The sequence below is a fragment of the Serratia sp. HMSC15F11 genome (genome assembly GCF_001808215.1).
Taxonomy (GTDB): Bacteria; Pseudomonadota; Gammaproteobacteria; order Enterobacterales; family Enterobacteriaceae; genus Serratia; species Serratia nevei.
This window is the reverse complement of record NZ_KV792450.1, coordinates 127,589-183,165: the sequence shown is the minus strand read 5'-3', so window position 1 is coordinate 183,165 and position 55,577 is coordinate 127,589. Positions and strand designations below refer to the sequence as shown.

General features: G+C 59.0%; 55 protein-coding genes and 1 pseudogene (1 of these 56 cut by a window edge). 30 read left to right on the top strand and 26 right to left on the bottom strand.

What is annotated here, in order from left to right:
- Together otnK and ltnD are read right to left on the bottom strand one after the other, a co-directional pair.
- A protein-coding gene (gene otnK / locus HMPREF3138_RS11305; RefSeq protein ID WP_080213347.1) for a 3-oxo-tetronate kinase crosses the window boundary here: on the bottom strand, nt 1-78 show its 5' portion. The gene continues 1,182 nt to the left of window position 1, outside the view; only the first 78 of its 1,260 coding nucleotides appear in the window; it begins with the start codon at nt 76-78; its stop codon lies off the left edge, out of view.
- Nucleotides 78-992, bottom strand: coding sequence for an L-threonate dehydrogenase (gene ltnD, locus HMPREF3138_RS11300; protein ID WP_038880852.1), 915 nt, complete (start codon nt 990-992; stop codon nt 78-80). Before ltnD ends, otnK begins: the two co-directional genes overlap by 1 nt.
- 284 nt (nt 993-1,276) lie before the next feature.
- On the opposite strand from ltnD, the gene ygbI reads away from it, so the two are divergent.
- Complete coding sequence (gene ygbI / locus HMPREF3138_RS11295) at nt 1,277-2,047, top strand: DNA-binding transcriptional repressor YgbI (RefSeq protein ID WP_038880856.1); 771 nt, start codon at nt 1,277-1,279, stop codon at nt 2,045-2,047.
- Between the two features lie 101 nt (nt 2,048-2,148).
- Here the strand turns inward: ygbI and HMPREF3138_RS11290 are convergent, their stop codons facing one another.
- Entirely contained in the window at nt 2,149-2,538 is a 390-nt protein-coding gene (locus HMPREF3138_RS11290; RefSeq protein ID WP_246828725.1) for a hypothetical protein, read from the bottom strand.
- Nucleotides 2,539-2,597: 59 nt separating this feature from the next.
- On the opposite strand from HMPREF3138_RS11290, the pseudogene HMPREF3138_RS11285 reads away from it, so the two are divergent.
- The 8 genes and pseudogenes from HMPREF3138_RS11285 to HMPREF3138_RS11250 form a co-directional block, all read left to right on the top strand.
- Nucleotides 2,598-3,074: pseudogene (locus HMPREF3138_RS11285) on the top strand (ATP-binding protein); the annotation flags it as partial.
- Between the two features lie 528 nt (nt 3,075-3,602).
- Nucleotides 3,603-4,442 (top strand): winged helix-turn-helix domain-containing protein, encoded by an 840-nt coding sequence (locus HMPREF3138_RS11280; protein ID WP_038880862.1) that lies wholly within the window; start codon nt 3,603-3,605, stop codon nt 4,440-4,442.
- A 165-nt stretch (nt 4,443-4,607) separates the two neighbouring features.
- Nucleotides 4,608-5,237 (top strand): helix-turn-helix transcriptional regulator, encoded by a 630-nt coding sequence (locus tag HMPREF3138_RS11275; protein WP_049194225.1) that lies wholly within the window; start codon nt 4,608-4,610, stop codon nt 5,235-5,237.
- A gap of 426 nt (nt 5,238-5,663) precedes the next feature.
- On the top strand, nt 5,664-6,251 hold the full coding sequence (locus tag HMPREF3138_RS11270; RefSeq protein ID WP_038880867.1) for a common pilus major fimbrillin subunit EcpA: 588 nt from the start codon (nt 5,664-5,666) through the stop codon (nt 6,249-6,251).
- Nucleotides 6,252-6,328: 77 nt separating this feature from the next.
- On the top strand, nt 6,329-6,997 hold the full coding sequence (locus HMPREF3138_RS11265; RefSeq protein ID WP_038880871.1) for an EcpB family pilus assembly chaperone: 669 nt from the start codon (nt 6,329-6,331) through the stop codon (nt 6,995-6,997).
- Nucleotides 6,998-7,101: 104 nt separating this feature from the next.
- Complete coding sequence (locus HMPREF3138_RS11260) at nt 7,102-9,567, top strand: CS1-pili formation C-terminal domain-containing protein (RefSeq protein WP_223294902.1); 2,466 nt, start codon at nt 7,102-7,104, stop codon at nt 9,565-9,567.
- A complete protein-coding gene (locus HMPREF3138_RS11255; protein WP_038880878.1) occupies nt 9,557-11,188 on the top strand; it encodes a fimbrial adhesin EcpD in 1,632 nt (543 codons plus the stop codon). Before HMPREF3138_RS11260 ends, HMPREF3138_RS11255 begins: the two co-directional genes overlap by 11 nt.
- Before the next feature lie 18 nt (nt 11,189-11,206).
- Nucleotides 11,207-11,866 (top strand): fimbrial biogenesis chaperone, encoded by a 660-nt coding sequence (locus tag HMPREF3138_RS11250; RefSeq protein ID WP_094300710.1) that lies wholly within the window; start codon nt 11,207-11,209, stop codon nt 11,864-11,866.
- On the opposite strand, the gene HMPREF3138_RS11245 is transcribed toward HMPREF3138_RS11250, so the two are convergent.
- Nucleotides 11,863-13,329: a sensor histidine kinase gene (locus tag HMPREF3138_RS11245; RefSeq protein WP_070559048.1), complete on the bottom strand. Its 1,467-nt coding sequence runs from the start codon at nt 13,327-13,329 to the stop codon at nt 11,863-11,865. The two genes, HMPREF3138_RS11250 and HMPREF3138_RS11245, sit on opposite strands and share 4 nt — an antisense overlap.
- Before the next feature lie 3 nt (nt 13,330-13,332).
- Nucleotides 13,333-14,046, bottom strand: coding sequence for a response regulator transcription factor (locus tag HMPREF3138_RS11240; protein WP_047728196.1), 714 nt, complete (start codon nt 14,044-14,046; stop codon nt 13,333-13,335).
- Between the two features lie 150 nt (nt 14,047-14,196).
- On the opposite strand from HMPREF3138_RS11240, the gene HMPREF3138_RS11235 reads away from it, so the two are divergent.
- The 4 genes from HMPREF3138_RS11235 to HMPREF3138_RS11220 all read left to right on the top strand — a co-directional run bounded on the left by HMPREF3138_RS11235 (nt 14,197) and on the right by HMPREF3138_RS11220 (nt 16,481).
- Entirely contained in the window at nt 14,197-14,808 is a 612-nt protein-coding gene (locus tag HMPREF3138_RS11235) for a cytochrome b/b6 domain-containing protein (protein WP_038880891.1), read from the top strand.
- A 10-nt stretch (nt 14,809-14,818) separates the two neighbouring features.
- Nucleotides 14,819-15,595 carry a molybdopterin-dependent oxidoreductase gene (locus tag HMPREF3138_RS11230; RefSeq protein WP_038880894.1) on the top strand — a complete coding sequence of 259 codons (777 nt, stop codon included), beginning with the start codon at nt 14,819-14,821 and terminating at the stop codon, nt 15,593-15,595.
- 59 nt (nt 15,596-15,654) lie between these two features.
- Complete coding sequence (locus tag HMPREF3138_RS11225) at nt 15,655-15,945, top strand: pentapeptide MXKDX repeat protein (protein WP_038880896.1); 291 nt, start codon at nt 15,655-15,657, stop codon at nt 15,943-15,945.
- A gap of 65 nt (nt 15,946-16,010) precedes the next feature.
- Nucleotides 16,011-16,481 (top strand): YkgB family protein, encoded by a 471-nt coding sequence (locus HMPREF3138_RS11220; RefSeq protein ID WP_033637683.1) that lies wholly within the window; start codon nt 16,011-16,013, stop codon nt 16,479-16,481.
- A gap of 44 nt (nt 16,482-16,525) precedes the next feature.
- On the opposite strand, the gene HMPREF3138_RS11215 is transcribed toward HMPREF3138_RS11220, so the two are convergent.
- Entirely contained in the window at nt 16,526-18,565 is a 2,040-nt protein-coding gene (locus HMPREF3138_RS11215; protein ID WP_038881184.1) for a choline transporter, read from the bottom strand.
- A 398-nt stretch (nt 18,566-18,963) separates the two neighbouring features.
- On the opposite strand from HMPREF3138_RS11215, the gene betI reads away from it, so the two are divergent.
- The 3 genes from betI (at nt 18,964) to betA (ending at nt 22,858) form a co-directional block, all read left to right on the top strand.
- Entirely contained in the window at nt 18,964-19,566 is a 603-nt protein-coding gene (gene betI / locus HMPREF3138_RS11210) for a transcriptional regulator BetI (RefSeq protein WP_038880897.1), read from the top strand.
- Nucleotides 19,567-19,580: 14 nt separating this feature from the next.
- Nucleotides 19,581-21,053 carry a betaine-aldehyde dehydrogenase gene (betB, locus tag HMPREF3138_RS11205; RefSeq protein WP_038880899.1) on the top strand — a complete coding sequence of 491 codons (1,473 nt, stop codon included), beginning with the start codon at nt 19,581-19,583 and terminating at the stop codon, nt 21,051-21,053.
- A gap of 137 nt (nt 21,054-21,190) precedes the next feature.
- Nucleotides 21,191-22,858: a choline dehydrogenase gene (gene betA / locus HMPREF3138_RS11200; protein WP_038880900.1), complete on the top strand. Its 1,668-nt coding sequence runs from the start codon at nt 21,191-21,193 to the stop codon at nt 22,856-22,858.
- Nucleotides 22,859-22,966: 108 nt separating this feature from the next.
- On the opposite strand, the gene HMPREF3138_RS11195 is transcribed toward betA, so the two are convergent.
- The 3 genes from HMPREF3138_RS11195 to HMPREF3138_RS11185 form a co-directional block, all read right to left on the bottom strand.
- On the bottom strand, nt 22,967-24,592 hold the full coding sequence (locus HMPREF3138_RS11195) for an FMN-binding glutamate synthase family protein (protein ID WP_038880901.1): 1,626 nt from the start codon (nt 24,590-24,592) through the stop codon (nt 22,967-22,969).
- 185 nt (nt 24,593-24,777) lie between these two features.
- Nucleotides 24,778-25,368, bottom strand: coding sequence for a LuxR family transcriptional regulator (locus tag HMPREF3138_RS11190; RefSeq protein WP_004939094.1), 591 nt, complete (start codon nt 25,366-25,368; stop codon nt 24,778-24,780).
- Nucleotides 25,369-25,389: 21 nt separating this feature from the next.
- The gene (locus tag HMPREF3138_RS11185) at nt 25,390-26,106 is read right to left on the bottom strand and encodes an EAL domain-containing protein (RefSeq protein WP_033637688.1); all 717 of its coding nucleotides are present in this window, start codon (nt 26,104-26,106) and stop codon (nt 25,390-25,392) included.
- A gap of 514 nt (nt 26,107-26,620) precedes the next feature.
- Here HMPREF3138_RS11185 and HMPREF3138_RS11180 point away from each other — a divergent pair.
- The 4 genes from HMPREF3138_RS11180 to HMPREF3138_RS11165 are packed head-to-tail and all read left to right on the top strand — an operon-like array spanning nt 26,621 to nt 31,584.
- Nucleotides 26,621-27,160, top strand: a complete 540-nt coding sequence (locus tag HMPREF3138_RS11180; RefSeq protein WP_038880902.1) for a fimbrial protein — start codon at nt 26,621-26,623, stop codon at nt 27,158-27,160.
- Nucleotides 27,161-27,208: 48 nt separating this feature from the next.
- Nucleotides 27,209-27,895 carry a fimbrial biogenesis chaperone gene (locus tag HMPREF3138_RS11175; RefSeq protein WP_038880905.1) on the top strand — a complete coding sequence of 229 codons (687 nt, stop codon included), beginning with the start codon at nt 27,209-27,211 and terminating at the stop codon, nt 27,893-27,895.
- Between the two features lie 12 nt (nt 27,896-27,907).
- Nucleotides 27,908-30,502, top strand: a complete 2,595-nt coding sequence (locus HMPREF3138_RS11170) for a fimbria/pilus outer membrane usher protein (protein WP_038880906.1) — start codon at nt 27,908-27,910, stop codon at nt 30,500-30,502.
- Between the two features lie 14 nt (nt 30,503-30,516).
- On the top strand, nt 30,517-31,584 hold the full coding sequence (locus HMPREF3138_RS11165) for a fimbrial protein (protein WP_038881187.1): 1,068 nt from the start codon (nt 30,517-30,519) through the stop codon (nt 31,582-31,584).
- Between the two features lie 73 nt (nt 31,585-31,657).
- Here the strand turns inward: HMPREF3138_RS11165 and HMPREF3138_RS11160 are convergent, their stop codons facing one another.
- The 5 genes from HMPREF3138_RS11160 to HMPREF3138_RS11140 form a co-directional block, all read right to left on the bottom strand.
- Entirely contained in the window at nt 31,658-32,116 is a 459-nt protein-coding gene (locus tag HMPREF3138_RS11160) for a helix-turn-helix domain-containing protein (protein WP_038880908.1), read from the bottom strand.
- Nucleotides 32,117-32,322: 206 nt separating this feature from the next.
- Nucleotides 32,323-33,903, bottom strand: coding sequence for a malate:quinone oxidoreductase (locus HMPREF3138_RS11155; RefSeq protein WP_038880911.1), 1,581 nt, complete (start codon nt 33,901-33,903; stop codon nt 32,323-32,325).
- Between the two features lie 461 nt (nt 33,904-34,364).
- Nucleotides 34,365-35,792 carry an alkaline phosphatase gene (gene phoA, locus HMPREF3138_RS11150; protein ID WP_038880913.1) on the bottom strand — a complete coding sequence of 476 codons (1,428 nt, stop codon included), beginning with the start codon at nt 35,790-35,792 and terminating at the stop codon, nt 34,365-34,367.
- A 130-nt stretch (nt 35,793-35,922) separates the two neighbouring features.
- Nucleotides 35,923-36,630, bottom strand: coding sequence for a glutathione S-transferase N-terminal domain-containing protein (locus HMPREF3138_RS11145; RefSeq protein WP_004939065.1), 708 nt, complete (start codon nt 36,628-36,630; stop codon nt 35,923-35,925).
- A gap of 74 nt (nt 36,631-36,704) precedes the next feature.
- The gene (locus HMPREF3138_RS11140) at nt 36,705-37,388 is read right to left on the bottom strand and encodes an ArsR/SmtB family transcription factor (RefSeq protein WP_038880916.1); all 684 of its coding nucleotides are present in this window, start codon (nt 37,386-37,388) and stop codon (nt 36,705-36,707) included.
- 80 nt (nt 37,389-37,468) lie between these two features.
- Here HMPREF3138_RS11140 and HMPREF3138_RS11135 point away from each other — a divergent pair, with 80 nt between their 5' ends.
- Together HMPREF3138_RS11135 and HMPREF3138_RS11130 are read left to right on the top strand one after the other, a co-directional pair.
- The gene (locus tag HMPREF3138_RS11135) at nt 37,469-38,488 is read left to right on the top strand and encodes a cytochrome P450 family protein (protein ID WP_038880919.1); all 1,020 of its coding nucleotides are present in this window, start codon (nt 37,469-37,471) and stop codon (nt 38,486-38,488) included.
- A 12-nt stretch (nt 38,489-38,500) separates the two neighbouring features.
- Entirely contained in the window at nt 38,501-38,848 is a 348-nt protein-coding gene (locus HMPREF3138_RS11130; protein WP_033646818.1) for an antibiotic biosynthesis monooxygenase family protein, read from the top strand.
- Between the two features lie 34 nt (nt 38,849-38,882).
- Here the strand turns inward: HMPREF3138_RS11130 and HMPREF3138_RS11125 are convergent, their stop codons facing one another.
- Nucleotides 38,883-39,614 carry an isochorismatase family protein gene (locus HMPREF3138_RS11125; RefSeq protein WP_038880922.1) on the bottom strand — a complete coding sequence of 244 codons (732 nt, stop codon included), beginning with the start codon at nt 39,612-39,614 and terminating at the stop codon, nt 38,883-38,885.
- Nucleotides 39,615-39,746: 132 nt separating this feature from the next.
- Between HMPREF3138_RS11125 and HMPREF3138_RS11120 the strand changes: the two genes are divergently transcribed.
- Together HMPREF3138_RS11120 and HMPREF3138_RS11115 are read left to right on the top strand one after the other, a co-directional pair.
- Entirely contained in the window at nt 39,747-40,643 is an 897-nt protein-coding gene (locus tag HMPREF3138_RS11120; protein WP_038880925.1) for a LysR family transcriptional regulator, read from the top strand.
- Between the two features lie 170 nt (nt 40,644-40,813).
- Nucleotides 40,814-41,311 (top strand): P-loop nucleotide/nucleoside kinase family protein, encoded by a 498-nt coding sequence (locus HMPREF3138_RS11115; RefSeq protein ID WP_038880928.1) that lies wholly within the window; start codon nt 40,814-40,816, stop codon nt 41,309-41,311.
- 32 nt (nt 41,312-41,343) lie between these two features.
- Here the strand turns inward: HMPREF3138_RS11115 and HMPREF3138_RS11110 are convergent, their stop codons facing one another.
- The 4 genes from HMPREF3138_RS11110 to HMPREF3138_RS11095 all read right to left on the bottom strand — a co-directional run bounded on the left by HMPREF3138_RS11110 (nt 41,344) and on the right by HMPREF3138_RS11095 (nt 43,547).
- Nucleotides 41,344-41,850, bottom strand: coding sequence for a GNAT family N-acetyltransferase (locus tag HMPREF3138_RS11110; RefSeq protein WP_038880931.1), 507 nt, complete (start codon nt 41,848-41,850; stop codon nt 41,344-41,346).
- 62 nt (nt 41,851-41,912) lie between these two features.
- Nucleotides 41,913-42,170 carry a YjhX family toxin gene (locus tag HMPREF3138_RS11105; RefSeq protein WP_004939031.1) on the bottom strand — a complete coding sequence of 86 codons (258 nt, stop codon included), beginning with the start codon at nt 42,168-42,170 and terminating at the stop codon, nt 41,913-41,915.
- A gap of 233 nt (nt 42,171-42,403) precedes the next feature.
- A complete protein-coding gene (gene cynS / locus HMPREF3138_RS11100) occupies nt 42,404-42,874 on the bottom strand; it encodes a cyanase (RefSeq protein WP_038880935.1) in 471 nt (156 codons plus the stop codon).
- Nucleotides 42,875-42,893: 19 nt separating this feature from the next.
- Nucleotides 42,894-43,547, bottom strand: a complete 654-nt coding sequence (locus HMPREF3138_RS11095) for a carbonic anhydrase (RefSeq protein WP_038880937.1) — start codon at nt 43,545-43,547, stop codon at nt 42,894-42,896.
- Nucleotides 43,548-43,661: 114 nt separating this feature from the next.
- Between HMPREF3138_RS11095 and cynR the strand changes: the two genes are divergently transcribed.
- Entirely contained in the window at nt 43,662-44,612 is a 951-nt protein-coding gene (gene cynR / locus HMPREF3138_RS11090) for a transcriptional regulator CynR (protein WP_038880940.1), read from the top strand.
- Here cynR and HMPREF3138_RS11085 read toward each other — a convergent pair.
- Nucleotides 44,536-44,967, bottom strand: a complete 432-nt coding sequence (locus HMPREF3138_RS11085; RefSeq protein ID WP_033637706.1) for a hypothetical protein — start codon at nt 44,965-44,967, stop codon at nt 44,536-44,538. The two genes, cynR and HMPREF3138_RS11085, sit on opposite strands and share 77 nt — an antisense overlap.
- A 58-nt stretch (nt 44,968-45,025) precedes the next feature.
- Complete coding sequence (locus HMPREF3138_RS11080) at nt 45,026-45,493, bottom strand: winged helix-turn-helix transcriptional regulator (protein ID WP_038880943.1); 468 nt, start codon at nt 45,491-45,493, stop codon at nt 45,026-45,028.
- Nucleotides 45,494-45,556: 63 nt separating this feature from the next.
- Between HMPREF3138_RS11080 and HMPREF3138_RS11075 the strand changes: the two genes are divergently transcribed.
- On the top strand, nt 45,557-45,796 hold the full coding sequence (locus HMPREF3138_RS11075) for a tautomerase family protein (protein WP_038880946.1): 240 nt from the start codon (nt 45,557-45,559) through the stop codon (nt 45,794-45,796).
- Between the two features lie 89 nt (nt 45,797-45,885).
- Here HMPREF3138_RS11075 and HMPREF3138_RS11070 read toward each other — a convergent pair whose 3' ends face one another.
- The 3 genes from HMPREF3138_RS11070 to HMPREF3138_RS27405 all read right to left on the bottom strand — a co-directional run bounded on the left by HMPREF3138_RS11070 (nt 45,886) and on the right by HMPREF3138_RS27405 (nt 49,166).
- Nucleotides 45,886-47,190, bottom strand: a complete 1,305-nt coding sequence (locus HMPREF3138_RS11070) for an MFS transporter (protein WP_038880947.1) — start codon at nt 47,188-47,190, stop codon at nt 45,886-45,888.
- A gap of 1,331 nt (nt 47,191-48,521) precedes the next feature.
- The gene (locus HMPREF3138_RS11060) at nt 48,522-48,941 is read right to left on the bottom strand and encodes a hypothetical protein (protein ID WP_229701982.1); all 420 of its coding nucleotides are present in this window, start codon (nt 48,939-48,941) and stop codon (nt 48,522-48,524) included.
- A gap of 96 nt (nt 48,942-49,037) precedes the next feature.
- Nucleotides 49,038-49,166 carry a hypothetical protein gene (locus tag HMPREF3138_RS27405; RefSeq protein ID WP_256388243.1) on the bottom strand — a complete coding sequence of 43 codons (129 nt, stop codon included), beginning with the start codon at nt 49,164-49,166 and terminating at the stop codon, nt 49,038-49,040.
- A gap of 181 nt (nt 49,167-49,347) precedes the next feature.
- On the opposite strand from HMPREF3138_RS27405, the gene HMPREF3138_RS11055 reads away from it, so the two are divergent.
- Nucleotides 49,348-50,940 carry an ABC-F family ATPase gene (locus HMPREF3138_RS11055; RefSeq protein WP_033637709.1) on the top strand — a complete coding sequence of 531 codons (1,593 nt, stop codon included), beginning with the start codon at nt 49,348-49,350 and terminating at the stop codon, nt 50,938-50,940.
- 51 nt (nt 50,941-50,991) lie between these two features.
- On the opposite strand, the gene moeB is transcribed toward HMPREF3138_RS11055, so the two are convergent.
- Together moeB and moeA are read right to left on the bottom strand one after the other, a co-directional pair.
- Nucleotides 50,992-51,747 carry a molybdopterin-synthase adenylyltransferase MoeB gene (gene moeB / locus HMPREF3138_RS11050; protein WP_038880948.1) on the bottom strand — a complete coding sequence of 252 codons (756 nt, stop codon included), beginning with the start codon at nt 51,745-51,747 and terminating at the stop codon, nt 50,992-50,994.
- A gap of 2 nt (nt 51,748-51,749) precedes the next feature.
- A complete protein-coding gene (moeA, locus tag HMPREF3138_RS11045; RefSeq protein WP_038880949.1) occupies nt 51,750-52,988 on the bottom strand; it encodes a molybdopterin molybdotransferase MoeA in 1,239 nt (412 codons plus the stop codon).
- A gap of 157 nt (nt 52,989-53,145) precedes the next feature.
- Here moeA and HMPREF3138_RS11040 point away from each other — a divergent pair, with 157 nt between their 5' ends.
- The 3 genes from HMPREF3138_RS11040 to HMPREF3138_RS27130 all read left to right on the top strand — a co-directional run.
- Entirely contained in the window at nt 53,146-53,682 is a 537-nt protein-coding gene (locus HMPREF3138_RS11040) for a DUF924 family protein (protein WP_038880951.1), read from the top strand.
- Between the two features lie 358 nt (nt 53,683-54,040).
- Complete coding sequence (locus HMPREF3138_RS11035) at nt 54,041-54,997, top strand: isoaspartyl peptidase/L-asparaginase family protein (protein WP_038880952.1); 957 nt, start codon at nt 54,041-54,043, stop codon at nt 54,995-54,997.
- Between the two features lie 19 nt (nt 54,998-55,016).
- Nucleotides 55,017-55,577: ATP-binding cassette domain-containing protein (locus tag HMPREF3138_RS27130; protein ID WP_246828724.1), on the top strand; the 561-nt coding region annotated here is incomplete at its 3' end.

Here is a 55,577-nt window from a genome sequence, read left to right as displayed (position 1 = left end):
CGGCAGGCCGTTTTGCACCAGAAAACTGGCGATGTCGGTCGCGCCGGTAAAATCATCCGCGATTACGCCAAGCAGCATCAGAGCGCCTCCTTTTTCTGCGGCAGATCGATGCCGGCAAAGATTTTGATCACCGCACTGTCGTCTTCTTTACCGTAACCGGCGTTGCTGGCGGCGGTAAACATGGTGAAAGCGGTGGAGGCCAGCGGCAGCGGGAAGTGCAACGCCTTGGCGGTATCTGCCACCAGCCCCAGATCCTTGACGAAGATATCCACAGCTGACTTGGGCGCATAGTCGCCGTCGACCACGTGACGCATGCGGTTTTCGAACATCCAGGAGTTGCCGGCGGCGTGGGTGACCACGTCATACATCACGTCCAGCGGGATGCCCGCGCGGGCGGCCAGCGCCATCGCTTCCGCGCCGGCGGCGATGTGCACGCCAGCCAACAGCTGGTGGATGATTTTTACCGTCGCGCCCAGGCCGATCGTCTCGCCGATGCGGTACACCTTGCCGGCGATGGCGTCCAGCACGGGTTGCAGGCGCTCAAAGGTGGCGTCGGTGCCGGCGGCCATCACCGTCATCTGGCCTTCCTCCGCCTTGGCCGCTCCGCCGGAAACCGGCGCATCCAGCATCGGTAGCCCGTAGTCCAGCAGCCGTTGCTGGATCTGCTTGGCGTCATCGGCGGAAATGGTCGAAGAGACCATCACCGCGGTGCCTGGCCTGAGCTTTGGCGCCAGGCCTTGTTCACCGAACAGGATCTGCTTCACTTGGGCGGCGTTCACCACCAGCAACAGCACGGCGTCCAGCTCGGTCGCGAAGTCGCGCGCGCTGGGCGCCGTTTGTTTCGCGCCGGCTTGTTGCAGCACCGCCAGTGCCTGCGGATTCAGGTCCGCCCCGTAGGTGGTCAATCCGGCGCGGAGGCACGAGCGCGCCGCGCCCATGCCCATCGCGCCCAGCCCAATGATGCAGACGGCATATTTCCCTGGGTGTGTCATACTGCACTCCTGTTAATTTTAGTGATAATTTGTTTTGTTGTGTTAAATATAAGCGCTTGTCGGCCGTTTATCCGCGAGCTTTATCACAATAATTAACAACGGGTGAGACGGGTTTTTTGTGCGTTTTATGGCCTTACTCAGTGTTAATATTATGTTTTTTAAATAAGTTCATGCTTTTCTGGCGTCATTGCACGCGCCGTCACGCCGTGAAAAATTAGGGCTATCGGCGAACGAAAATTGACGTAAAATCACAATTATTATCACCGCAGCAACGAGAGGGAACCGTGATACCTGTAGAACGCCATCAACAAATTCTTGCGCTGGTATCCGAACGCGGCGTCGTTAGCATTGCCGAGCTGACCGAACGGCTGGGGGTGTCGCACATGACGATCCGCCGCGATTTGCAAAAGCTGGAGGAACAGGGCGCGGTGCAGTCGGTCTCGGGCGGCGTGCAGGCGCCTGAGCGGGTGGCGAGCGAACCTTCGCACCAGGCCAAAGAAGGGATGTTCAGCCGGCAGAAAATCGCCATCGGCCGGCTGGCGGCGCGGCAAATTCCCGCCAATAGCTGTATTTATCTGGATGCCGGTACCACCACGCTGGCGCTGGCGAAACAGATCGGTGAACGTGACGATTTGACGGTGGTGACCAACGACTTTGTCATCGCCGGCTTTCTGATTGAAAACAGCCAGTGCAGAATCATCCACACCGGTGGTACCGTGTGCCGGGAGAATCGCTCCTGCGTCGGCGAAGCGGCGGCGCAGGCGCTGCGTGGTCTGTTTATCGATCTGGCGTTTATCTCCGCCTCTTCGTGGAGCATGCGCGGTCTGTCGACGCCGAACGAAGACAAGGTGATGGTAAAGAAGGCCATCGTCGAGGCCAGCCGCCGCTGCATTCTGCTCAGCGACACCTCGAAATACGGCAAGATCGCGACCTATCTGGCGCTGCCGATCGCCGCCTTTGACGCCGTCATTACCGACGAGGGGTTGCCCGCCGCTGCGCGGGAGGCCATCGAGCAGGCGGGGCTTGCGTTGTTGACGGCAGGGGAAGAAGAGTAAGAAAGAACCGGAATTAGGATGAAAGTTCGGTATCGATGCCACTGGCGGGCAGTTCACTTGCTTCAGCACCGCCGCGTTCGCGCCATTCGCGGCGTCTTTGTTCAGCCCATTCTTCGTGGAAGGCTTGCATTTCTCTTTGGTGCCGTTCCTTTATGCTCATAGGAGTTGGGTGGGATTCTGCCGTTAACAGGCGGTATTTCGATGACATGTAATCCTTCCTCAACAAGCTCTTGGTTGTGCAAATAATGTACGCAATGCGCATGTTTTTTCAAGAGCGAGTCATAAATTCTGGCTAACGCTGGCCTGAGCGGTACGCTGAAAACCAATCTCGCTTGGTATTGCGCCACAAAAGTGACGATCGCCAGGCCGATACCATTAATGATTAGCTGTTCTCGTTCATATCGGGTGTACGCCATCCTGGTATAGGTATCAAATAAGGATTTGGTTAATTCGGCGCGGGTTTCCAACCCCCTTACCTCGTACAGTTCCATGACGTAAGCATTGTCCAATATTTCCGAGGCAGGATAAGCCCCAATAAGCCATTGACGCATCCTTGCTGAACTACAGTCGGCTGGATGTGGCGCTGGAGCTGCGGCGGGTGGCGGATTACTTCGAGGGGCTGGCGGAAGAACGCGGCATCGCGCTGAGCTGTGCAGGTGAGGGAACGCTGAAGGCGGACGCGATGCTGTTCCAGCGCGCGTTGAGCAACCTGGTGGCTAACGCAGTGCGTTATGCCGACGAAAACAGCCGGATCGTCCTGCGGGCTGAACGGCGCGCCGATGCCTGGTGGGTACAGGTTATCAATCAGGGGCCGCCGATCGCGCCGGCACAGCTGGAAAAGCTGTTCGATCGCTTCTATCGCGCCGATCCCGCGCGCAGCGCCGGCAATCATGCCAGTGGGCTGGGGCTGTCTATCGTGCGCGCCATCATGACGCTGCACGACGGTGAGGTTCGCGCGCAGTGTTCCGATGGCCGAGGTTCTGCTTGCTTGACCTTTAGCCTGATATTCCCCTCATCAGTTCAATGAGCTACCGCGAATGTTTTCGCCTGTTGCGGAAAACGCGACAGGCGTCATTCGTAAGTTTTTCCTTTCATTATTGTTTCCCATCGCCTTGGCTGAACCTAAAATTTAACATTTGCGACGCGGCAAACGCGTTAATTCGTCGGGCTAATACGGATGGACTGCGGTCTGTGATTATGCTCAACATTCACGTGTTATTATTTTTTTATTAAAATTTAGTTCTGCGGTCTTCTTTTGAGATGATTTTCCTTAAAATTGATAATTTGCGACACAAAAAACTAACTTTGTGGTTTTTGTCGCGTCAATATATCAATGAATGAGGTGATTGGTTAACCTTTGGTTATGGTTTGCAAGAAAAATCCTATATAAACGGTGGTGAGGTGACAAAGCGTATTTCGTGGCGTTAATTGAGTGGTTTTTCTTGCCTGTGCTTGGGTATTTTCGCGAATTACCTGATTAAATATTTATTTAATATTTCATTAACATTTGACGCCAAGCTATAAATGATCGCTATAGTGAAAACATGTGAATAAAATGAAATATAGATTTAATGACCATATTCTCTTTGACGCAGACACCAGAACCCTTAGCCCAACAGATTTTTCTGACGATCCCATATCCATATCCAGTCCTTCCAAACGGTTGTTGCTGCTGTTGATTGCCCACCATGGCGAGGCCGTAGGGCGTGAACTGATATTCAAGAAGGTCTGGGACGATTACGGCATGGTGTCCAGCAATAATAATCTCAATCAGTGCGTCAGCAAATTGCGTCGGGTGATTAAAAACCTTGGCGTCGAGGATGAGGTCATTGTTACGGTTCCTAAAGTGGGTTTTATGTTGCGTGATGAGATTACCATCGAGTCTTATGAGGACGCGGAAGATATTCACGACGCGGAGCCTGCCGCGGCTGTGCCGGGATCTGCGCCCGCAGCGGCGGCCAATCCGGCGTCCGACACCGTCATCGGCGGGGCCTCTTCTCATCTTGGTTATTCCCGCCGTGGGTGGCTGATGTTCAGCGCGATGGTTCTGGGGGGGATCCTCATGGCTATTGCTGTCACGGCCTATTTCAGCGGCTCGGGAGCCCGGCAGGAGAGCTACCTGGGAAAGTCAGGCAACTGTAAGGTTTTCATGTCGTTGCCTGATGCCTCGGCGACGGTCAACGCCAGCCTGAATCGGGATATTCTGGCTTACGCCGCGCACCAAACGGGAGAATGCAGCGGCGATGAGTTTTTGCTGGTGGTGCGCAGCAATCAGGTCAGGGCTTACATTTCCGGTATTTCCCGCTTATTCCTGCTGCGCTGCAAGATCTTGCGTGAACATAAAATGGAGATCTGTTCAGGCTTGGAAAGCGACAATGCTGAATTTATTAATTGACCATTGATAGCCGCTGCCCAACGCGATTGAAGGACGGTGGATATGACAAAAATATTACAGTGTTGAAATAAAACGTTCGACTTTCATTTGGCGGGTTGCCGTGTGGCGCTTACGAGAGGTATTTCCCTTTCTCTACCGCTTTCTACCTCATTATGGTGATTATGTATGGTTAAAGCCGATTTCGGTGATGCGCTGCTATTTTTTGAACCCAGCTCTTTAGTGAGAAGAGGAATGGAAGCATTTCTCGTTACCCAATCAAGTGACAGCTATTTTATCGACACCTTGAGGGCGCTGGAGGGGGTATTGAAAGAGGGAAAGCCTCGCGCGCTTATTATGGAGTTATATCATCAGAGAGAATATTTGTATGATGTATTACGGTTCGTTCTGACGGCAAAAAATGTCTGGCCGGAAATACCCTTGGTGATTTTCACCGCGGTAGAACACCCTGGTATATTAGCGTTGTTGGCGGCAGATGCGCGCATAGCTATAGTGGCAAAGGGGGAGCCATTGCACTGCCTGAGTGACGCCATTGCGGCTGCGGGCAAGTTCTCCGGCTATCGTTCCCCGCATATTCGCGCCCGGCTGGTGCATTCGGCAGCCGCATTATCTGACAGTGAATGGCGAGTTTTGGCCATGATGGTTGCCGGTGCATCTCCAGGCAGCATCGCCAACGTGACCCGGAGAAGTTACAAAACCATAAGCTCCCATAAACTGAATATTATGCGAAAACTGGGCCTCAATCAGGCCGGTTTTATGCGGCTTATTCTTTCCCTGAGAACCCGATACCCTTCCTGACACAGGGCGAGAAGCCCCCTTTTTCTCTACAGCGGCCGATCTGGATTGGCTGCTGCTCCTGCGTAAATCCAATCAATCTTTTCCCTCACCGAACAACGCCGGCGCTGAAATTTCACACGGCCATGGGAAGGGCGAACAGAGCGTATTTGTGGTTAAACAATAACCGCCCCGCAGGGGTTAAACCACAATGTGATTGTGCTTTCATCAAAGGTTTAACCCGTTTTTTAATGTGATTGACGGGGGTTAAAACATTAATGGCAGTATTTAAATCTAAATATTTGAACTTTAACAGTTAATGATTCTTTTTTGATCGGCCGGGGATATTCTTGTGGCGTCAAGCAGACTGGCTAAACGCAGTGATGCAAACGGCTGGCTGAGAATGGACGAAAGAAAGAAAACATATTCAACATTGAAGGGAGTTATACCATGAAGAAAATGACACTGGCTCTGGCGATCGTTTCCGCCTTTGCAGCGGTCAGCACTGCTCAAGCCGCCGACGTTACCGCTCAGGCGCTGGCAACCTGGTCTGCGACCGCCAAGAAAGACACCACCAGCAAACTGGTTGTGACGCCGATTGGCAGCCTGGCCTTCAACTATGCAGAAGGCATTAAGGGTTTCAACAGCCAGAAAGGCCTGTTTGACGTCACCGTGGAAGGCGATACCACGGCCACCGCTTTCAAACTGACCTCAAAACTGGTCTCCAATACGCTGACTCAGCTGGATACTTCCGGTTCTACGCTGGAAGTCGGGGTGAACTATAACGGTGCGGTGGTCGGGAAAACGGCTGAAACCACCATGATCGACACCACCGCCGGCATTTTGGGCGGCAATCTGAGCGCCCTGTCCAACGTCTACAACCAGGCCGGCCGCACCAGCGCGCAGGATCAGTTCACTTTCAGCATCATCGGCGCGACGTCAAACGGCACCACCGCCGTCACGGATTTCAGCACGCTGCCGGAAGGTATCTGGAGCGGCGACGTCAGCGTCGAGTTCAACGCGACCTGGACTTCCTAATCCCCCGAACGATCTGCATCTGGCAGGGGGGAGACCTCCTGCTATTTATCGATCATCAACGCCAGTGGAATACCGCAATGACACGCTTTTCTCTCGCCGTCACCCTGATGTTAATGCTGCTGCGGCCGGCTTTGGCGCTCGATGTGGGTGAGATCAGCGCCTTCATGCCTGGCGACAGCGCGCGCCTGAGCAAGGAAATCAAAAACACCACCGACAGCGGCCGGCTGGTGACCATCAAGATCGAACGCATTTCCAGTCCCCTGGCCTCCGGTACGGTGATCCCGATGAGCAGTCGGGATGAAATGCTGCTGTCGCCCGCCAGCCTGATCTTGCCGGCCAACGCCAGCGATGTGATCCGCTTTTACTACAAGGGGCCGAATGATGCCCAGGAGCGTTACTACCGCATCGTTTGGTTCGATCAGGCGCTGAGCGAGGCGGGGCAAAATTCGGCTCGGCGTAATGCCGTGGCCACCACGTCGGCGCGCATCGGCACCATTTTGGTGGTGGCGCCTCGGCAGGATCGCTTCGCCTATCAGTTCGCCAACGGACGGATCAAAAACACCGGCAACGCCACGTTCAAAGTGGTGGCCTACGGCAATTGCAGGAACAAGCAAGACGGCAGCGACTGCAAGGAAAACTATTTCGTGATGCCGGGGAAGGATCGCGCCTTCAGCAAGGTTGACGTCAACGATAAAAAAGGACGCGTCGCGCTGTGGCACGGCGAACAGTTTATCCCGGTGAAGTAATGCGCGCGTTATCCACGATGGATGCAAAACAATCACGCAAGGAGTGGCATGTGAACGCTGTGCTGTTGAGAACGCTTTTGGCTGCCGGTGCGCTGGCGCTCCCGATGCTGTTGCCTGGCCGTATGGCGATGGCGGCCGGTTTGACGCAGATTAACGGCGTGCTGATCCCGCACACTTTCAGCCTGGCGTTGCGCGAGGGGATGAGTATTCCGCTGTTGTTGCATTATGAAAAGAGCGATGGCGTCAAAGACGACAGCCGCATCGGCCATGCCTTTCTCTACCTGGATCAGGACCGGCTAAAGATTCGTCGGGTGACGCTGGAGGATAACGACGACGGCGCCCGGCTGACGGCGGCGATTGCCGGCCAGCTGCAGGCTTTGCAGGATGCGCTATTCGATCGGCAGCAGCATATCCGGATCGCGGACGACGCCTGGCTCGCGCTGGATTTCCGGCAGCTCAACCTGCAGCTGGTGGTGAAAGAATCCGCGTTGGGGACGGTGCTGCGCGCCCGCTCCAGCGACATCGGCGCGTCCAGCGTAGATGCCGTAAGCAGCACGCTGGATTATAACCTCGGGGTCTACGATAACCGGGCCCGCGCCAGCGAAGGCAACACCTCCAGTTATTTATCGCTCAACAGCGTCACGGCGTTGCGTGAACACCACGTGGAGTTGAACGGTTCCATCTACGGTATCGGCAGCGGCGATGAAAACGCCACGCTGTACAAAGCGATGTACGAGCGTGATTTCGCCGGCCGCCGTTTCGCTGCCGGCATGCTGGACAGCTGGAATCTGCAGTCGCTGGGGCCGGTCACGACCATCAACTCGAGCAAGATTTATGGTCTGTCCTACGGTAACCGCGCCAACTCGACGGTATTCGATAATTCCCAATCGCTGACGCCGATCGTGGTTTTTTTCCCCTCGGCCGGCGAGGTGCATCTGTCGCGCGACGGGCGGCTGCTCAGCGTACAAAACTTCACGATGGGCAATCATGAAGTGGACACCGGCAGTTTGCCCTACGGTATCTATGACGTAGAGGTGGAGGTCGTGGTCAACGGCAAAGTGGTCGATAAACGCATGCAGCGAGTGAATAAATTGTTCAGCCCCAATCGAGGTGCGAATGCGCCGCTGGCCTGGCAATTCTGGGGCGGGATGCTGCACATGGACGACTGGCGCGGCGAACGGGAACGCCACCGCCCGGCAAAGGACTCTTATTTGCTTGGCGCTTCGGCTACCGGCAATCTGCAAACGCTTAATTGGGCGCTGTCGGGGTATTCGTTTGACGGCAACGCCGTCGGCGAGAGCCGCGTCAGCCTGCCGGTGACCGAGTCGATTCAGATCAACCTGCAAAATATGGCGGCATCCGATCGCTCCTGGAGTTTGGTCAACAGCGTCAGCGCCGCGTTGCCCGGCGGCTTCAGCAGCGTATGGATCAATCAGGAGAAAACGCAGATTGGCGATCGTCTGTTGCAAAATGACGCCTATAACCGCGCCGTTGGCGGCAGCCTTAATCTGGGGGCGCTGTGGTCTCCGTTGGGCACCCTGAGCGCCAGCTACAACGACGATAAGAAGAACGACAGTCACTATTACAACGCCGACTATTACCAGAACATCTTTACCGGCCGCTTCGGCACGCTGGGCGTACGGGCGGGCGTGCAGCGCTACAACAACGGCAGCAGCAACGCCAATACCGGCAAGTACATCGCGCTCGATTTTTCACTGCCGATGGGTAACTGGCTCAGCGCCGGCGTTTCCAATCAAAACGGTTACACCACCGCCAACCTGGCGGCGCGCAAGGACATCAAGGACGGGCCGGTCCGCACCCTGGGGGCCAACCTGTCGCGGGCGATTTCCGGTGATACCCGCGGCGACAACCGCTTCAACGGTGGTGGCTATGCGCGCTTCGACACCAAGTATTCGGCCGGCACGCTCAACGTCAGCAGCTCCGCCGACGGCTACGTTAACAGCAGCCTGACCGCGAGCGGCAGCATGGGTTGGCAAGGGCGTGATATTGCCATCAGCGGCCGCAACGAAGGCAACGCCGGGATTATCTTCAATACCGGCATTGAAAACGACGGCCTGCTGACCGCACGGGTTGACGGCCGGATGGTGAAGCTGAGCGGCAATAAGAATTACCTGCCTTTGTCGCCTTACGGTCAGTACGACGTTGAGCTGATGAACAACAAAAACTCGGCGGAGAGCTTCGACATCGTCACCAGGCGCAAGAGCAAGCTCACCCTGTATCCGGGCAACGTGGCGGTGATCTCGCCGGAGATAAAACAGATGGTGACGGTGTTTGGCCGCATCAAAGCGGAGGACGGCACGCTGCTGGCCAACGCCTATATCAAGAACCATATCGGCCGCACCCGCACCGATGAGAAAGGCGAATTTATCATGGATGTCGACAAGAAATTCCCGGTTATCGATTTTACCCACGGCGGCAATCAGACATGCGAGGTGGATTTGGATCTCAGCAAGGCGCAAGGCGCCGTGTGGGTCGGCGACGTGATCTGCACCGGGCTGAAAACCTCTGCAGGCAATATGTCATCTGGGGAGTTTGACCATGAGAGCTAACGTTGCGCTGTTGTTGGCGCTGGTCGCCCCCGTGCTGCAGGCGGCGGTCAGCCAGACCAACTGGCCGGATGCGGCGGTAATGAAATTTGTCTTCGTGGAGAACAACGCCGACGACAACTTTTTCGTCACGCCGGCCGGCGGGCTGGATCCGCGCATGACCGGCGCCAATAAGTGGACCGGGCTGAAATACGGCGGTTCCGGCACTGTCTATCAGCAGAGCCTGGGGTACGTGGATAATGGTTACAACACGGGGCTGAATGCCAACTGGCGCTATGACATGTGGCTGGAAAATGCGCCGATAAAGAATCCGTTCCTTGGCCTGCGCTGCATCAACTGGTATGCCGGTTGCAATATGGATACCAGCTTGATTCTGCCGCAGACCACCGACGAAAAGGGATTTTACGGCACCGTGGTCACGCCCGGCGGCGCAAAATGGATGCACGGCATGATGTCGCCGAGCTTCTATCAGTATCTGAAGCAGATGGCAGCGGGTGAAGCTTTCAGCATGCAGATCAACGGCTGCCAAACGTCGGTGGCTTACGACGCCGCGGCCGGCGGCCGCTGTCGGGATCAGGCCAGCGGCAGCTGGTACAAGCGCACCGTCACGCACAGCAAGGCGGCCCACCTGCGCTTTATCAATACCAACGCCGTATCGGAGGTGTTCGTCAACAGCGATGGGGTGCCGATCATCGGCGAGGGCAATGCCGATTGCAAGAACCAGACCATCGGCGCCCGCTCAGGCATCATGTGCAAGATGGTCAGCTACGATTTGCAGACCGACGGCAGCGTGAGCAATACCTCGATTCATATTTTCCCGGCGATTAACCATGCGGCGCTGTCCTCAGCGGTGAACGCCGCCGATCTGCAGTTCAGTCTGAACGGCAATACCTGGAAAAACACGTCGGGCACCGGCAGCTACTATACGTTTAACGAGCTGAAGAGCAGCAACGCCGTCTATGTGTTCTTCTCCAGTAACTTCTTCAAACAGATGGTCGCGCTGGGGATTTCCGACAGCGGCACCCGCGATCTGATCAATTTCCGTTTTCAGAACACCACTTCGCCGGAGTCGGGATGGTATGAGTTTTCCACTTCAAACCAGCTGATTATCAAGCCGCGCGATTTCAGCATCAGCATTATTTCCGATGATTACGACAACAGCCCACACCGTGAAGGTTATGTCGGTCCGGCGGAGCCGGCGCTGGAGTTCGGCTACTTCGTGACCACCAGCGGCAAAACCGCCGCCGATCAGGTGAGGGTGATGGCGACCGGGCCGACTCAGGCGATCAACGGGGTGAACTATTGCCTCTTTTCTTCTGCGGATAACAGTACCCAGGTGCCGTTCCCCGCCACCCTCGGCATCACCACCAGCACCAACGGTCAGCAGAGCTTCGCCGCCGGCTGCGATGGCCAGTGGCACGACATGACCAATGCGCTCTGGAGCAGCACGCCGTGGAATGATATCTCCGGTGAAGTGGGGGGGCTGAACAAGACCCGCGTGACCTTTAGCATTCCGATGAACAATCCGATCTCGCTGAGAACCGTCGATGGCAACGGTTGGTATGGTGACGTCAGCGCCGCCGGTGAAATTCATGTCGAAGCCACCTGGCGTAACATCAATTGAGGGCAGGGCGTGAAACTTGTGCTGATAGGGTTGCTGGGTTTGTCCTTCCCCTTTACCGCCGCCGCGATCAATGTCGGTACCCTGACGTTTGCCATGGATCAGGATCGCTCATTCACCGCCAAGCGGGTGTTGAATAACAACCGCGGCGCGCGCCTGTATCAGGTGAGCATTCGCGCCATCGATCGGCCGGGAGAGCGCGAGGTGCGCAGCCGGCCGGCGGACGGCGAGCTGCTGTTTGCGCCGCGCCAGCTGACGCTGCAGGCCGGGCAGGCGGAGTACTACAAGTTTTTCTACCGCGGGCCGCAGGATAATCGCGAGCGTTATTACCGGGTGTCATTTCGCGAAGTGCCGACCCGATTGTTCGAGCCGGGGCCGCGTCGGGGCGCCGGCGTCAACCTGGAGCCGATCGTGGTGATGGACACCATTCTGGTGGTGCGCCCGCGTCAGGTAAACTTTGCCTATCGGCTCGATACCCAGCGCGGTACGCTCACCAACACCGGCAACACCTACTTCAAGTTCCTGCTCAAGCCGGGCTGTAACAGCACCGATGAAGAGGGCGTCACCGAATACCTGCGCCCCGGCGATACGCTGACCCATGCCGGTATTCGGCTGAAGGGGCAGAAATTCATTATCTATAACGACAAATTTATCAGCGTCGATCGCAGCTGCCTCGATTAACGCGGCGGAATGGCAAAGCGGAAGCAGGCGCCGCTTTGCGCTTGTTCGATCAGCTGAATATCGCTGTCGTGCAGCTGCAGAATGCGTCGCACGATCATCAGGCCCAGTCCGCCGGAAGGGCGCCGGGCGCCGCTCAGGACAGACGGGCGCACGAACAGATCGGCGCGCAGCGTCTGCGGAATGCCGGGGCCGCTGTCGCTGACCTGCACCATCACCCGATCGTCCTGCCGCCACAGCCGCACGCCGATGTCGCCGCCGGGCGGCGTATGGCGAATGGCGTTGTCCAACAGGTTGGTCAGCACCCGCTCAATCATGCTGAGATCGGCGAACACCGGCGGAATGCCGGGGGGAATGTCGGCATGCAGCCGCTGGTTGCGCGCCTCCGCCGCCAGCTCGAACTTTTGGAACACGTCCTGCAACAGCTCGCTGAGGGAAAAAGGCTCTTTCTGCGGTTTCACCACGCCGTACTCCAGCCGCGCCAGCTCGAACAGCTCCTGCGCCAGCTTGCCCACCTTGCGGCTCTGCGCCAGCGCGATCTCCAGATAGCGCCGCCGATCGGCTTCGCTCAGGGTGGCGGCCTTGACCGACAGCGTCTCCAGATAGCCGTGCAGCGAGGTGAGCGGGGTGCGCAGATCGTGCGAGACGTTGGCGATGAACTCACGCCGCAGCCGATCCTGCTGCGCCAGCGTTTGCCACTGTTCGGCAAGGCGCTGCGCCATGCGGTGGAAAGCCTGCTGCAGCTGGCTGACTTCGTCGCGCCCGGCCCGTACCGCCGGCAGCGCCGCGTAGGCCTGCACCGCCTCGATGCCGCCGCTGTCCAGCGCGCTGACCTGCCGGGTCAGGCGACGGATAGGGCGCGTCACCCAATAAAACGCGAAACCGCCGGCCAGCAGGCTGAACAGCACCATCAGCCCGGAGGTCCACAGCGCCATCCTGACCGCCGAGTTGAACTGGGCGTTGCTGGCCAGCGCCGTGTACTCTTCGCCGAGCAGCACCACGTACAGATAGCCTTCGATCCGGCCATCGACCTTAAGCGGCGCGACGCTGAACACCTTGCGCTCGTCCGCGCTGCGCGGATCGTCGCCATACACTGGCATCGGCGCGCCACCGAGCAGCGCCTGCAGCGGCGGCAACGCGACCCGCTGCCGCTTCAGATGCCCGGCCGGCGCGGCGTTGCCGATAATCGCGCCCTGTTTGTCGAGCAGGTAAACCTCAACGCTGGGATTCACCGCCATCAGCTGATCGAACAGGGTATGCACCGCCTGCAGATCCGGCCCGTTCACCCCCAGCAGCGGGTTGCTGTCGGCAATATGCTGCGCCAGGTTGCCGGACAGGCGCTGGATCACCGCCTGGCTGTACTGGGTGCTGCTGCGCACCTGCATCCAGCCGGAAAAGGCGCAGCCGATGACGATCAGCAGCGCGAAGATCAGCGTGAGGCGTTGCGCTAACGTAAGGTTTTTCATGGCTCACTCTTGCGGCGCGGCCGCGAATTTATAGCCCATGCCCCACACCGTGAGGATGCGCTCGGGTTCCGCCGGGTTGCGCTCGATCTTGATGCGCAGCCGGTTGATATGGGTGTTGACGGTGTGCTCATACCCTTCGTGCTGATAGCCCCAGACCTGATTCAACAGGCTCAGGCGTGAGAACACCTGGCCCGGGTGGCGGGCGAAAAAGTACAGCAGGTCGAATTCGCGCGGCGTCAGCTCGACCGGCTGCTGATGCAGGTGCACTTCGCGGGCAATGGGGTCGATGGTCAGATCGTTGAAGCTGAGCACGCCGGCGTCCATGCGCAGGTTGCGGCTCATCGCTTCCTGGCGGCGAAACAGCGCTTTGACCCGCGCCACCAGCTCCAGCATGGAGAAGGGCTTGGCCAGATAGTCGTCGGCGCCCAGCTCCAGCCCCAGCACGCGGTGCACCTCGCTGGAGCGCGCGCTGGTGATGATGATCGGCGTGTAACGCGTCATGGTGCGCGCCCGGCGGCAAATCTCCAATCCGTCCACGCCCGGCAGCATCAGATCGAGGATGAGGGCGTCCCAGCCGCCCTGTTCCAGCATCGCCATGCCCCGGTTGCCGTCGGCGGCGTGGCTGATGGCGTAACCTTCGTCGCGCAGATGCAGCTGCAGCAGTTCGGCGATGTCGCCGTCGTCCTCGACGATCAAAATTCGTTTTGGCTTGTCCATTCTCATTACCGCTGATTGCCCGTTTCTCTCTGAAGTCTACACAACCCCCACCGGCGGAGTTATCACATTTTATTTAACTTTGCGTGAGGTCTTGGGGAACAAATCCGGGGAATACTCGGCTCATCGCCTCATTGGTCGCCAGGAGTTCGCATGAGCCTCACTCTCACCCCGGAACAACGACAGACGGTGCATCCGCTGTGGCTGCGGTTGACGCACTGGCTGAATGCGCTGGCGATGCTGATCATGGTGACCAGCGGCTGGCGCATCTACAACGCCTCGCCGCTGTTCAACTTCAGCTTTCTCAATGAGCTGACGCTCGGCGGCTGGCTGGGTGGCGCGCTGCAGTGGCACTTCGCCGGCATGTGGCTGTTCGGCGTCAACGGGCTGTGCTATCTGCTGATCAACCTGGCCAGCGGGCGTTTCAAACGCAAGTATTGGCCGCTCAGCCCACGGCAGTTTCTCGCCGATGCAGGCGCCGCGCTGCGCGGCAGGCTGCAACACGCCGACCTGCGCCACTACAACATGGTGCAACGCGTGGCCTATCTGTCGGTGATGATCCTCGGCGTGATGAGCGCGCTGTCCGGGCTGGTGCTGTGGAAATCGGTGCAGTTTCCGCTGCTGCGCACGCTGCTCGGCGGTTATGAGGCGGCGCGCTATATCCACTTTTTTGCCATGTCGGCGCTGGTGGCCTTCGTCGCGATTCACCTGGTGATGGTGGCGCTGGTGCCGCGGACGCTGCTGGCCATGCTGCGCGGACGCTAAGGAGTGAATGATGGAAAAGGATAAACAGATCATGACGATCATTGAAGGGCAGGCGATCGTCAAAGAAGCGCAGCGGCTGTTGAGTGCGCCTTCGCGCCGCCGCTTTTTGCGCAACGGCCTGACGCTGGGCGGCATCGCCATGCTCACCGGCTGCGATCTCAGCGATAACGCCAACGTCGAACAGGCGCTGAGCCGCATCTCGCGCTTCAACGATCGGGTACAGGGCTGGCTGTTCAATGGCGATCGCCTGGCGCCGGTCTACCCGGAATCGATGATCACCCGGCCGTTCCCGTTCAACGCTTTCTACGCCGAGGAGGACGCGCCGGACATCAACGGCGACGACTACCGGCTGGAGGTGGCCGGACGGGTGCAGGACAAACGCGCCTGGAGCCTGCCGCAGCTGCACCGGATGGCGCAGGTCAGCCAGGTGACGCGCCATATTTGCGTCGAGGGCTGGAGCGCCATCGGCAAGTGGGGCGGCGTGCCGTTCGCGACCTTTCTCAAGGCGATCGGCGCGGATCTGAGCGCCCGTTACGTCAGCTTCAAATGCGCCGACGATTACTACACCAGCATCGACATGGCCACCGCGCTGCACCCGCAGACGATTATTGCGCTGACCTATGACGGCCAGATCTTGCCGCGCAAGTACGGCTACCCGATGAAGCTGCGCATGCCGACCAAGCTGGGCTACAAGAACCCGAAACACATTCAGGTGATCGAGGTCACCAACCGCTTCCCGGGCGGTTACTGGGAAGACCAGGGTTACAACTGGTTTGGCGGCAGCTGAGGCGGCCGCCGGCCATTCTCCGGCACCCCGGTGCCTTTGACATGACGAAAGGAAATACCATGAAAAAGTTATTCGCAATGATGATGTGCAGCGTGCTGATGCTGGGCGTGGCCGGCGCCAACGCCGCCGATGGCATGAGTAAAGACGCGATGAAAAAGGACGGCATGAGCCAGATGTCGCACGACGGCATGGCCAAAGACGGCATGAAGAAAGAGTGCATGGGCAAGGACTGCATGAAGAAAGACAAGATGGGCAAAGACGCCATGAAAAAGGATGGCATGGCGAAAGACGGTATGGCCAAAGACGGCATGAAGAAAGACGAAATGAAGAAGGACGCGATGGGGCACTAAGCCGCCGCACCCCGCGGCCGCAAGCGGGCGATCCGCGGCGGCCGTGGGCAACATAAGGAGAGAGGATGATGCTGGCGACATGGCTGCGGCGCTTTCAGCGCTCGAACGGGGACGTTATCTTTATGCGCGCGGCGCTGGTGGTGATCTTCGCCGCCTTCGGTTACGCCAAGTGGTTTGATTACGAGGCGCAGGGGCTGGTACCGCTGATCGGCAACAGCCCGCTGCTGAGCTGGATGCATCAAGCGTTCGGCATCCGCGGCGCCAGTTATGCGCTGGGCGTCGCCGAGTGGAGCTTCGGCTTGCTGCTGCTGGCGGGATTCTGGTCGCGGCGGCTGGGGTTGCTGGGGGCGATCGGTTCGACGGTGACCTACCTGACTACGCTGACGCTGATCTTTTCCACGCCGGGGGCCTGGGAGCCTTCCGCCGGCGGTTTTCCGGCCATGGCCGGCGCCACCAGCTTTTTAATCAAGGATCTGGTGTTGCTGGCCGGTTCCCTGGTGCTGCTGAAAGCCGACTTGCCGGCCGAGCAGGCATAAAAAAGGGCGTAGCCTGGCTACGCCCTTTCGTTATTTATCGACCGTCACATATCCGGGAAGGTCAGGGTGCCCCCCGGCGCTTCGCGATGAATGTGCAGGAAGTTCAGGTGCTTCTCGTACTGGTCGAGGATATCGCCAATCACCTGTTCCTTGCTGTAGTCCATCAGGTCGTTGCCCTGGGTGCCTTCCATCAGGAAGGTTTCCAGCCGGTAGTAGTGCGACTTGCCGGAGCGGGCGCGGTAGGTGAAGCCCGGCACCGAGTAGCGCATCGGCCAGATCTGATAGATAAAGTTCTGTTCCTCGCCCAGGCGCACCAGCAGCTCCAGGTGGTTCAGACGCTCGTCTTCGGTCGGCGGCACTTCGCTGAACTCCACTTTCGCGCCGCGCAGCTCCAGCTCGCGCGCCACGTCCTGCATCGCCGGACGGCAAACCTTATCCAACATTTTCTGCGTGTACTGGGTGCCCGGGTAGTTCATCACCCGCGACAGACGCTGTTTCCAGTTGAGCACGTCGTGGCTGGAGACCGGCACCGGCGCCAGGGTGCTGAGCGCACTGGCCTTACGGTAGTCTTCCACCCGCAGCGATTTATACAGCCCGGCCATCACGAAGAAGATCACGAAGCTGAACGGCAGGCCCATGATCACCGTGGTTTTCTGCAACGCCGGCACGCCGTCGGTCATCAGCATGCCGATGGTCAGCAGGCCGATGGCCACCGACCAGAAAATCCGCAGCCAGTTCGGCGCATCATTATTGATGTCGGCCAGGCGCGAGGTGAAGTTGCCCAGCACCAGCGAGCCGGAGTCCGCCGAGGTGACGTAGAACAGCAGGCCGGTGATGGTGGCCACCGAGGCGCTGAAGGTGAAGCCGGGGTATTGCGCCAGCAGGCTGTAGAAGCCGCGCTCCGGGAACTGCATCACTTCCTGCGCAAACTCGGCGTTACCGTGAATGATCTGGTACAGCGCGCTGTTGCCGAAGATAGACAGCCACAGCAGGGTGAACACGAATGGTATGATCAGCGTGCCGACCACGAACTGGCGAATGGTGCGCCCGCGCGAGATGCGCGCCAGGAACAGGCCGACGAACGGCGACCACGCCACCCACCAGGCCCAGAAGAACAGCGTCCAGTTGTTCATCCACTCCACCGGCCGATCGAAGGCGAAGCTGTTGAGCGTCATGCCCATAAAGCGATTGACGTAATCGCCGACGTTGAGCACCAGCGCGTTGAGCAGGAACTCGGTGTCGCCGAAGAACAGCACAAACAGGATCAGGCCCAGCGCCAGCAGCACGTTCAGCTCGGACAGGATGCGGATGCCCTTGTTGACGCCCGAGGTGACCGAGATGGTGGCCATGATCACCGACAGCAGGATCAGCGAGCCCTGCACCGTTAGGTTTTCCGGGATCTCGAACAGCACCTTGAGGCCGTAGTTGAGCTGCACCACGCCGATGCCCAGCGTGGTGGCGATGCCGAAGATGGTGCCGAGCACCGCGGCGATGTCCACGCTGTGGCCGATCGGGCCGTTGATGCGCTTACCGAAGATCGGGTACAGCGCCGAGCGGATGGTCAACGGCAGATTGTAGCGATAGCTGAAGTAGCCGAGGGCGATGCCCATCAGCGCATACATCGACCAGCCGGTCAGGCCGTAGTGGAACAGCGTCCAGACCATCGCCTGGCGCGCGGCTTCCAGCGTTTGCGCGTCACCTTCCGGCGGCATCATGTACTGGGTCACCGGCTCGGCGACCGAGAAGAACATCAGGTCGATGCCGATGCCGGCGGCGAACAGCATCGCCGCCCAGCTCATCAGGCTGAATTCCGGCTTGGACTGCTCCGGCCCGAGCTTGATCGAACCGAAGCGCGAAGCGGCGATAAACACCACGAACACGATGTACAGCGTCGCCGCCAGCAGGTAGTACCAACCGAAGGTGGCCGACACCCAATTCAGCGTGCGGGTGATCCACTGCCCGGAGAAGTCGGTGAAAAAGATGGTCATCAGCGAGAAGGCCAGGATCAGCCCCGCCGAGGTGAAGAAAACCACAGGGTTGAGGCGGTCCTGCTGCGATTTGGAGGAGGTTTCGTGGGTTGTCATCGTCATCCTCTGAACTGAGAAAATCGTGCCGCTCCGTATTCCGGGGCGCGTTGGCCTCTGAAAAACGGGCGAATGAAGGCGGCGGCCGTCTCCGTAGAGGAGGGCCTGAATGATGCCGCTTTCGCCTGTGAATGAAGCGCCGGCGCGCTTCGCGGCGGGAACCGCTTACAGCCACTGATTTTGGTCAGATTCGTTAATTACCTCACAAAAATCAGCCAGTTCCACAACCAGATAGTACAAATTTTTAACCAGGCGGCAATAAAATATATGCAATTTTTATTGAACGTTCAATCAAAAAAAAGTTTAATAGTCCTCATGATGACCTGAATCACGGGCGAAACGGCAGTGAAATTTGCCCGCTGAGATAAGGCCGAAGTCGGTTTTGTGAGAGTCGAAATATGCCAAAGGTAGGAATGCAGCCAATCAGAAGGCAGCAGTTGATTGATGCCACGCTCGCCGCGGTAAACGAAGTGGGAATGCATGACGCCACCATCGCGCAGATCGCGCGGCGGGCCGGCGTTTCCAACGGCATCATCAGCCATTATTTCAAGGACAAGAACGGCCTGCTGGAAGCCACGATGCGCTATCTGATCAGCCATCTGGGCGAGGCGGTGAAGCTGCGCTTGCAGGCGCTGACCGATAACAGCCCGGCGGCGCGGCTGCAGGCGATCGTCGCCGGCAACTTCGACGACAGCCAGATTAACAGCGCGGCGATGAAGACCTGGCTGGCCTTTTGGGCCAGCAGTCTGCACCAACCGCAGCTCAACCGGCTGCAGCAGGTGAACGGCCGCCGGCTCTATTCCAACCTGTGCGCCGAGTTTCGCCGCGTCATGCCGCAGCCGCAGGCGCGGTTGGCGGCCAAGGGGCTGGCGGCGCTGATCGACGGACTGTGGCTGCGCAGCGCGCTGCGCGGCTCGGCGTTCAATCAGTCGCAGGCGCTGGCGCTCACGACCGAATACATCACGTTCCAACTCCGGGGGCAGACGCCGCCCGGAGGATAACCCAAGGAGATCCTATGTCCCGTTTTGGCTTGCAGAAGCTCTATATTCATGGCGCCTATGTAGACAGCACCGCTGGAAAAACCTTCAACGCCATTAACCCGGCGAACGGCGAAGTTCTGGCTGAAGTCCAGTCCGCCGGCGCTGAAGACGTCGATCGTGCGGTGGCCAGCGCGGCCAGCGGGCAGAAGGTGTGGGCGGCGATGACGGCGATGGCGCGTTCACGCATCCTGCGTCGCGCGGTGGATATTCTGCGCGAGCGCAACGATGAGCTGGCGGCGCTGGAAACGCTGGATACCGGCAAAGCGATGTCGGAAACCACCGCGGTGGACATCGTCACCGGCGCCGACGTGCTGGAGTATTACGCCGGCCTGATCCCGGCCATTGAAGGCGAACAGATCCCGCTGCGCGAAACCTCCTTCGTCTACACCCGCCGCGAACCGCTGGGCGTGGTGGCCGGCATCGGCGCCTGGAACTACCCGATTCAAATCGCGCTGTGGAAGTCCGCGCCGGCGCTGGCGGCGGGTAACGCGATGATCTTCAAACCGAGCGAAGTCACGTCGCTGACGGCGCTGAAGCTGGCGGAAATTTACACCGAAGCCGGCCTGCCGGACGGCGTGTTCAACGTGGTGACCGGCAGCGGGGCGGAGGTGGGGCAGTACCTGACCGACCATCCGGGCATCGCCAAAGTCTCTTTCACCGGCGGGGTGAAAACCGGCAAGAAGGTGATGGCCAACGCGTCGGGTTCGACGCTGAAGGACGTCACCATGGAGCTGGGCGGCAAGTCGCCGCTGATTATTTTCGACGACGCCGATCTGGATCGCGCCGCCGATATCGCCATGATGGCCAACTTCTACAGCTCCGGCCAGGTATGCACCAACGGCACCCGCGTCTTCGTGCCGGCGGCGCTGCAGGCGCAGTTTGAGGCGAAAATCCTCGAGCGCGTGAAGCGCATTCGCCTCGGCGATCCGACCGATCCGCAGACCAACTTCGGGCCGCTGGTCAGCTTCGCGCACATGGAGTCGGTGCTGCGCTTTATCGAGAGCGGCAAGAACAGCGGCGCGCGCCTGCTGTGCGGCGGCGAACGCGTTACCCACGGCGAATTCGGCAAGGGCGCTTATGTGGCGCCGACGGTATTCAGCGACTGCCGCGACGACATGGAAATCGTGCGCGAGGAGATCTTCGGGCCGGTGATGAGCATTCTCAGCTATCAGAGCGAAGAGGAAGTGGTGCGCCGCGCCAATGACACCACCTTCGGTCTGGCTGCGGGCGTGGTGACCAACGATCTGGCTCGCGCGCACCGCGTGATCCACCAGCTGGAAGCCGGCATTTGCTGGATCAACACCTGGGGCGAGTCGGCGGCGGAAATGCCGGTCGGCGGCTACAAGCAGTCCGGCGTTGGCCGCGAGAACGGCCTGACGACGCTGGAACACTACACCCAGATCAAATCGGTGCAGGTTGAGCTGGGCGAATACGCCTCGGTATTCTGATCTTCCCGCCGTCTTTCGAGCCGCAGCCGCGTTGGCTGCGGCCGACAATCTCTAGAGAGCCAAAATACACAGCCTGTTGCCGAGCCGCGCTTCGCGTCTTTGCCTGACCAGGCCTCTATAAAGTAAGGAGATAATGAATGGAATTTGACTACATCATTATCGGTGCCGGTTCCGCCGGCAACGTGTTAGCCACCCGATTGACCGAGGACGCCGATGTCAGCGTCCTGCTGCTGGAAGCCGGCGGCCCGGATTACCGGATGGATTTCCGTACCCAGATGCCGGCCGCGCTGGCGTTTCCGCTGCAGGGCCGCCGCTATAACTGGGCGTATGAGACCGATCCTGAGCCGCACATGAACAATCGCCGGATGGAATGCGGCCGCGGCAAAGGGCTGGGCGGTTCGTCCCTGATCAACGGTATGTGTTACATTCGCGGCAACGCGATGGACTTCGATAACTGGGCCAAGGCGCCGGGTCTGGAAGACTGGACCTACCTGGACTGCCTGCCGTATTTCCGCAAGGCGGAAACGCGCGATATCGGCCCGAACGATTACCACGGCGGCGAGGGCCCGGTGAGCGTCACCACGCCGAAAGCCGGCAACAACGAACTGTTCCACGCCATGGTGGAAGCCGGCGTGCAGGCGGGTTATCCGCGCACCGACGATCTGAACGGCTACCAGCAAGAAGGCTTCGGCCCGATGGATCGCACCGTGACGCCGAAAGGGCGCCGCGCCAGCACCGCCCGCGGTTATCTGGATCAGGCACGTTCGCGGCCGAACCTGAAAATCGTCACCCATGCGCTGACCGACCATATCGTGTTCGACGGCAAGCGTGCGGTGGGCGTCAACTATTTGCAGGGCGACAGCAATCAGCTGACCCACGCCAAAGCGCGGCGCGAAGTGTTGCTGTGCGCCGGTGCCATCGCCTCGCCACAGATCCTGCAGCGTTCGGGCGTCGGCCCGGCGGCGCTGCTGAAAAGTCTGGATATCAACGTGGTGCACGATCTGCCGGGCGTCGGGGAAAACCTGCAGGATCACCTGGAGATGTACCTGCAGTATGCCTGTAAGAAACCGGTGTCGCTGTACCCGGCGCTGCAATGGTTCAACCAGCCGAAGATCGGCGCGGAATGGCTGTTCAACGGCACCGGCATCGGCGCCAGCAACCAGTTCGAGGCCGGCGGTTTCATCCGCAGCCGCGCAGAGTTCGCCTGGCCGAATATTCAGTATCACTTCCTGCCGGTGGCGATTAACTACAACGGCAGCAACGCGGTGAAGGAGCACGGCTTCCAGGCGCACGTCGGCTCGATGCGTTCGCCGAGCCGCGGCCGGGTACAGGTGAAATCGAAAGATCCGCGCCAGCACCCGAGCATTCTGTTCAACTACATGGCGACCGAGCAGGACTGGCAGGAATTCCGCGATGCTATTCGCATCACGCGCGAGATCATGGCGCAGCCGGCGCTGGACGAGTACCGCGGCCGCGAGATAAGCCCGGGGCCGGAGGTGCAGACGGACGAGCAGCTGGACGCTTTCGTGCGCGAGCACGCCGAAACCGCCTTCCACCCGTCCTGCTCGTGCAAGATGGGCGAGGATGAGATGGCGGTGGTCGATGGTCAGGGCCGGGTGCACGGCATGGAAGGATTGCGGGTGGTGGATGCGTCGATCATGCCGCTGATCATCACCGGCAACCTGAACGCCACGACCATCATGATCGCCGAGAAGTTAGCCGATCGCATTCGCCAGCGCGCGCCGCTGCCGCGCAGCACCGCCGACTATTACGTCGCCGGCGATGCGCCGGTGCGCAAGCTGTAACCGACACGCCCTCTCGCCGTTGAGGGGGAGGGCCGCCGTAGCAAGCAACCCCTCTCCATATGCTCTTCCCCAAGGCGAGGGGGCAACTCCCTTTTATTCCTTATCCCATCATGCCGCCGGCAGCGAGATCGCCTGATCGAAACTGGTGGGCGTCGCCATACGCCACATGCGGGCATAGAACTCGCTTTTGATCTCCGGCTGCAGCAGCGCGCCCGGCTCCAGGTAGTAATAGATATCGGCGTACACCTTGATCTCGGTCGGCGTGATGCGGCGCAGCATATGGTGCGAGGTCAGCTGCTCCGGGCGGCTGACGCCGGCCGCCGCCAGCATGTCCGCCAGCGCTTTCACCGTATTTTGGTGGAAGTGGTAGACGCGTTCCGCCTTGTTCGGCACCACCAGCGCCTTTTGCCGCAGCGGATCTTGCGTCGCCACGCCGGTCGGGCAGTGGTTGGTATGGCAGCTTTGCGACTGGATGCAGCCGACGGCGAACATAAAGCCGCGCGCCGAGTTCACCCAGTCGGCGCCGAGCACCAGCACGCTGGCGATGTCGAAGGCGCTGATGATCTTGCCGCTGGCGCCTATCTTGATCTGGTCGCGCAGGCCGCAGCCTACCAGCGTGTTATGCACGAACAGCAGCCCTTCGCGCAGCGGCATGCCCATGTAGTTGGAGAGTTCGAGCGGCGCGGCGCCGGTGCCGCCTTCCTTGCCGTCCACCACGATGAAATCCGGCAGGATGCGGGTGTGCAGCATCGCCTTGACGATGGCGACGAACTCCCACGGGTGGCCGATGCACAGCTTGAAACCGACCGGCTTGCCGCCTGACAGTTCGCGCAGCTGCTGGATGAAATGCATCATTTCCAGCGGAGTGGTGAAGGCGCTGTGCGAGGCCGGCGAGATGCAATCGACCCCTTCCGGCACGCCGCGGGTGGCGGCGATTTCCGCATCCACCTTCTTCGCCGGCAGAATGCCGCCGTGGCCGGGTTTGGCGCCCTGACTGAGCTTGATTTCAATCATTTTCACCTGCGGGCTTTGCGCCTGTTCGGCAAAGCGCCGCGGGTCGAAATGGCCGTCGGCGGAGCGGCAGCCGAAATAGCCGCTGCCCAGCTCCCACACCAGATCGCCGTTGTTTTCCCGGTGATAGCGGCTGATGCTGCCCTCACCGGTGTCGTGGTAGAAATTGCCCTTGGCCGCACCGAGGTTGAGCGCGCGGATGGCATTGGCGGAGAGCGCGCCGAAGCTCATAGCCGAAATGTTAAAGATCGACGCGGAGTAGGGCTGGCGGCAGTCGGCGCCGCCGATGGTGATGCGGAAACTGGTCGGGTCGGCGGCTTCCACCGGCCGCATGGAGTGGCCGATGCACTCATAGCCGGTTTGGTAGACATCCAGCAGGGTGCCGAACGGCTTGTCGCCCATCTCGTTTTTCGCCCGGCGATACACCAGCGTGCGTTGGGTACGCGAAAACGGGATCTCTTCATTATCCTGCTCGAGGAAATACTGGCGCAGTTCCGGACGGATGAATTCGAAGAAGAAGCGCAGGCGGCCGATGATCGGGTAGTTGCGGCAGATGGCGTGGCGCTGTTGCGTGAGATCGTAGATACCCAGCACCATCAAGCCACCGCAGGCCAGGGCCGGCAGCCAGAACCACGGATGGTTGCGCATCATGATTAAGAAAACCAGGGTAAGCAAGATGCTCAGCACAAAGCAGGTGTAGCGGCTGAATAAGGACGACTTCATAACATCTCCTGATGTTTATTTTAATCTACACGACATAACTCACGGATAATCCGTGTGCAAATCGTAGCCAACAGGAGAGGATGTTGTGTGTCTGTTGCTGCTTTGTCGCCGGTTGTTACATTAATTTAACTGGGCGGGGGAGGGCCGGTTGCCGCGCGGCGTACCGCGCAACAAGCCAGGGCAGGTTATTTGCCGGCGACGAAGATGGTGCTCATGCTGCGCAGCCGCAGCTTTTTCATCGCGCTGTATTTCTGCGAGAAGATGGTTTTTGGGTGCGTACCGCGCTTTTCCGCAATGTGCAGCAGGCTGTCGCCGCGCAGCAGATTGAAGATCACGTCACTTTCCGCCGGGCTGAGCTCGCGGGTTTTCTGCACTCTGATGCCGCCCGGTTCTTTGCTTTCCAGCAGCCGCTGGATTTTTTCCTGCAGCGAATAAAGCGGAATACGGGTGGAGACCAACTCGACGGAAATCCCCAGGATCGACAGCAGTTTCACCACGCGCTCGTCGTCATAGAACACCAAAAGGCGCGTTTTGCTGTTGTACTGCTGGTGCAGGGACACCAGGCTTTCGATCACGTTGACGCTCTGTTCGAGGTTTTGCGAGGTGAAAATCAGCGCGATATCGTGCTTGGTGATCTTCTCTGCTTTGGCGCCGCCGTGCATGAAATCGGAAAACAGGCGGATATCGTACGCGCCGTAGTGTTTCTTCAGCAGCACCGACAGGCCAACATAGCTGTACTTACACTCACTAATCACAAGAACGTTGTTTTTAGACATAGGGCAAACACCAATACCGAGTTAAAAGTATTCAGCTGTAAGAAGCGAGTTCAAATCCTTGATGCTGGATTCCTTCCACAGCTTTCCCTGCAGTGCGTAATATGGCATTTCGTCCAGCCATTTCTTGTGTTCGGGAGTTTCAACTCCTTCGATAATTACCTTGTAATGATTAAGGTAAAAGAAGCGCAGTAACGCGCGCATCAAGCCCTCACCGCCGGACTTTTTCATGAAGTCCCAAAGCAGAAAACGGTCGAGCTTAACGAAGCGGAACTGGCTGTTGTACAACGCGGAAAAACCCGCATAGCCAGAACCAAAATCATCGAGCCAAAATGAATAACTATTCAATGACGGATCGCCGTGCACGCGATCTTTCACCAGCCGGGTTGAATTCTCGCTGATCTCGAAATGAATACAGCGCATAGCGTTAATTCTTTCGGCAAAGTGAGTATTCGCCAGCGATTGCAGGGAATAATCGTCAACATTCAAAGTGGCTATCACTTGGTTTTCATGAAACCAGTGTTTGTATTTATCGATCAGATTGATCTGATCCATCAAAATCTCAATCCGAGTGGCACTGTCGGCGTGGCGAAAGAACTGTTCAGGAGAAAAATGGGCATATTCGCTATTAAACGTAAAGCGAGACAGACATTCAACGGCCAGCAATTGTCCCGATTTCGCGAACATTGGCTGAAAAACATAATTAATGCCGTTATTTTTCTCTCTGAAAGAACCGCTCATTTCCCAATCCTTGGATTGATATTTAACTTGTTGATTTTAAATGATTAAAAAGAAAGTTACTCCGGGTTTATTGGTAAATTTCTTATTTAAAACGTCAGGATGGCCGAAGCGTGTCGGCAGACCATTTAACGCGTAATTCGTGCCAAAGTCCAAACGTCGCAATCTGTTACTAAATGTAAATATTCGGGATAATATTCTGATTTTCAGGCCTTAATGCAAAATCTTGAACTCTGCAGCTTTCCCAAACACAGATTATTCCTATTCATATGAATCGTCAACATCGATCGATAGGTATCCGCCGATAGTTTATTCCTATCAAGAGGGGCCTTATGAATGTTTTAAACGATTTAACATTAAGAATATGCTTAGTCTATATTTCGTCCGGCAATGAGTTCATCGAGGCAACGCTCCTTTTCAGCAAGGGAGTGCTATCGCTGAGTGTATGCTCAGTGGCGGCAATATATATATAAGCCCGCCACTGAATCGATTATTTTATTGTTCTATGGAGCTGGAAATGAAAAAAGTATTATTGCCTTTGGCTGCCCTGGTATTGTCTGCAACTGCTTCCAACGCAATGGCAGCAAGCGGCACTGTTAAATTCACCGGTGAAATCAAACAGTCTACCTGCCAGGTAACTAGCGATACTCAGAATAAAGAAGTTTACCTGGGTACTTACCCAACTTCTGCTTTCCAAAACGTGGGTGACAAATCTGCATCTAAAGCTTTCCAGATCTCTCTGGAAAAATGTGATGCCGGCAATTACAGCCTGCGCTTCGACGGTAACACCGTTGCCGGCAACCCAGACCTGCTGTCCGTAAGCAACGTGGGTGGCACCGGCACTGCAGCTACCGGCGTGGGTATCGAAATCACTGACAACAACGGCAAGCCATTCGCTATCGGCGACGGTTCCAACATCAAAGACGACGTAGCGAAAGTCACCATCGCTGCTGACGGTAAAGCGACCTTCAACCTGCAGGCTCGTTACCGTTCATTCGCTGCAGTGACCGCGGGTCTGGCTAACGCCACCAGCCCGTTCACCATCGAATACAAATAATCGTCTTTCAGGACACACACGGCCAAGGATGGCCCGTAGAGGAAACCGATGAAAAAGTTCTTTGCTGCTCTGCTGATGCTGGGCGCCTTTAACAGCTACGCCGGTATCCAGGTAGATGCCACTCGCGTGATTTATAAAGGCGATGACAAATCCGCCTCGCTGCCAATCCATAACGATGCTTCAGAAGCTTATATGGTGCAGACCTGGCTGGACACCGGTGACAGAAATCAAGTGCCGAAAAATCTGCCTGTCGTTGTCGTTCCACCGATTCTGAAATTGGACGCCGCTAAAACTGCAGTTCTGCGCTTTATCTATTCCGGTACGGGTTTACCTCAGGATAAAGAAACTCTGCTGTGGATTAACGTGCAGGAAATTCCACCGGCACCGAAGCAGGAAAACGTGCTTCAGGTTGCGGTGCGTACCCGAATCAAACTTTTTTACCGGCCGGTGGCGTTGAAAACGACGCTGGACGAGCAAGTACAAAACTTGCGTTGGCAGCGTGAAGGTTCACGTCTGCAAGTGATTAACGATGGTCCGCTGCATATCACCTTTGGGGCGCTGCATTTGAAAAACAGCGCGGGTAAGACCGTGGATGTGGACGCCAATATGGTGAACCCGAAAGATCGCTTATCGATCAACATCCCGGCGGGCGTCAGCGTCGGCAACAAGATTGCTTTCAGTTATATCAACGATTTTGGCGGTAGAACGGAAGTCAAGGACGTTCCAGTACAATAAGAGAGACAGGGAATGGCAAATCAACGAAAAGTAGCAGGCGGAACGACGCGGCTGACACAGCTGATCCGAATTGCAATCATTGCCGCCAGTGCGCCGATGTTATGGAGTGAAGCGGCGCTGGCAGAGTTTAACATGTCGTTTATTCACGGCGATGAAAACCTGAGCAACGCGGAAGCGGTCGCCCAGGGCGATGCTTTGCAACCGGGCGTTTACCCATTCGACATCTACGTCAACCTGACTCAGGTCGATCATAAGGATGTTACTTTTCGTCAGGCTAAAGGCCAGGCCGCGTCTCAACCCTGCCTGAAAGTTGAAGACCTGCGCAACTACGGCATCAAACTGCCGGAAACGCTGCAGGCCGGCAGCTGCGTTGATCTGCCTGCGTTGATTAAAGACGCCACCGTCAGCTATGACGCGGCGGTGCAGCAGATCAACATTTCCGTGCCTCAGACCATGATGGATCTGAGCGCTATCGGCGCGATCCCGCCAAGCATGTACGATGAAGGCATCAACGCGCTGTTCGCCAACTATAACTTCAACTACAACAAGAACAGCTATCGCCGAGATGATGCCGACGACAGCGAGTACATGTTCCTCGCGTTGAACAGCGGCCTCAACCTGGGCAGATGGCGCCTGCGCAACAACTCCACCTGGGACAAACAGAGCGGCAGCAGCAGCAGCTGGACTAACGTCTCTTCCTGGGCCGAGACCGACATCGTGCCATGGCGCAGCCGTTTGGTGATGGGGCAGGCGAGCACCAACAACAGCGTGTTCAACAGCTTCCAGTTCCGCGGGGTGCAACTCTCCAGCGTTGACGACATGCTGCCGGACAGCCTGCGCGGTTATGCGCCGGTGGTGCGCGGCGTGGCGGCAACCAACGCCCGCGTCGAAATTCGCCAGAACGGTTACGTCATCTACAGCACCAACGTCGCGCCGGGTCCTTTCGAGATCCACGACGTCTATCCGCATACCAACAACGGTGACCTGCAGGTCACCGTGAACGAGGCCGACGGTTCGCATAAAACGTTCAGCGTCGCCTACTCTTCCGTGGCCAACATGCTGCGAGAAGGCATTTGGAACTTCCAGCTGACCGCCGGTAAATACCACACCGGCGGCGACGGCTATCAGCCGAAGCTGATCCAGGGCACCGCGGCATACGGCATGAACTATGGCCTGACGCCGTTCGGCGGTGCCATCATCGCCGAACACTACCGTTCCGCCGCCGTGGGTATCGGTAAGAGCCTGGGATCGTGGGGGGCCATCTCCGTGGACGGTTCGATCTCCGATACCGAGCTGGCGAACGGCGATCGCAAACAGGGGCAGAGCTTCCGTTTCCTGTACTCCAAGTCGCTCAACCAGATGGGCACCAACTTCCAGTTGGCGGGCTATCGCTATGCGACTTCCGGTTATTATGATCTCAGCGATGCGGTCCAGGAGCGCAACCGCTGGCGCAACGGCTTTTATGCCAACGATTACTGGGATCCGAACGATCTGCAGCCGGGCCAGCCTTCCTGGAGCAACAACCAGAAACGTACCCGATACACTGCGCGCTACGGCAACAAACGCGAACGCGTCGAGCTGTCGCTCAGCCAGCAGCTGTGGGCGGGCGCCAGCCTGTACGCCAACGTGAGCCACCAGAACTACTGGGGCGTGTCCGGCAACGATCGCACGATTCAGCTGGGCTACAACGATGGCTTCAAGCGCATTTCCTACGGCGTTTATCTGCAGGATACGCGCGGCCAGTACGGTTATTCCGATCGCAGCGTGAACTTCACGATGTCGATCCCGCTGGATTGGGGACAGAACAACAACTCGACCACAGCCAACTTCAGCGCGGCGCACAGCAAGCAGAGCGGCGACAGCTACTCGACCGGTATCAGCGGCACCATGCTGGACGACCGTCGCATGAACTACTCGGTCTCCACCGGGCATACGCAGTCCTCCGGTCAGAGCAGCAACCTGAACCTGGGCTACAGCAGCAGCATCGGTAACATCGACGGTAGTTATGCCTATAGCTCGAAATACCGCCAGCAAGGGCTGGGCCTCTCCGGTGGCCTGCTGGTGCACTCCGGCGGCGCGACCCTGACGCAGCCGTTGCAGAACACCATCTTGCTGGTGGAAGCGAAAGATGCCAAAGGCGTGCGTCTGGAAAACCAGCCGGGCGTGACCATCGACCGCTTCGGTTATGCAGTGGTGCCGTCGGCTACCGCTTACCGCTACAACTATGTCGCGCTGCGTACCGAAGACTTCGGCCCGGGCCTGGATGTGCCGGTGGCCAGTAAACAAGTGGTACCGACCGAGAAATCGGTGGTGAAGGTGAGCTTCGATACCTTCAAGGGCGTCAGCCTGCTGATTCACGCTCGTCTGGGTGATAACGGTTATCCGGCCATCGGTGCCGGCGTGTTCAACGCGGCCGGCCGCAACAGCGGCACCGTGGGCCTGAACGGCGCGACCTATGTTTCCGGCGTGCAAGCGGGTGAGAAACTGACGATCAAATGGGGCCCGAAAGCCGATCAGCAATGTGTACTGCCGATCCCGGCGAACGTGGGCGACAAACAAGTGGCCATGGGATATCAGGAACTGACCCTGCAATGCCAAAAACTGTAAGGTATACCATGAACTTGAGCAAATTAGCACGTAACACACTTCTGTCGGTGGTGGGGCTGGCGGGGTTGGCGATGGCGCAACAGGCGTCGGCGATGCAGTGCCGCTTCGGCAACTCGACGGGTTCAAAAGAGCCGGTTGGCAGCGTGACGCAGGATATCGACGTCGGCCGCCCGATCGTGCTGGCCGCCAGCGACTTTGTGGCGGGCAACCTGATTTGGCGTTCGCAGAACTTTACCTCCACCTTTACCTGTTGGGATACCGATAAATACCCGCAGGGGGAAAACGCCTACATTTACTGGAACCCGCAAAACTCGTTCGGGGCGCTGGATAAGTCGTTGTCTATTGGGGTGTCTATTAATGGCATCGACTATGATTCGGTCAACCTGCTGCAAAGCGGCAAAACACCGACCGGTCCAAATTTGGGGCCGGGTACCAAACCGGGCCGTAACAGTAGGAAAGCCGATCCTCAGGCGGTGACTGCCACCTATTCGGTGTATATCAAAGCCACCGGGGCGAAACCGCCGGCGGGTAATTTCCCGCCGTTGGCGCGCGCATCGCTGTTCCAAATCGATGGTGTGAAGGGGCTAAACGCTACCAAAGACAGCAACTTTAACGCCTATATCAAGGGGCTGGACAAGATCCGCGTGATCCAGTGCAACCCGCAGATCACCGTGTTGGCCAACAACGGCGCCAGCGTTGATTTCGGCGTGCTGACGACTTCCAGCGCCAAAACCGGCACTATCGCCAAGCAGGTGCCGTTTGATATCAAGGCGACCTTGAGCGGCGGCGAATGTGCCGGCCAGTCTCTGCAGGCCAGCTTCAGCAGCACCAACGCCGATCCGTCAGACAACACGCAGATCCTGCCGACCACCAAGCCGGGCGTAGCGATCTTCCTGACTCAGCAGCGTGATACCAATAAAAAACCGATCCCACTGCAAACCAACGTGGATTTCGGCGGCGTGCTGCAGGATAAGCAGAACGAGGTGAAAGAGACCTTTATCGCGAACCTGAAGTGGTTGACCAATACGCCGAAGACCGGGGTGTTCAACGCCACCGCCAACGTCGACGTCACCTTCAAATAATCCGGTGTCGCTTCAATAAAAAAAGGGTCAGTTCTCGCGAACTGACCCTTTTTTGTGCCTGATGCCCTGCTGATTAACGCAGCCCCATCCAGCTGGTGCAGACGCCTTCCGGCGGCTTGCCCGCATACCAACGAGGCAGCGTAGGGCCATCGTGGTGCGGTTCGGCCTCCGCCTCTACCGGCTGCGCCGGCCATTCCGAGACGTCCCAGCGGGTGGTGCGGCGATAGACCGCCGGGGTTTTGCCAAACTGTTTCTTGAAGGCGCGTGAGAACGAAGGCTGAGAGTCGAAATGGTATTGCAGGGCGATATCCAGGATCGGACGTGGGCTGGAACGCAGCGCCTGCGCCGCCTGCGAAAGACGCCTCTCGCGGATATAGCTGCCGAGCGCGTGGCCGGTGGTGCTGCGGAACATGCGCTGCAGGTGCCATTTGGAGTAGCCCGACTTGGCGGCGACGTTATCCAGCAGCAGCGGCTGGTCCAGATGAGTTTCAATCCAGTCTAGTAAATCGTGAATGATATTGACGCGATCCATGGTTTTAGTTCTCCCGCAAAAACGACATTCAGGTCACAGTGACTTAGCTTAATTATCCAAGAATATGCTTTGATAATAGGCGTGAGTACGCCGTTACGCAAGGGTAAACCGGGGGTAAAAAGGTGGCCAAAAATGCTCTTTGAACGGCAGGGGGATAAAAGAAAGGCCGCATAAAGCGGCCTTTTCAGCAGGAAATGAGTGGAAAATCAGTTAGTTTCCGGCTTCACTTCAATGTAGTTCAGACCCAGTACGCTGCTGGTGTAGCTGCGGATCTTGTTGGTCATCTCGATATCGCCGTTCAGCTTGTGGCCGTAGGACGGGATGATCTCTTTCAGCTTGCTCTGCCATTCCGGCGTCGCCACTTTGTCTTTGAACACGGTTTCCATCAGGTGCAGCATGATTGGCGCAGCGGTGGAAGCGCCCGGTGAAGCGCCCAGCAGAGCGGCGATGCTGCCGTCTTCAGAGCTGACGACTTCGGTGCCGAACTGCAGCACACCGCCTTTATCTGCGTCTTTCTTGATGATCTGTACGCGCTGGCCTGCGGTCCACAGTTTCCAGTCTTCCTGCTTGGCGTCCGGGAAGTACTCTTTCAGCGCGGCGAAGCGATCGTCGTCGTTCATCATCAGTTGGCCGACCAGGTATTTCACCAGATCGAAGTTATCCAGACCAACGTGAGTCATCGGCATCAGGTTCGAGGTGCTCAGCGAGTGCATCAGATCGAACAGCGAACCGTTCTTCAGGAACTTACTGGAGAAGGTGGCGAACGGCCCGAACAGCAGCACGCGCTTGCCGTCCAGCATGCGGGTATCCAGGTGCGGCACGGACATCGGCGGCGAACCTACGCTGGCCAGGCCATACACTTTGGCCAGGTGCTGGTTGGCGATCGCCGGGTTGGTGGTGACCAGGAACTGGCCGCCGACCGGGAAGCCGCCGTAGCCGTCGGCTTCTGGGATGCCGGATTTTTGCAGCAGGGTCAGGGACGCGCCGCCGGCGCCGATGAACACGAACTTGGCGTTAACGGTGGTTTCTTTACCGTCGCGGTTCAGATCGGCAACGGTCACGCTCCAGGTCTGGTCGGCGTTGCGCTTGATGTCGCGCACTTCGTGGCTCAGGTTCAGCTTGAACTTGTCGCTGGTGCTCAGTGCGTCAACCAGCTGGTGGGTGATCACGCCGAAGTTAACGTCGGTACCCAGCGGCATGCGGGTCGCGGCGATTTTCTGTGCCGGATCGCGGCCGTTCATCACCAGCGGCGCCCACTGTTTGATTTGCGCAGGATCTTCGGAGTATTCCATGCCGCGGAACAGGGTGCTGTGCTGCAGCGCCGCGTAGCGTTTACGCAGGAAGTTGACGTTGTCGTCACCCCACACGAAGCTCATGTGTGGCACGCTGTTAATGAAGGATTTCGGATCTTTCAGGACAGCGTTCTTCACCTGATAAGACCAGAACTGGCGGGAGATTTCGAAAGACTCGTTGACCTTCACCGCCTTGCTGATGTCGATGGTGCCATCGGCTTTTTCCGGCGTGTAGTTCATTTCGCTGAAGGCGGAGTGGCCGGTACCGGCGTTGTTCCAGCCGTTGGAGCTTTCTTCCGCCACGCCGTTCATGCGCTCGTACATGTCGATGGTCCAGGTCGGCTCCAGCTCATGCAGATAGGTACCCAAGGTCGCGCTCATGATGCCACCGCCGATCAACACCACGTCGACGGTTTTATTCTTCTCTTCAGCCGCTGCCTGCTGCGTAACGCTAAACAGGCTGAGACTGAAAATCAGGACGAGTAATTTTCTCATTGAATTAAATCTCTTGTGTGTAAATTCTACTCATTGCAGGTGAAAGAATTTAGCGGGAGTTACCCTGGAAAATAATGAAGCCGATCGCCCGGCGTGAGCCGATAGGCAGCGATAATGCCTTTTTGTTAATAGGGTTTTTAACGAAAAGTGAACTATTGCAGGCCGTCCGGATGCAAATTGATCGGTTCACGTTACTGGTGGGGTATTATTGTTTGCGAGAATGTTAAAAACTACTTTTGTAACTAAAAAAAATGAATATAAGCAAAAAACGGCCGGTTGCTGTCGCAGGAATAAACAGAGAGGGGAGAAAGGCCGTATAACCACGTTATTTACAGGGTTTAATTGTCGCGCAATTAAACGTTATTTCGTTATCACACAATAATTGCGGTTAAATTGCAAATACGCATCGGTAACCAATAATAAATGGCCGCCGTTGCGGGCGGCCAGGATTCACAAGGCGGTTACTTGATGCCCATCGCATCGCGCATGGTGAAGAACAGATCGGTCTGATCGGTCAACCCCACCACGTTGGCGGCGTGCGGGCCATAGGCCGCGACGCGCAGCTGGGTGCCGGTGTGCCCCTGCGATTCCTCTTCCGAGTTGCCGTAGCTGAGGGTCATCGGCGCGCCGTCTTTGGTGGTCAGTGTCTGGGTCAGGCCCGGCGCTTTGGCGTCGGCGGCGACGATCTGGCTGGAGTGCGCGTGGTCGGCGGTGACGATCACCAGCGTGTTGCCGTCGGCGCGGGCGAAGGCCAGCGCTTTTTGTACCGCTTCGTCCAGATCGACGGTTTCACCAATCTGCCCGCACGGGTTGGCGGCGTGATCCTGCTTATCGATCGACGCGCCCTCTACCTGCAGGAAGAAACCGTTCGGGTTGTCTTTCAGCAGCGAGATCGCTTTTTCGGTCATCGCCGCCAGCGTTGGCATGGCCGCGGTGCGCGCCGGGTTGTTTTCACAGGTTACCGCCGGCTTGTCGAGGTTGCCGTGATAGCTGGCTTTCGGCCCCAGCCAGCGCACCGGCATGTTACCGTCGGCGAACAGGCCCAGCAGCGGTTTTTGCTGATTGGCCAAGGTAACGGCCTGCAGTTCATCCGCATTGCTCACCCACTGGTAACCCTGGGCTGTCGCCTGGTCCTTCAGCGATTTTCCTTGCCATTCGCCGCTTTTCGCCAGTTGGTTGAAGGACTTCGCGCCGCCGCCCAGCGTGACGTCGGCGCGGGTTTTCAGCAGCTGCTCGGTGATGGAGCCGCGGCCGCCGTTTTCCAGCGCGTTAGCAGCGCATTTCTCGCTGGTTTCCTCCGGGCCGTAGCATTTGCGCGAGGTGACGTGCGACACCAGCGCCGCCGGCGTGGCGTCCTGCAGTTCGGCGGTGGAGACGTTGCCGGTGGCCTTGCCGGCCGCTTTGGCGATCTCCAGCAGCGTTGGCTGGTCTTTGCCGTTCACGTCCACGCCGAGCGCGCCGTTATAGGTTTTCACCCCGGTGGCCCAGGCGGTGGCGGAGGCGGCGGAGTCGGTTACGTAATCCGGTTTGTGGGTTTTCTTATCCAGCGAGTAGTGGGTGTATTGCCCGGTCAGCGGCAGAGCGTCGATGCCCTTGAAGTAACCGCCTGCGCCTTCGGCGTAGTTACGCGCGGCGGTGATCTCGGAATCCCCCATGCCGTCGCCGATCAGCAGGATCACGTTTTTCACCGTTTTGTCCGACAGCGACGCCTTCAGCGCGGCGGTCTGATCGCCGGCCAGACGACGGGCGCCGCCCGGCTCGGTGAGGGTGCCGCGCGCGGCGCGCTCGGTCAGGCTATCGGCATTGGCCGAGGTTTCCGCCGCGATGGCGGAGGAGCAGAGCAGGGCGGACAGCACGGCGCCGGCGATCAGGGATACAGCAGGTTGCATGGGGTAAGCTCCTTGTCGTAATACAACAATGTAAATAACATCAAATTGTTACGTAAGGAGAGTAGAGCAGAGGGATGACAATTTTATGACAGAGAAAGACGGGATGGCCCGGCGGCCACCCCGTTTGGTGTCAGGCCGCGCGCGCCGGAATAGCCAGCCCACGCTGCACCGCCGGCCGCGCCAGACCGCGCTCCAGCCACTGCGCGACGCGCGGGAAACTGTCGAACGCCACCAGCTCGCGCGCCTCATAAAAGCCGATCAGGTTACGCACCCAGCCCAGCAGTGAGATATCGGCGATGGTGTAGTCCGCGCCCATGATCCAGTCGCGGCCTTCAAGGCGCGTTTCCAATACGCCGAGCAGGCGTTTCGATTCGTTCTTGTAGCGCTCCAGCGGCCGTTTGTCTTCATACTCGCGCCCGGCGAATTTGTGGAAGAAACCGAGCTGGCCGAACATCGGGCCGACGGCGGCCATCTGGAAGAACACCCACTGAATGGTTTCATAACGCTGCGCCGGATCCTGCGGCAGGAAACGGCCGCTCTTTTCCGCCAGGTAGAGCAGAATGGCGCCGGATTCGAACAGCGGCAGCGGTCGGCCGCCGGGGCCATCGGGATCGATGATCGCCGGGATCTTGCCGTTCGGGTTCAGCGCCAGAAATTCCGGCGTCCAGGTTTCGTTGTTGCCGATGTCGATCAGGTGCGCTTCATAAGGCAGGCCGATCTCTTCCAGCATGATGGACACTTTGACGCCGTTCGGCGTCGGCAGAGAATAGAGCTGCAACCGTTCCGGGTGCTGAGCCGGCCAGCGTTTGACGATCGGGAATTGGGTGGAATCGAGCATGGAAACTCCTCGGGTTGGCGGGGTCACTTAAGCGTACCCCTTGAGTATTGCAGTAAAACTACCCCGCCGCCGGGTTACACCGTGAGCTCAAAATGTGCGGCCAGCGCTTTTTTACCGGCGGGGGTCAGCTGCAGCTCGCGGCTGTCGAGCCGGCGGACTATCCAGCCGCGTTGAATAAAGGCGGCCAACAGCGCGGCGCCCAGTGCGCCACCGAGGTGAGAGCGGCGTTCGCTCCAGTCCAGGCAGCCGCAGGCGAAGCGGCGGCGGGTGGGGGCGGGGGAGCAATCGACGCCCAGCCGCGCCAGCGAGGCCTGACCGACGTCGCTTAACCGGTAGTCTTCCACACCGCTCAGCCAGTTCAGCGCATGCAGCCGATCGTGCAGCTTCACCGCCACCTCGCCCGCCATGTGGTCGTAGCAGGTGCGGGCATATTGCAGCGTGGTGGGCGTGCTGCTTTTCGCCGACGGGCGCGGTACGCCCGCCAGCGCCATCAGGCCTTCCAGCGCTTCGGCCACCGGCTGACCGGCCAGCCGAAAATAGCGGTAGCGCCCCTGTTTGACGCAGGCGATCAGCCGCTGCTCCAGCAGTTTCGCCAGATGTGCGCTGGCGGTGGACGGGGCGACCTCGACCGCCGCGCTGAGCTCGGTAGCGGTGTAGGCGCGCCCATCCATCAACAGGCACAGCATGCGTGCCCGGGTGCGGTCGGCGATGGCGGCGCTCAGCGCCGCTAAACGATCTTCTATGTCGATGTTATGCATACTTCGAGGTTAGGCGAAGTATGACTGCGCGTCCAGCGCTAGCCTGTGGTTATCGCCATCTGGTACCGAGGGAGAAAACCATGTCCGAATGTCCTTATGCCGCCGCGCTCGCCGCCGAGCCGCAGATGCACTATCGCACCTTGCCGCCCTTGAGCTGGGATAGCGCATGGCAATGTTGGGTGGCCGCTACGCCGCAGTGGGTGAGGGAAGCGCTGCTCAATGCCGATCTCGGCGTGCGGCCGGCCGATGAGCCGGTGCCGACGGCCTTGCTGGAGACGCCGATGGCGCCGCTGTTCGCCGGGCTGGCGCGGATGCGCGACGGCGAGGAGCATCGCACGCTTAAGGCGGCGCTGCAGCGGGCGTTAGCTTCCTGCGACGATACTCTGATTCAGCAAACCGCGGCGCAGTGCGCGGCGCGGTTTGCGCCAAAGGCCGCCGAGGCGGCGGCGATCACCCGCTTTAACTACGGGTTGCCGGTCTGCACCCTCGGCGCATTGTTGGGCGTACCCGAAGCGCAGTGGCAACATCTTATCGACGACAGCCTGGACTTTGTCCGCTGTATCGCCCCCGGCGGCACGCCGCAGCAGCTGGCACGCGGCATTGCGGCGGCACAGCGGCTCTGTGCCCGGCTGGCGACGGGGAATGGCGTGCTGCGCCAGGCCCTGGTGCGGGAGATCGGCGACGCCCGGCTTGTGTCGGCCAATGCGCTCGGCCTGCTGTTTCAGGCCTGTGAGGCGACGGCGGGCTGGATCGGACTGGCGTATTTGCTGGCACGGCAGAACGGTGAAGTGGACACCGCGCTGGATCGGGTGCGGGCGCTGACGCCACCTATTCAAAACACGCGCCGTTTCGTCTTACGCGAAACGCAGCTTGCCGGTTGTACGCTGCGCGTGGGGCAGACCGTCTTGCTGTTGCTCGGCGCCGACGGTGAACTGGCCTTCGGCGCAGGGGCACACCGCTGCCCGGGCGAACGCTGGGCGAGAATTATCGCGCGCTGCGGCGTGGCGCATCTGTGTTCGCTGGATATTGATGAGCGGGCGTTGGAATCGGTGCGGTGGCGCCATTCCTACAATGCGCGCGTACCTGAATTTTACCGTTGAGAGGAAACGATAATGATCGCCGTGATTTTTGAACTGCAGGCCGCTGACGGGCAGCGTGATACCTATCTGGCGCTGGCGGCTGAGCTGAAGCCGCTGCTGGCGCAGATCGACGGATTCATTTCCATCGAGCGCTTTCAAAGCCTGGCCGATCCTGCGCGCCTGCTGTCGCTCTCCTTCTGGCGCGACGAGGCGGCGGTGCAGCAGTGGCGCAATCTCGAGCAGCACCGGGCGGCGCAGGCGCGCGGCCGTGGCGAGGTGCTGGCGCAGTATCGGCTGCGGGTGGCGGAAGTGGTGCGGGACTACGGGCTGGAGAGACGCGAACAGGCGCCGCAGGATAGCCGTTGTTATCACCGCACTTGAAGAAAGCCCGCCGGCGGCGGGCTTTCTTCGCCCGTTATTTCGCTTCGCTGCCCACCTTCATCGCCCCGGCGTAGCTGGCGCCCATCCCCCAGGCGGCGCCGTGGTCGCGGGCGATCTGCAATACGCTTCCCGCCGTGGCTTTGCGGCTCCAGTCCTGCTGCCATTCCAGCATCAACGCCACCCAGTTGATGGGCGTGGCGCCCGCCTGTATCAGGCGCTGCATGGCGTTGTTTTGGCTGTCTGGCGTAATGTCGCCGGTGACGTCCGACAGAATATAAACCTCATATCCCTCGCCCAGGGCGGACAGCGCCGGCAGCATCACGCAGCTGGCGGTCCACAGCCCGCCGATGATGATTTTCTTGCGGCCGGATTGTTTGATCAGGTCCACCACGCGCCGATCCTGCCAGACGTTGATGGCGGTGCGATCGTACACCTGCAGGTCCGAGCGTGCCTGCGTCACCTGCTGGAATACCGGCCCGGCGAAGCTTTTGGCGTTGGCCGAGGCCAGAATGGTCGGCACGTTGAACACCTTGGCGGCCTTGGCGATGCCGGCGGCGTTATTCACCAGATTGGTTTGGTCGATAGAGGAAATGGTCATGCCGAACATGTCCTGCAGATCGACCAGCAGCAGCAGACTGTTCTCGGCGGTCAGCGGCTGCACATAACCCGTCTGGCGGCTGTCGGCGGCGGGGGATTGCGCCAGCGCGGCGACGGGGGCGGCGGCGGCGCTCAGGCCGAGCATCAGGGCAAACAGGGTCTTTTTCATTATTAACTCCATGATTATCAGTAGATTAAATTCACTTCCCATTCAGGGAAGCGGTTGAATAAAGTCTACTGAGGTTGTTGAGGTTAATAATCTGTGTTTTATTGAATTTATAATTAACCAATAGGACATAATGTGGACGTGCTACTGACGATGCGCGCCTTTCGCCGCGTGGTTGAGCGCAACAGTTTTTATAAGGCGGCGGAGGATCTGGCGATCACGCCGGCGGCGTTGAGCAAGCAGATTAAGCAGTTGGAGAACCGGTTGGGTACATTGTTGCTGGTGCGTACCACCCGCAGCATGAGCCTGACCGAAGCCGGGCTGCTCTATTACCAGGAAGCCTGTCGTCTGCTCGGCGAGTTCGACGCGCTGGAGCAGACGGTTGCCGCCAGCGCGCAGCAGGTCTCCGGCACGCTGCGGGTCAATGCGCCGCTCTCGTTCGGCCTCACGGTGCTGTCGCCGCTGCTGCCGCCGTTTATGCAACGCTACCCGCAGCTGCAGGTGGAACTGACGCTGGACGACAGGGTATTGGACGTGGTGGCGGCCGGTTTCGATATTTCCTTGCGCATTCGCCGACGGCTGCCGGATTCTTCCCTCAGCGCCCGGGCACTGGGTGAAGTGCACCAGCGAATTTGCGCCGCGCCCGACTATTTGGCACAGCACGGCGTGCCGCAAACGCCGAATGACTTGCCGCGGCACAGCTGTCTGGCCTATTCCCTGGCGGAAAGGCCGGGGCAGTGGCAGTTCACCGCCGGCGAGGAGAGCCTGAGCGTGACGTTCGCTCCCCGGTTGATCGCCAACAACAGCCTGATGCTGCGGGACATGCTGGTGGCGGGACTGGGCATCGGTTCGCTGCCGTCGTTCGTGGCGGATCCCGAAATCGCCGCCGGCAGACTGGTGCGGCTGTTCCCTGAACAGATTGCCGAAGCGCATCAGGTCTTCGCGGTTTACCCGACGCGCCGGCATGTGCAGCAGAAAGTGAGTTTATTCACCGAGTTTGTGCGAGAACAGGGATTGATGACGGCGAATTGACAACGGCGCACGGTTGTCATATTCCTTAGTTATGAAAAGATCCTATCGCCCATTCGCGCAAATTATTATCACCATGCTTCGTGTGGTGGGATAGCGCGTGTGTCGCCAATAAAAAACCCGCCGGCAAGGCGGGTTTTTTTCTCCCCTTCCGGCAACGACCGGAGAACGGCATGAAAACCTACCCTGCAGTTTTACACCTGATGTGCGGCAAGGCCGGCGCAGGCAAATCGACGCTGGCGCAGCGTTTGGCGCAGCAACCGCAAACGCTGTTGCTGGTCGAAGATGCGTGGCTGGCGACGCTGTATGAACAGGAGATGGCCAGCCTGCAAGACTATGCGCGCTGTTCCGAACGATTACGGCGGGCGCTGGGCGGGCACCTCGTTCAGCTGCTGCGCGGCGGCTGGTCCGTGGCGCTCGATTTCCCGATGAATACGCCGGACAGGCGGCGTTGGGCCAAAGCGTTGGCGGAGGAGGCCGGCGTCGCGCACTGCCTGCATTTTCTCGACGTCAGCCATGTGCAGTGCCTGAGCCGGATAACGCTGAGAAACGCGCGCGGCGAGCACCCGTTTACACTGAGCGAAGCGGAGTTTGAGCACCTGGCGCAGTACTTTGTTCCCCCGGCGGAAGAGGAAGGGATGACCGTCTTGCATTATAGCGAACAGGACTGAAAACCGGCGCCATGACGGCGCCGGCAACAGGGTTAGACTTCGGCGTTAAACGCGTTGTGGAAGGCGACTTCCGCACACGGCAGCGCGCCCTGGAAGGCGATGGCGCGGAAGTAGTCTTGCGGCACGCCCGGCAGGGTCAGCGCGGTCTGCGCCTGGAAGCCGAAACGGCCGTAATAGTTCGGATCGCCCAGCACCACGCAGCCTGCGGCGTGCCGTTCCTGCAGTTCGGCCAATAGCTGGCGGATCAGCCGGCTGCCGATCCCCCGGTTCTGACTGGCCGGCAGCACCGACACCGGTGCCAGCCCGTACCAACCGGCGGCGCCGTTGCTGAGTATGACCGGCGAGACGGACGCGTGCCCGATCGGTGTGCCATTGTGCTCCGCGACCAGCGACAGGGTGAGAGCGCCTGCCGCGCGCAGCGCGTTGACGATAAACTGCTCGGTGTGGCTGCTGTGTTCGGCATGCAGGAACGCGGCGGCGGTCAGGGTGGCGATGGCGCCGACGTCGGCCGGCGTTTCGTGGCGTAAAGTGATGTCCATGGTTGTATCCTGATTAAATAAGGCTGAGCCGACCGGGCTGCCTGCCCGGCCGATATCGATGATTAACGGTTATCCAGCTGCGCCCGCACGGCCTTGAGCCCGGCGAAGGTGACGCGATAAGGGCGCCCCTGGCGAGAGAGGATCAGGCGTTTGGTTTTGAGTTTGGTGAAGACGGCCAGCGAGCAGTCGGCCAGGCCGAGCCCTTCGCGGGTGTAGCATTCGACGTGGGTGACGCGACCGGCGTCGTTGCGGGTGAAGGCGATATAGCCGCCTTTGGCCAACACGTGCAGCACGCGTTGTTCCGCTTTGGAAATGTTCATGTTGGGAGATCCTGTAATAACCCCAGATACGCGCATCCCCGCGCAAACGCGCGTCGGATACGTCAGAGTCCCTCGCCATACGGCAAGGAAGCGACTATCGGGTGGTTACAATCTCCAACATACAGGCCTCGGGCAGTGAAAAACGCCAGGGCGGCGTTTCAGCGCAGTTAATGTAGCCAATGGCCGGTTGGCTGTCAATTTGCCGGCGGCGCGGGCCGCCGGCGCAAGGCCAATCAGAAAGGCTTGGTCGGCAGGTACTTGCCGTCCAGGGTGATCACTGCGCGTTCGCCGCCGTCCGGATCGGCGACCTTTTTGATATCCAGCTTGAAGTTGATGGCGCTGATGATGCCGTCGCCGAACTGCTCGTGCACCAGCGCTTTCAGCGTGGAGCCGTAAACCTGCAGCATTTCATAGAAGCGATAAATGGTCGGATCGGTCGGCACGCCGCCGGGAATGCTGCCGCGCAGCGGGATGGTTTGCAGCAGCAGCACCGCCTCTTCGTCCAGCCCCAGCTTGGCCGCTACCGTGCGCGCCGCCGGTTCCGGCAGCGCATGCTGCCCCAGCAGCGCGGCGGTGACGAACGCCAGGCTGAGACCGGTGCCCTCGGCCAGCGCGTCGAAAGTCAGGTTATGGCGGATCTTGGCGGCCATGATGGTGTCGGTGAGCGCTTCGCGCGGGGCGGCGTTGTGCAGAGAGTGTGTCATGTTAGCTCCTTTTGTTGGCTTAAAAACGAGCGATCGCCGGGGTGGCGGTCACCTCGGGATGGGTGGCGAGCGGCACGAAGCGGCGGGTTTCGCCGTCCAGCGCCTCGATAGCGCCGCTGGCGATGTCATAGACCCAGCCGTGCAGCGTCAGGCGGCCCTGATCCAGCGCCAGGGCGACGGAAGGGTGCGTTTTGATGTTGTTGAGCTGGGCGATGACGTTTTCGCGCACCATCGACGCGACCCGGGCCTCGTCGGAGGCGTGCGGATAAGCCTGATTGACCGCCTTGGCGGAATCGGCGTAACGCAGCCAGCCGGCGACCGTCGGCAGGTGTTCCAGACACTGGCAGGTGGCGATGGCGGTCATCGCGCCGCAGTCGGAATGGCCGCAGATCACGATATCCTCCACGCCCAGCGCGGCGACGGCGTACTCGACCGAGGCGGTAACCCCGCCGGGTTCGGGGCCGAAAGAAGGCACGATGTTACCGGCGTTGCGGATCACGAACAGATCCCCCGGCTCGCGCTGGGTGACCAGCTCCGGCACCAGGCGGCTGTCGGAACATGAGATAAACAGGGTGCGCGGGTTTTGGCGGGTCGCCAACTGCTGAAACAGCGCCGTGCGTTCAACAAAGGCTTCGCGCTGGAACTTCAGGAAGCCTTCAATCACCTCTTTCATCCGTTTCTCCATTGGGTGTCGTTATGCGATGGCGGCATGATGAACGCTTCTGGCTATAGGGTCTAAGACCCATTTATAATGCTGGCTATAGGTTTTACTAATTGCTGGGGCGCTATGCTGCTGCGACACATCCGTTATTTTCTGGCCGTTGCCGAACAGGGTAACTTCACCCGCGCCGCCGAAGCGCTGCACGTCTCGCAACCGACGCTGTCTCAACAGATCAAGCAGTTGGAAGACACACTGGGGGCGCCGCTGTTCGATCGCAGCGGCAGAGCCGTGCGCCTGACCGACGCCGGTGAGGCGTGGATGCGCTATGCGCGCTTGGCGCTGCAGGATCTGGACGCCGGCGCGCGGGCGATCCATGACGTGGCGACGCTCGAGCGTGGCCATTTGCGGCTGGCGATGACGCCGACCTTCACCGCCTATCTGGTGGGGCCGGCGATCGATGCGTTCTACCGCCGCTACCCGGGGATTACCCTGAGTATTGAGGAGATGGCGCAAGAGCGAATTGAGGCGCTGCTGGCGCAGGATCGGCTGGATCTGGGGATCGCCTTCGAGATGGCGCAGTCGGCGGAGGTGGAAGCGGCGGCGTTGTTCAGCGAGACGCTGGAGCTGATGGTCGGTGCCGGGCATCCCCTGGCGGCGCGGCATCGGCCGCTGACGCTGGCGGAGTGGCAACATCTGCCGCTGGCTTTGCTGAGCGGCGACTTCGCCACGCGCCAGTTTATCGATCGCTACTGCACGCAGCTGGGATTTCGGCCGCAGGTGGCGGTGGAGGCCAACGCGCTGGGCGCCATCGTCGAGATCGTGCGGCGCGGGCAGCTCGCCACGCTGCTGCCGGCCGCCATTGCGCGTGAGAATCGGCAGTTGAAAAAAGTGGCATTGGCCAACGCCATGCCGGTGCGGCAGGCGGTGTGGCTGCAGCGCAAAGGCGCTTACCGCAGCGCCGCCGCGCAGGCGTTTATTGCCGTCTTGCAGGAACAGGGCGTTACGCCAACGCCCCCCAGCGCTGCGTCATCCCCAGCAGATGCACCAGCCCGAAGCCGAGGCAAATCAGCGAGCTGACGACGATAAAGCGCTGGCTGCGGCCGGTATCGCGCAGGGCGAAGGGGCCGGCGACGCCGCGCAGCAGGTAGATGAAGGTAATGATAAACAGCGCGGGCCGCAGCAGCGGCAGCGGCGCGATCAGGCCCGCGCCGGAAAGCGCATACAGCGACCAAATAAACAGCACCAGCGCGATACCGGCGGTGACAACGGCCGGGAACTTTTTACCCGCTTCCGCCGCCTTAATGAAGCGATCGCCGGCGCCGCATAGCCGGTAGCCGCGCGGCCCGGCGGCGATCACCCAGATATGCAGCAGCGCGGCGATGGCGCTCAGCGCGGCACCGATCAGCAGCGCGGTGTTATAGAGGTGCGGCATGGTTCAGCATCCTTGTCCTAAATCAGTCTGGTACCAAGCGTAGACCAGAATGGGTAAGTCAGGCTGGGGGGAGCTCAACGGCCGACATTTGCAACGCGTCTTCAGGCACCACGCGGCCCTGCGCATCGAGCAATGCCAGCTGTACCGGCAGCCCGCTGCGTTTATCCACCAGTTGAACGTGGGGGTTGTCATGCAGAATATGCCGGTGACCCCACGCCATCAGAGCAACCAGAATGGGCCCCAGGCTGCGCCCCTTGTCCGTCAAGACATATTCATGTCGCTCGCGCTCGCCCGGTTCCCGGTAAGCGCGTTTGGCCAACAGCTCCTGTTCTACCATGGCGTTCAGACGGTTGCTCAACGCCTGACGCGACGCGCCGATATTTTCACGCAGTTCTTCAAAACGGCGGCCGCCGTAGAATGCCTCGCGCAGGATCAGCAACGTCCAACGATCGCCAAGCAGATCGGCCGCCTGCGCCAGCCCGCACAGGGCAAGTGAAACGGTGGGGAGATCGGGAGATTTTGACATGGGCATTTTCCTTCGCTAGCCTAAGTCTTGTTTTTAGACTTATCTATGTTCAAGGAGATTATAATGCCATTTGTTAATGTGCAAACCGTAAAAGGCATGCTGGATGACGGACAAAAACGTGAATTGCTGGCGCGTATTACCGATTTGCTGGTGGAGATAGAAGGGCGCGGCGATCCGGCGTTCAGGCCGTCGGTTTGGGTCAGAATCGATGAACATGCGCCAGAACAATGGAGCCTCGGCGGTTTGCAGCCCACGGCGGCGATGATTGCCGCTAAATTTCCGCCGCGCGAGTGCGCGAAATGACGCCAGTCTGAGCGCGTGTCCGCAGGCGGGAATGTCTTCTCGCTCCAGAGGCGTTTACCGCCTGCGGCAGAATCGGTATTGACGGCACTTTATTCGGTGTGACGCTCCCGGAACAGCAAAGTGGCAATCAGACTGACGGTCAGCATGCCGGTCACGTACCACGCCGGCGCCAGCGGGTTGCCGCTGGTCTCCAGCAGCCAGGTGACGATCAGCTGCGCCGAGCCGCCAAACAGCGTCACGCCGAAGGCGTAAATCATCGAGGTGCCGGTGGCGCGCACGTGGCGCGGCAGTGCCGAGACGATCAGCATGGTGCTGGCCAGCATGTTGATGCCCAGCGCGCCGATCAGCAGGATGCGGAAAACGATCGCCAGCCACAGGGTTTGCGTGGCGCTGAGGAACCAGAAGGTTGGGTAAATCAGGATCAGCGCCGCAAAGATGGAGAACAGCAGCGGCCTTTTGTAATTCTGTATCCGATCGACATAGCGCCCGGCGTAATAGACCGCCACGATCTGCACCACGGAGGCGATACAGCTGAACAGGTAGGCGGTCGGACCGGCGATGCGGTAGGTCTGCATCATGTAGGTCGGCATGTACAGCAAGACTACGTAAACCATCACGGTGCCGGACATGATGACCAACACCCCCAGCAACAGATCCTTGGCGTGGTTGCTCACCAGATCCCATACCGGATTCAACGGTACCCGCGCACGATCCGGCTGTTCGCCGCTGTAGGTCTCTTCCAGGTGCTTACGGATATAGACGCCGACGGGAATGATCAGCAGGCCGATGATGAACGGCACGCGCCAGCCCCAGGCATACAGCGCCTCTTCCGGCAGAAAATAGGTGAGCGCCAGCCCGCAAGAGGCGCCGAGCAGGGCGCTGACGCCCTGGCTGATGGCCTGCCAGCTGACGAAAAAGCCGCGCTGATTGGCCCCGGCGGACTCCAGCAGCAGCGTGGTGGCAGAGCCGACTTCACCGCCGGCGGCGAAGCCCTGAATCAAACGGCCGACCACGATCAGCACCGGCGCCAGAACGCCGATTTGCGCATAGGTCGGTGCGAAGGCGATCAGGGCGGTGCCGATGCCCATCAAGACGATAGTCATCAGCATGGCGGCCTTGCGGCCGACCCGGTCGGCATAGGCGCCCAGCACCATGCTGCCCAGCGGGCGCATGATAAAGCCGACGCCGAACACCGCCACCGACATCAACAAAGAGCCGTAGGCGCTGTCGCTGGGAAAATAGAGTTTGCCGATGATGGCGGCAAAGAAGCTGTATACGGTGAAGTCGAAAATCTCCAGGCCGTTGCCCAGGCTGGCGCCGACAATGACTTTGTAATTTACCGCGCCTTTCTCTGCCGTTTGGCTTTTGGGCAAGGTTTTTTCAGCAGTGTTCATCGTTATCTCTCGCGATAGGTGGACGGTGTGTTGTTATTATGTTCTGGCCGTGATGGCATTATCCGGGACGGCGATAACCGCCACACGAAGCGGCAACAGAATGGCAACGTCTCCTTTACATATACTTGTATGTACAATTCTATGCAACATGAGGGTGGTTAACGGGATAACGCTGGTTTGATTTTTCTTAAGATTTTGTATTTATATGTTTTTTTTTGGATTTATGACGTGTAGCAGTGAGGTGGTTTAGTGCCGATTTAGTGAGCTGTAGCGCATTAATCATCGAAAAAATCCTGGCATTTAAGAGGAAGGTCACAAAATGTCGCGTATAGCAGAATATGCGGCGATAGTCGGCAAGAAATAGAATTAAATAGAGGCGTATTGACTGTATCAATGATTCCCAAGAGGTATTCAAGTGCGATTTATTCGTACCTGGTGCGGTATCTGGAGAGAATAAATTTAATTTTTTATTTTAATTAATACCGCTAATTAATATGTTTGGTGAATTTGTTTCAGCTATTGTACAGCTTGCTGTGCGAAGCCTCCCCGTGATTTTCATCGGCATTATTAAATGCAGGTATGACTCATCCGTCGGCAACGCTCAAAATGTCACCAAAACTTCCCGCGATCTCTGAACCCCATTGTGGCATAATGCGCGCCAAATCACATTCCCTATGTATAAAGAGCGAGCGCTGTGTTAAGTACCAACAACATCACAGTGTTGTTTCATATGTGAAATTTTTATATGTATAAAATATCTGCTAAGTATCAGTCTTAGAGAATTACCTTTATAAATTTCATATACGCGAGAATACGACATGAATTGGTAATATATACCCAAAATAATTCCAGTTGCTTGGAGGCGGCAACGCAGTGAGTCCCCGGGAGCTTACACCAGTAAGTGACTGGGGTGAACGAGGAGAGCCAACACTCAAGCAGCTTTAAGTATGACGGGTATATTAATCTTATTGTATGTTGGTGCATTAATATCAAGCCATAGATGATAGTAGTCTGCGTGCAGAATGTAGCTGAGTTAATTACAGCTCATCGGCTAGAGAGTCAGTAATTAGCATTAAAAGCAATATGATAACTGTCTTTATTTAATTTAAATTACACCGTTCACTCAGGACTTTCATCGTACACTTTTTTAACCGCAAACCTGAAAATGACATACCCTAAGAAAACTCCAGCTATGGAGGTCGCAACCCACAGATACTTAAAATGGTCGTCGGAGTAAAATACGAACCAGGCAATGGCCAATAGCGAGAGGGCTATCACTCCACACCCTATGCCCTGAATAATTCTGGATAAAGCCGCCAGCATAAAGTTCTTCATATGTTAACCTTTGAAAAAAAGTACTGACAAATTTGGTTGAATTTCTTTCGATCTCTTTCCCAAACTGAGACGGCATCCTCGAATGGTCGGACTTTGTTTTCTAACAGAAAGTACAGCAGATCGAGGTTTCCCAAGCGTCTAAGTTGATCATACATCCGTGAGTTTCTTGCCCTCAAGTCGCGTGATGTATAGACAGAGCGCGATATGCTTGCCCCAGCGGTGAGAATTGAGCCAACGGTAACACCCGAGACAAGTCGTGGAATGATTTGTTTAGAGAATATATATCCCATGTTTGCGGTGGCTAACTGATTAAAGGCGAATTTGCCGATGAGTTTGCCTGATGTTCTTATGGTCATGTCCTTAACATCTTCAAAATTGACCTTGCTGGCGAAATTTTCGATGAAGATATGAGCCACTTTTTCGATGCTCGCTTTATTGGCCAGGCCTGACTTGATAAGTCTGATAAATCGCTCTTTATCTTGCGAGTTTAACCATCGGTTTTCAGTATCAATTTAGTCGTAGCCCAGGTAGTAGAAATCGACCGGTACACTGATAAAACCTTGTGCAAACCCGCGAACTAAATTGCTGTCAATGTTTATGGCATCCGCCATGTCGTTGGCTATCTGCTTTGCGCTTTTCATAGAAATCCTTTTCAATATGAATCGCCGAATCTAGCAGACTTTTTGTACGCAAGCCAATGCCCACCGGCAAACGGTGTGAACCCACCGCTCAAAATGTCACCAAAACTTCCCGCGATCTCTGAACCCCATTGTGGCATAATGCGCGCCAAATCACATTCCCTATGTATAAAGAGTGAGCGCTGTGTTAAGCACCAACAACATCACCATGCAGTTCGGCAGCAAGCCGTTGTTTGAAAACATCTCTGTCAAATTCGGCGGCGGCAACCGTTACGGCCTGATCGGCGCCAACGGCTGCGGCAAGTCCACCTTTATGAAAATCCTCGGCGGCGATTTGGCGCCGACCGGCGGCAACGTGTTCCTCGATCCGAATGAGCGCTTGGGTAAACTGCGGCAGGATCAGTTCGCCTTCGAACAATACAGCGTGCTGGACACCGTGATCATGGGCCACACCGAGCTGTGGGCGGTGAAGGAAGAGCGCGACCGCATCTACGCTATGGCGGAGATGAGCGAAGAAGACGGCTATAAAGTGGCCGATCTGGAAGTCGCCTACGGCGAGATGGACGGTTACACCGCCGAAGCGCGCGCCGGCGAACTGCTGCTTGGCGTCGGCATTCCGGTGGAACAGCACTACGGCCCGATGAGCGAAATCGCGCCGGGCTGGAAGCTGCGCGTATTGCTGGCGCAGGCGCTGTTCTCCGATCCGGAAATTCTGCTGCTCGACGAACCGACGAACAACCTGGACATCGATACCATTCGCTGGCTGGAGCAGGTGCTGAACGAACGCAACAGCACCATGATCATCATTTCGCACGACCGTCACTTCCTGAACATGGTCTGCACCCACATGGCGGATCTGGACTACGGCGAACTGCGCGTTTATCCGGGCAACTACGACGAATACATGACCGCCGCCACCCAGGCGCGTGAACGTCTACTGGCCGACAACGCCAAGAAGAAGGCGCAGATCAACGAGCTGCAATCGTTCGTCAGCCGCTTCAGCGCCAACGCCTCCAAATCCAAGCAGGCCACCTCGCGCGCCCGCCAGATCGACAAGATCCAGCTGGAAGAAGTGAAGGCCTCCAGCCGCCAGAACCCGTTCATCCGTTTCGATCAGGACAAGAAGCTGTTCCGTAACGCGCTGGAAGTGGAAGCGCTTACCAAGGGCTTCGACAATGGCCCGCTGTTCAGCAAGCTGAACCTGATGGTGGAAGTGGGTGAGAAGGTTGCGGTGCTGGGCGCCAACGGCATCGGTAAAACCACCCTGCTGAAAACGCTGGTGGGCGACGCACAGCCGGACAGCGGCACCGTGAAGTGGTCGGAAAACGCCCGCATCGGTTACTACGCGCAGGATCACGAATACGAGTTCGACGATACCCTGACCGTGTTCGACTGGATGAGCCAGTGGAAGCAGGAAAAAGACGACGAGCAGGCGGTGCGCAGCGTGCTGGGCCGTTTGCTGTTCAGCCAGGACGACATCAAGAAGAAAGTGAAGGTGCTGTCCGGTGGTGAGAAGGGCCGCATGCTGTTCGGCAAGCTGATGATGCAGCGCCCGAATATTCTGGTGATGGACGAACCGACCAACCACCTGGATATGGAATCCATCGAATCGCTGAACATGGCGCTGGAGATGTACGAAGGCACGCTGATCTTCGTCTCCCACGACCGTGAGTTCGTCAGCTCGCTGGCGACGCGCATTCTGGAAATCACCCCGAACAAGGTGATCGACTTTACCGGCAACTACGAAGACTATCTGCGCAGCCAGGGCATCGTGTAACCCTCGCGGCAACGCATCAGGGCGGGAATTATCCCGCCCTTTTTTTATCCGTCACTCCCCGCCGCACACTTCGCAGTGCGGATCCTTCGGCAGTTTCATCTCGCGGAACTGCATGCTCATCGCATCGAACATCAACAGCTTGCCGCGCAGCGGCTGACCATAGTCGGCCAGCAGCTTGATGGCTTCCATCGCCTGCAGGGTACCGATAGTGCCGACCAGCGGCGCCATCACGCCCGCTTCGACGCAGGTGAGGGCGCTGTCGCCGAACAGCCGGCTCAGGCAGCGGTAGCAGGGCTCGCCCGGCTGATAGGTGAACACGCTGAGCTGGCCTTCCATGCGGATCGCCGCGCCGGAAACCAGCGGCCTCTGCTGCGCGTGGCACAGGCGGTTCAGGGCGTCGCGCGCCGCCACGTTGTCGGTGCAGTCCAGCACCAGATTACAGGCGGCGATCTCTGCCGCAACCGCCTCATCTTCCAAACGGCCGTCGATCGCGTCGATGCGGATATGTGGATTGATGGCGCTCAGTTCCTGCCTGGCGGAGGCGACTTTGCTCATGCCGATGCGATCGTCGCGGTGCAGGATCTGGCGCTGCAGGTTGGAGAGCGAGACGGTGTCGAAATCCACCAGTACCAGATGGCCGACGCCGGCCGCCGCCAGGTAAGGCGCGGCGGCGCAGCCCAGCCCGCCCAGCCCGGCGATCAGCACGCGGGCGGCCTTCAGCTTCTCCTGGCCGTCGAAGTCAAAGCCGCGCAACACGATCTGGCGGTTGTAGCGCAGCGCTTCGGCGTCGGTCAATTCCGGTAGCATGCTCAGCTCCTCAGCAGGGCGTTGAACGGCTCGATCTCTACCGTTTCGCCTACCGCTACCGAACCGCGTTCGCGCTCCAGCACGATGAAACAGTTGCCCTGGCTGTAGGAGCTGAAGACGTGCGAGCCCTGGTGGCCGGTGGTGCTGACCTCCAGTTCGCCTGCGGCGTTGCTGCTGAACACGCCGCGCTGGAAATCGAGGCGGCCCGGCGATTTCTTCAGCGGCGTCAATGCGCGCGCGCGCAGGCGCGGCGGCAGGCGCCAGTCGCTGTGGCCGGCCAGCTTCGCCAACAGCGGTTGCACCAGCTGGTAGAAGGTCAGGGCGGCGGAAACCGGGTTGCCCGGCAGGCCGCAGAACCAGGCGTGGCCTAGCTTGCCGAAGGCGAAGGGTTTGCCGGGTTTGATCGCCAGCTTCCAGAAGCTGACCTGGCCCAGCTCGTCGAGCATCTGTTTGGTGTAGTCGGCCTCGCCGACCGAGACGCCACCGCTGCTGATCACCACGTCGGCCTGGCTGTCCGCCCGTTCGAAAGCGGCGCGCAGCGCATCGCGATCGTCGCGGATAATGCCGAGATCGAGCACCTCGCAGCCCAGCTGTTCCAGCATCAGGCGCACCGCGAAACGGTTGGTGTCGTAGATTTGGCCCGCCTGCAGCGGCTGGCCGACCGGCTGCAGTTCGTCACCGGTGGAGAACACCGCCACCTTCAGCTTACGCATTACCTGCACCTCGGCGACGCCAAGCGAAGCCAGCAGCGGCAGCTGCGCGGCGCCCAGCTTCACGCCGGCCGGCAACACGCTCGCGCCTCGGCGAATGTCTTCACCCGCCAGACGGATATTCTGGCCGGCTTCAACCGGCGCGGTAAACCGCACGCCCTCGTCGCTCACCTCGGCCTGTTCCTGCATGACCACCGCGTCCGCCCCGGCCGGGATCGGGGCGCCGGTCATGATGCGCACGCAGCTATTGGCCGGCCATTGGCCGTCGAACGGTGCGCCGGCGAAGGCCTTACCGGCGACCGGCAGCGGCGCATTGGCCGCCAGATCGGCGAGGCGCAGCGCATAGCCGTCCATCGCCGAGTTGGCGAACGGCGGCACGTCGAGCGGCGAGACGACCGGCGCGGCGGTGATGCGACCGGCGGCGGCGGTCAGGGCGATGGATTCGGTCTGCTGCAGCGGGGCGATCTGCCCGAGCATTTTTTCCAGCGCTTGCTCCAGGGAAATGAGATCGGAAGTATGGCAATGATCCATAAGGGGAACTCCGTAATCAGGGTGCGCTAAAGTAGCGACAAAGTGCGGGTATTATGGCAGAGAACGCTGAGGGGGAGAACGGGTTATGCCTGCCATCTTTCGTACTGCGGCGTTGGGGCGATCGGGTATAAACTGCGTAAAACAGAGGAGAAAAGGCATGCATAAACAGGTTATCGAGTTCTGGTTCGACGAGATCGAACCGGTCATGTGGTTTAAAAAGGATGACGATTTCGATCGTCTGCTGCACAGCCGTTTCGGCGAAATCTGGCGGGCGGCGGCGGCGGGCGAGCTGGCACACTGGCGCGACACCATCGAAGGGCGTTTGGCGGAGGTGATCGTGCTCGATCAGTTCAGCCGCAACCTGTTCCGCGGCACGCCTCAGTCGTTCGCCTGCGACGGCATGGCGCTGATCCTGGCGCAGGAGGCGATCCGCAGCGGCGAGTGCGAACGGCTGAGCCGCGAGCAGCGCGGCTTCCTCTATCTGCCGTTTATGCATTCAGAATCGCCGCTGATCCACCAACAGGCGCTGGTGCTGTACACCGAGCTCAATAACGGTGACCAGCTGGAGTTCGAGCTGCGCCATAAGGCGATCATCGATCGTTTCGGCCGCTACCCACATCGCAATGCGATATTGGGGCGCACCAGCACGCCGGAAGAAGAGGCCTTTTTACAGCAGCCTGGATCGGGTTTTTAATCGTTGAATCATCTGCGCCCGGCCGGGGAAAAAACAGCAGGCTGGGCGCCGCAATAAGCGTTATTCAGCGCGAATGTTTATTTCATTACGCCATGCCGCTATTTCCGCACGCGAAATTACCAATAATCTCAGCCGCAGGATAAGCGGTTTGCCGTTTTTTATAACCTGCTGTTTTTATTCCAATAAGCTATTTCAAGGTGCGAAACGGTCTAAGCGCGCTACGCTAAAAGCGGGGCGTGGACGTTATGCTGTACTTCCACTGTCGGGTTAAATAGAGTCGAAAAAGACTGAATAATAATGATACCGCGCTCAGCTTATTCGCTGTGCAACGGCGGGATTAACACAGGGTGTCAGGCAAATGAGCAAACCAGTGATTGCCATTCATGGCGGCGCGGGCGCAATTACCCGGGCGGCGCTGAGTGCGGAAAAAGAACGGCTGTATATCCAGGCACTGTCCGAGATCGTGGCCGCCGGGCAGGTGATACTGGCGCAGGGCGGCAGCGCGCTGGACGCGGTGACCGAAGCGGTGCGGCTGCTCGAAGAGTGCCCGCTGTTCAACGCCGGTAAAGGATCGGTGTTCACTCATCAGGGCACCCACGAGCTTGATGCCTGCGTGATGGACGGCCGCACCTGCGATGCCGGCGCCGTCGCCGGCGTCAGCCGCATCCGCAACCCGGTGCTGGCGGCGCGCGCGGTGCTGGAAAACAGCGAACACGTGCTGTTTGCCACCGAAGGCGCCGAGCAGTTTGCCGCGGCCCACGGCCTGGAAATGGTCGCCCCCGATTTCTTCTTTACCCAGGAACGTTTCGATCAGCTGCACCGGGCCCAGGCGGAGCAGGGCCGGGTATTGCTCGATCACGACGGTGCGGCGCAGGCCGGCGAGCCGCTCGACCCCGATCGTAAATTCGGCACCGTCGGCGCGGTGGCGCTGGATGCGCTGGGCAACCTCGCCGCCGCGACTTCGACCGGCGGCATGACCAACAAGCAGGCCGGGCGGGTAGGCGACACGCCGATCATCGGCGCCGGCTGCTATGCCAACAACGCCACGGTGGCGGTCTCCAGCACCGGCACCGGCGAAATCTTCATGCGCGGCGTGGCGGCCTATGACGTCTCCGCCCTGATCGAATACGGTGGCCTCAGCCTGCAGGCCGCCAGCGATCGGGTGGTGATGGAGAAGCTGCCGGCGCTCGGTGGCAGCGGCGGCATGATCGCCGTCGATCGCCACGGCAATATCGCGCTGCCGTTCAACTGCGAGGGGATGTATCGCGGTTTTGGCTATGTCGGCGATGCGCCGTCCGTCGGGATTTACCGCTAAGCGTTCACCGGGAGGGTGCATGACCGACGTTTCACTTCGACCCGCCGGCAGCGGGTTGTCATTGCCGCCGCAGCGGGTGCTGACGGTGCGCGATCTGAGCATCAGCTTTCCTCAACCGGACGGCGCCGTGGCAGCGGTGCGTAACCTGTCGTTCTATCTCGAGCGCGGCGAGACGCTGGCGATCGTCGGTGAGTCCGGCTCCGGTAAATCGGTGACTTCGCTGGGGCTGATGCGGTTGGTGGAGCAGGGCGGCGGGCGCATCGTCAGCGGTGCCATGACGCTGCGCCGACGTGACGGCGCGTTGCTCGATCTCGCTCAGGCCTCGCAGAGTACGCTGCGCACGGTGCGTGGTGCCGACATGGCGATGATCTTCCAGGAGCCGATGACCTCGCTCAACCCGGTGTTTCCGGTCGGCGAGCAGATCGCCGAATCGCTGCGCCTGCATCAGGGCATGGATCGCCGCAGCGCGCGCCAGGAGGCGCTGCGCATGCTCGACCTGGTGCGTATTCCGGAGGCCAAAGAGGTGCTGGGGCGCTACCCGCACCAGCTTTCCGGCGGCATGCGCCAGCGCGTGATGATC

Excerpts from the sequence above, each read along its gene's own strand:
- HMPREF3138_RS11235 (WP_038880891.1), top strand. The coding sequence starts at position 14,197 with ATGAGCCTCACTCTCACCCCGGAACAACGACAGACGGTGCATCCGCTG.
- HMPREF3138_RS11035 (WP_038880952.1), top strand. The coding sequence starts at position 54,041 with ATGAGCAAACCAGTGATTGCCATTCATGGCGGCGCGGGCGCAATTACC.
- HMPREF3138_RS11185 (WP_033637688.1), bottom strand. The coding sequence starts at position 26,106 with ATGAGCGGTTCTTTCAGAGAGAAAAATAACGGCATTAATTATGTTTTT.
- HMPREF3138_RS11070 (WP_038880947.1), bottom strand. The coding sequence starts at position 47,190 with ATGAACACTGCTGAAAAAACCTTGCCCAAAAGCCAAACGGCAGAGAAA.
- HMPREF3138_RS11240 (WP_047728196.1), bottom strand. The coding sequence starts at position 14,046 with ATGGACAAGCCAAAACGAATTTTGATCGTCGAGGACGACGGCGACATC.
- HMPREF3138_RS11265 (WP_038880871.1), top strand. The coding sequence starts at position 6,329 with ATGACACGCTTTTCTCTCGCCGTCACCCTGATGTTAATGCTGCTGCGG.
- moeB (WP_038880948.1), bottom strand. The coding sequence starts at position 51,747 with ATGCTACCGGAATTGACCGACGCCGAAGCGCTGCGCTACAACCGCCAG.
- HMPREF3138_RS11155 (WP_038880911.1), bottom strand. The coding sequence starts at position 33,903 with ATGAGAAAATTACTCGTCCTGATTTTCAGTCTCAGCCTGTTTAGCGTT.
- HMPREF3138_RS11095 (WP_038880937.1), bottom strand. The coding sequence starts at position 43,547 with ATGAAAGAGGTGATTGAAGGCTTCCTGAAGTTCCAGCGCGAAGCCTTT.
- HMPREF3138_RS11195 (WP_038880901.1), bottom strand. The coding sequence starts at position 24,592 with ATGAAGTCGTCCTTATTCAGCCGCTACACCTGCTTTGTGCTGAGCATC.
- HMPREF3138_RS11140 (WP_038880916.1), bottom strand. The coding sequence starts at position 37,388 with ATGCATAACATCGACATAGAAGATCGTTTAGCGGCGCTGAGCGCCGCC.
- HMPREF3138_RS11225 (WP_038880896.1), top strand. The coding sequence starts at position 15,655 with ATGAAAAAGTTATTCGCAATGATGATGTGCAGCGTGCTGATGCTGGGC.
- HMPREF3138_RS11245 (WP_070559048.1), bottom strand. The coding sequence starts at position 13,329 with ATGAAAAACCTTACGTTAGCGCAACGCCTCACGCTGATCTTCGCGCTG.
- HMPREF3138_RS11290 (WP_246828725.1), bottom strand. The coding sequence starts at position 2,538 with ATGGAACTGTACGAGGTAAGGGGGTTGGAAACCCGCGCCGAATTAACC.
- HMPREF3138_RS11230 (WP_038880894.1), top strand. The coding sequence starts at position 14,819 with ATGGAAAAGGATAAACAGATCATGACGATCATTGAAGGGCAGGCGATC.
- moeA (WP_038880949.1), bottom strand. The coding sequence starts at position 52,988 with ATGGATCATTGCCATACTTCCGATCTCATTTCCCTGGAGCAAGCGCTG.
- HMPREF3138_RS11145 (WP_004939065.1), bottom strand. The coding sequence starts at position 36,630 with ATGCTCGATTCCACCCAATTCCCGATCGTCAAACGCTGGCCGGCTCAG.
- HMPREF3138_RS11255 (WP_038880878.1), top strand. The coding sequence starts at position 9,557 with ATGAGAGCTAACGTTGCGCTGTTGTTGGCGCTGGTCGCCCCCGTGCTG.
- HMPREF3138_RS11260 (WP_223294902.1), top strand. The coding sequence starts at position 7,102 with ATGCTGTTGCCTGGCCGTATGGCGATGGCGGCCGGTTTGACGCAGATT.
- betI (WP_038880897.1), top strand. The coding sequence starts at position 18,964 with ATGCCAAAGGTAGGAATGCAGCCAATCAGAAGGCAGCAGTTGATTGAT.
- HMPREF3138_RS11125 (WP_038880922.1), bottom strand. The coding sequence starts at position 39,614 with ATGAAAAAGACCCTGTTTGCCCTGATGCTCGGCCTGAGCGCCGCCGCC.
- HMPREF3138_RS27405 (WP_256388243.1), bottom strand. The coding sequence starts at position 49,166 with ATGAAAAGCGCAAAGCAGATAGCCAACGACATGGCGGATGCCATAAAC.
- betB (WP_038880899.1), top strand. The coding sequence starts at position 19,581 with ATGTCCCGTTTTGGCTTGCAGAAGCTCTATATTCATGGCGCCTATGTA.
- HMPREF3138_RS11270 (WP_038880867.1), top strand. The coding sequence starts at position 5,664 with ATGAAGAAAATGACACTGGCTCTGGCGATCGTTTCCGCCTTTGCAGCG.
- cynR (WP_038880940.1), top strand. The coding sequence starts at position 43,662 with ATGCTGCTGCGACACATCCGTTATTTTCTGGCCGTTGCCGAACAGGGT.
- HMPREF3138_RS11115 (WP_038880928.1), top strand. The coding sequence starts at position 40,814 with ATGAAAACCTACCCTGCAGTTTTACACCTGATGTGCGGCAAGGCCGGC.
- HMPREF3138_RS11160 (WP_038880908.1), bottom strand. The coding sequence starts at position 32,116 with ATGGATCGCGTCAATATCATTCACGATTTACTAGACTGGATTGAAACT.
- HMPREF3138_RS11080 (WP_038880943.1), bottom strand. The coding sequence starts at position 45,493 with ATGTCAAAATCTCCCGATCTCCCCACCGTTTCACTTGCCCTGTGCGGG.
- HMPREF3138_RS11085 (WP_033637706.1), bottom strand. The coding sequence starts at position 44,967 with ATGCCGCACCTCTATAACACCGCGCTGCTGATCGGTGCCGCGCTGAGC.
- HMPREF3138_RS11105 (WP_004939031.1), bottom strand. The coding sequence starts at position 42,170 with ATGAACATTTCCAAAGCGGAACAACGCGTGCTGCACGTGTTGGCCAAA.
- phoA (WP_038880913.1), bottom strand. The coding sequence starts at position 35,792 with ATGCAACCTGCTGTATCCCTGATCGCCGGCGCCGTGCTGTCCGCCCTG.
- HMPREF3138_RS11135 (WP_038880919.1), top strand. The coding sequence starts at position 37,469 with ATGTCCGAATGTCCTTATGCCGCCGCGCTCGCCGCCGAGCCGCAGATG.
- HMPREF3138_RS11130 (WP_033646818.1), top strand. The coding sequence starts at position 38,501 with ATGATCGCCGTGATTTTTGAACTGCAGGCCGCTGACGGGCAGCGTGAT.
- HMPREF3138_RS11180 (WP_038880902.1), top strand. The coding sequence starts at position 26,621 with ATGAAAAAAGTATTATTGCCTTTGGCTGCCCTGGTATTGTCTGCAACT.
- HMPREF3138_RS11175 (WP_038880905.1), top strand. The coding sequence starts at position 27,209 with ATGAAAAAGTTCTTTGCTGCTCTGCTGATGCTGGGCGCCTTTAACAGC.
- ltnD (WP_038880852.1), bottom strand. The coding sequence starts at position 992 with ATGACACACCCAGGGAAATATGCCGTCTGCATCATTGGGCTGGGCGCG.
- cynS (WP_038880935.1), bottom strand. The coding sequence starts at position 42,874 with ATGACACACTCTCTGCACAACGCCGCCCCGCGCGAAGCGCTCACCGAC.
- HMPREF3138_RS11220 (WP_033637683.1), top strand. The coding sequence starts at position 16,011 with ATGATGCTGGCGACATGGCTGCGGCGCTTTCAGCGCTCGAACGGGGAC.
- HMPREF3138_RS11170 (WP_038880906.1), top strand. The coding sequence starts at position 27,908 with ATGGCAAATCAACGAAAAGTAGCAGGCGGAACGACGCGGCTGACACAG.
- HMPREF3138_RS11075 (WP_038880946.1), top strand. The coding sequence starts at position 45,557 with ATGCCATTTGTTAATGTGCAAACCGTAAAAGGCATGCTGGATGACGGA.
- HMPREF3138_RS11215 (WP_038881184.1), bottom strand. The coding sequence starts at position 18,565 with ATGACAACCCACGAAACCTCCTCCAAATCGCAGCAGGACCGCCTCAAC.
- HMPREF3138_RS11190 (WP_004939094.1), bottom strand. The coding sequence starts at position 25,368 with ATGTCTAAAAACAACGTTCTTGTGATTAGTGAGTGTAAGTACAGCTAT.
- HMPREF3138_RS11110 (WP_038880931.1), bottom strand. The coding sequence starts at position 41,850 with ATGGACATCACTTTACGCCACGAAACGCCGGCCGACGTCGGCGCCATC.
- HMPREF3138_RS11275 (WP_049194225.1), top strand. The coding sequence starts at position 4,608 with ATGGTTAAAGCCGATTTCGGTGATGCGCTGCTATTTTTTGAACCCAGC.
- betA (WP_038880900.1), top strand. The coding sequence starts at position 21,191 with ATGGAATTTGACTACATCATTATCGGTGCCGGTTCCGCCGGCAACGTG.
- HMPREF3138_RS11040 (WP_038880951.1), top strand. The coding sequence starts at position 53,146 with ATGCATAAACAGGTTATCGAGTTCTGGTTCGACGAGATCGAACCGGTC.
- HMPREF3138_RS11280 (WP_038880862.1), top strand. The coding sequence starts at position 3,603 with ATGAAATATAGATTTAATGACCATATTCTCTTTGACGCAGACACCAGA.